Here is a 47,746-nt window from a genome sequence, read left to right on the forward strand (position 1 = left end):
CCAGACCGCCACCCCACCCGCATCCACACACTCTGCACCCAACACGCCATCACAGCAGCGGCCTGACCCAGATCAAATACTTCGCCAGCAGAGTCACCCCGCCGACTTCCTGCGCACCCCGGCCTTCACCGGAAAGCGGGAACGAGCCCGCCGGGTGCGCAGGCTCGTTCCCCGCGGGCGGGTTGCTTCTCCTACCGGCCGTAGACCTTCCACTGCTGGGCGACGTCGCCGTTCAGCGGCTCCAGGGTGACCTTCTCCCCGACGCCGTGCGGCTCGAGGACCTCACCCGGGTGGCCCGCGGCCTCGATGAGGACGGGCTCGGTCTGGCCCGGCTTCGCGGGCTGCAGCTTCCAGGTCTGGTTGCCGAACGGGAAACCGCACTCGGCCAGCTTCACGGCGTCCCCTTGGCCGAAGGACGTGATGCACGGGGCGCCCGGCCGGTTGGCTGCCCGGATCTCGTAGGTGCCGGGGGCCACCTCCTGGAAGGTCCACTCGCTGGAGTCGCCGAGGGTGACGTCGTCGCCGGGGCCCGGGTGCAGGAAGTTCCCGTACTTCTCCGACGACACCAACGTGGTGAACTCCGTGGGCTGGGCGGAGGCCGCGGGCGCGGTGGCGGTGAGGGCGCCGGTGAACAGGCCCGCCGCGGCGACGGCCAGTGCGATCTTTCCGGTCTTCGTCATGTCGTCTTCTCTTTCGCTCGATCGGTCGCAGGCGATTCCTGGGACGTCCACGAACATCCTGGACGCCGCCGGTGCCGCCGGACCGGGCGAGGCCGGGGCCCCTTGCCCTTCGCGGGTGAAAGACCGCATCGGGCGTATCACCCCGGGGTCAGCCGAACGGGCGCGGTCGCACGCGGCCCACCTGCGGCAACCGGCCGTCGGAGTGGGGGTGTTGACGCAGAGTGACCAGCCGGGTGGCGGCCACTCCCCCCGGTCGCCCGCATCGGCCCGGAGCCCGGGGCGGGCGTCTGCGGCGTCGTCACGTACCGCTCTCGGCGGCGACGAAGGTGTACGCGCCCATTTCGAGGAACAGGAAGTCCTGGAGCCCGGGCACGCCGGTGAGGGGGACGGCGAGTCGCCGTTCGAGCGCTCCGGCGGTGGTGTTCACCACCTTGTAGGCCCGCAGCACGATCCGGGCGTCACACGGGAGCGGCTGGTCGAACTGGATCACGACCGTGACCGTGCCGGAGTAGTTGGCGGGCAGGGTGACCGCACGCGAGTACCCCTCGTCGCTGCCGGGCGAGTAGACCGGCGCCGTCACGCTGAACGGGGCCTGCTGGTCGGTGTTGGAGAAGGTCGCGGTGCCGTCGGGCAGGTCGGTGCCGGAGATCCCGAAGACGATCCGCTCCGGGGTGTTGTCCAGGTTGCTGACGGCCAGGTCGGAGAGGACGTAGTTGGTCTGCCGGCACGGGATGACGTCGATGTTGCGCCAGCCGACGTTGGGGTTGTACCGGACCCAGTTCAGGTAGTCGACGAGCGAGCTGAAGGTGGGCAGCGTCGCGGACATGGGGTGGGCGGGGGTGTCCACGGTGGTGATCGTGCAGTAGTGGCCGGGCGGGTTCTGGCTCGGCCAGAGGAAGGCGGACCTGCTGACGCAGATCTGCCTGGGAGGGATCTCCCTGCTGCCGCCGCGGACGGTGAACGGCACGGTGGTGCCGCCGCCTTCGGCGTTGATCGGGGTCCACGCGCGCGGGTCCAGGAGCAGCCCGCCGGGCGCGTAGTAGAGCCTGACGTCGCCGGAGGTGGGGCACCCGGTCCTCAGGTTCTTTCCCCGGACGTAGATGCGGTTGAGCCGTCCCTGCACGATGGGGTGGCTGATGCCGAGGTCGGGGCCGCCGTAGCTGGACTCCAGCAGGCCGAAGTCGAGGATGTCGCTGCCGAACGGGATGATGTCCGGGGATTCCCAGACGGGGTCGGACGTGGGGGTCTGTCCCATGTCGCGGAAGTTGTCCCGGACCAGGATGTCGTTCCAGTTGGCGGCGGCGTTCATGGTTCCTCCCCGAGTGAAACGGTGGGTGCCGGACGGCGAAGGTGGGTGCCGGACGGCCGAACAGGCCCGGGTGCGGGTTCTTCGGCGGCGCTCCGCCGGACGCGGGTCTTTGGGCCGGGGCCGTACGTCGGCTCACGCGCCGTCGGATGGGCGGGCCGTGGTGTGGGGTTCGTGGGGAAACGTCCCGGTACAGGAAATGTATCGGGCTCGAACCACCTTGCCCTATAGGCCGGAAGAGTGAATGCGCGGCACGTACGGACGTCGGCCCCCACCGGGCGGCGGGGGCCGACTTCCCTGCCCTACAGGTCAGTTGTCGTTGTTGACCTTGGTGTACGCCGCGCTGTAGCCGGTCGGGCAGTACAGGGTGTCGCTGCCGTTGCCCATGCGCCAGGAGCCGATGACCGTCGTCTGGTTGCCCTTGACGTTGTCGTTGTTGCAGACCAGCACCAGCTGCCAGTGGTTCTTCGTGGCGGTGGTCTGGCAGCTCACCGATCCCCAGTTCGTGCCCTGGGTGGTGCTGCAGTACGAGGTCGCCGACGCCCCCGGCGCCGCCATCACCCCGGCCGCCACCAGCAGTGCCGCACCCGTACCCAGAGCCGCAATCCGTCGCATGGCCTTCTCCCTCGTCGCGTCTCGAACAACGTTGCGGTCAGCATGCCGAAGTCGTGATCGGTTGTATCCACCGGCGACACGAATGGCCGAGACGGGTCCATGCGGGCAGTGCGATGATCTTCACTGAGCACAGGTCAGAAAGTGAGCACACACATGCAACCGACGTTCGTACTGGTCCACGGAGCTTTCGCGAACTCCTTCTCCTTCGCGCCGCTCCAGGCCGAACTCGGCCTCCTGGGGCACCGTTCCGTCGCCGTCGACCTGCCCGGGCACGGGTTCGCCGCGACGTACCCGCGCGCCTACCAGGCGCCGCAGGACCTCGAGGGGCTCGCCGCCGCGCCCGGGGCCATCAAGGGCGTCACGCTCGCCGACAACGTCGCGCACCTCGTGGGGATACTCGAGCGGGCCAAGCGCAACGGGCCGGTCGTCCTGGTCTCCCACAGCCGCGGCGGTCTGACGGCGACCGTCGCGGCCAACCGGCGGCCCGACCTGATCGACCGCATCGTCTACGTCTCCTCCTGGTGCCCCGTCGACCTCGAGGTCGGCGCCTACTACGCCGAGCCCGAGATGGCCACGGTCGACGCCTCGGGAATGCTGTCGGCGATGGTCGGCAACCCGGCCGAACTGGGGCTGCTGCGCTCCAACTTCCGTACCGCCGACCCCTCCGTCCTCGCGGCGTTCAAGGCGGCCTTCCTCGCCGACGGGACGGACGACGAGTTCCTGGCCGTCCTCAACACCTTCCAGCCCGACGAGAACCTCGACACCGGCACGCCCGGGGACCGGGCGCAGGCCGACACCTGGGGGCGGATCCCCCGGACGTACGTGCGGCTGACCGAGGACGCCGGCATACCGCTCGCCATGCAGGACCGGATGATCCGCGAGGGCGACGAGCTGACGCCGGAGAACCCGTACGACGTCCGCACCCTCGCCGGCAGCCACCTGAAGTGGCTGGTGGACCCGGCGCCGGCGGCGCGCGTCCTGGCGGAGGTCGCCGCGCTGCTGCCTGCCGAGTGACCTGACGGCGTCGCCGAACGGGCGCGGGCGCCCGGCCGGGGGAGGAAGTCCCGGCCGGGCGCCCGGCGGTCAGGGGCCGCCGGTGAGGGGCCCAGCGCTCAGGGGCGCGGCGGTCACAGGCCCCTGATCGTCCAGTACACGGCGGCGTTGTTGCCGCTGCCGCCGCTCTGCGCGAACCCGAACTTCGGGTCGGAACCCGCGGTGTCGTAGCCGTTGCTGCCGACGTACGGGTTGTTCCAGTGGAGCTGGACGCGCTTGCCGTTGAGGTCGGGGTTGCCGCAGTTGGCCGCGTCGTAGATGACGTGGCCCTCGGTGCCGGTCATGAAGCCGTTGCTCTCGGACTGCCAGCGTGCGGTGCTCCCGTCGGTGATGATGGGGTCCGGGGCCTTCGTCCAGATGCCGTGGTCCAGCCAGTTGTTCTGCAGGCGCAGTTCGCAGCCGGTCCAGTTGACGACCAGGACCTCGGTGCTGCGCGCCGCGCTCAGCAGCTGCGTCTGCTCCTGGGTCTGCTCCTGCGTGGGCTGCTGCTGCGCGGTGGCCGCGCCGGCCGGGGCGGCGGCCGTGAACAGCGCGGCGGCGACGCCGGCCGCGGCCAGGGTCGCTCGGACCAGGGACTTCCGCTGTGCCATCGGGTGTTCCTCTCGCTCTGGGACCGCGTCGGTGCGGTCTCCTGCCGGAAGACTCGGCGGCGCCCGTCGACAGATGGTCGACGAACGGTCGACAGCTTGTTGACAGGTGATGGACAAGCCGCGGGTCCGACCCGGGTGCGCCGCCCTGACCAGGGGTGATGCGGCCGGTAAAATGCCCCGGGGGATTTTTGCGGGTGGAGGGGGACGGCCGGTGGGTGGTTTACGGTTCGCGGTGCTGGGGCCGCTGCGGGGGTGGCGGGACGGCGGTGAGCTGGCGCTGGGCTCGCCGCAGCAGCGGAGCCTGCTGCTCGCGCTGCTGCTGAGGGCCAACCACCCCGTGTCGACCGGTCAGCTCGTCGACGACCTGTGGGGCGAGGAGCCGCCCGCCAAGCCGTCCGCCGTGATCCGCACGTACGTCCACCGCCTGCGCCGCGTCCTGGGGCCGGAGGCGCCGAGCACGCTCAGCGGCGGCTACCTGCTCGCGGTGGACGCCGGGGCGCTGGACACCCACCGCTTCGAGGAGCTCGTCGGCGAGGCGAAGGCGCTGCGCGCCGCCGGGGAGCACGCCCGCGCCGCCGCCGTGCTCCGCTCGGTGCTGGCCCTGTGGCAGGGCGAGCCGATGGCCGCGCTGCCCGGCCCGTACGCGGAGCGGCAGCGCGGGGAGTGGGCCGAACGCCGGGTGACCGTCCTGGAGTCGTGCCTGGAGGCCGAGGTCGAGGCCGGGCCGTCCGGCGAGGTCGTCGCCGAACTGACCGCGGTCACGGCCGAACACCCGCTGCGGGAACGGTTCTGCGAACTGCTGATGCTCGCCCTCTACCGCACCGGCCGGCAGGCCGAGGCCCTGGGCGCGTACCGCGCGACGGACCGGCGGCTGCGCGAGCAGCTCGGCGTCAGCGCCGGGCCCGGTCTGCGCGAGCTGCAGCGCCGGATCCTGGCGGCCGACGCCGCCCTCCTGGCGCCCGCGCCGCCCCGGCCCGCCGCCACCACCGGCGCCACCGGCGCCACCGGCACCGGCACAGCCAGCGCGGCCGCGCCCCGCCCGCCGTACCGGGCGCCGGTGCGGCCGACCCAGGTCCCGGCCGACCTCGCCGACTTCACCGGCCGCGAGGCGCAGAGCGAGGCGCTGCGGGCCGTCCTGCTCGCCCCCCGCACCGTGCCCGTGGCGGTCGTGGCGGGTCTGGGCGGGGTGGGCAAGACGGCGCTGGCCGTGCACGTCGCGCACGGGCTGGCCGCCGACTTCCCCGACGGCCAGCTCTACCTCGACCTGCACGGGGCCGACGGCCGCCCGACCCGGCCCGAGGAGGTGCTGGGCGTCTTCCTGCGCTCCCTCGGCGTGCCGGCCGACGGGCTGGCCTCCGGGCTCGCCGAACGCTCCGCCCAGTTCCGCTCGCTGCTCTCCGAGCGGCGCGTGCTGGTCGTCCTCGACAACGCCCGGGACGCCGAGCAGATCAGGCCGCTGCTGCCCGGGCGGCCCGGCTGCGCCGTGCTCGTCACCAGCCGGGCCCGGCTCGGTTCGCTGCCCAACGCGCAGGTCGTCGAGCTGACCGCCTTCGCCCCGCGGGAGGCCCTCGGCCTGCTCGGCCAGGTGATCGGCGAGCAGCGGCTGCGGGCCGAGCAGGACACGGCGGCGGAACTCGTCCGGCTCTGCGGCCATCTCCCGCTGGCGGTGCGCATCCTCGCCGCGCGCCTGGCCTGCCGGCCGGGCTGGGCCATGGAGCGGCTGCTCGACAAGCTGTCCGGGAACCTCCGCCGGCTGGACGTGCTGCGCGCCGGGGACCTCGCCGTCGAGCCGGCGTTCCGCTTCGGCTACGACCAGCTGACGCCCGAACAGGCCCGCGCCTTCCGGCTGTTGGCGCTGCCGGAGGTGCCCGACCTGTCGCCGGGCGCGGTCGCGGCGGTGCTCGGCCTGCCCGAGCACGAGGCCGAGGAGCTGGCCGAGTCGCTGGTCGACTGCTCGATGCTGGAGACGGCGCCGCCGGACCGCTACCGGTACCACGACCTGCTGCGCTCCTTCGCCCAGCGGCTCGCCCCGGAGGCGGAGGCGAAGGCGGAGGCGGACGGGCAGGTGCGGGGCGAGGAGGACGGGCGGGCGGACGCGCGGGTGCGAGGCGAGGAGGACCGCCCGGCGGCCGTGCTCACCCGCCTGGTGGCCCGTCAGCACGCGGAGACCCTCGCGGCGCTCGGCCTGTCCGCGGCCCGCGCCGCCCTGCCCGAGGCGGGGGCCGGCGCCGGCCCCCGCGCGGTGGCCCCGCCCGGCGGCGTCGACTACCAGGGCGTCGGCGCGCTGGTCGGCCAGTACGCCGGGCTCGCGGAACCGCCCCGGCTCGACCTGGCGGCCGAACTGCTGCTCGGCTGCAGCCTGTTGTGCGAGACCGGGCAGGCCACCCGGCCGCTCGGGCACGCGGCCAAGGTCCTGCTCCAGGCCGCCGTCCGGGCGGGCGACCGGACGGCCGAGGTCAGGGCCCGGCTGGTGCTCGGACGGCTGCTGACCGAGGTCGGCTCCGAGCCCGCCGCCCTCGCCGAGCTGTTCAGGACCCGCGACCTGTGCACCGCCCACGGCCTGCCGGGGCCGCTGCTCGCCCTGGCCCACGCCGCGCTGGGCGCCCTGTTCGTCCAGGTCGGCCGGCCGGGCGACGCGCTCGGCGGCTTCACCGCGGCGATCTCGGTCTGGGAGCGGCTCGGCGACCAGCGCTCGGTGGCGGCCGAACTGCTCAACCTGGCGGGCGCGTTCACCGAACTCGGCCGGTACGACGCGGCGGTGCGCGTGGTCGACCAGTCCCTGCTGATCTGCCACCGGCTCGCCGACTACGAGCTGCAGGCGCTCGCCCTGGACTCGCTGGGGACGATCGCCCACGACCGCGGCGAGTTCGAGCAGGCCCTGCGCCACCACCGCAACGCCCTGTCCCTGCTGCGGCCGGACGACCGGCGCCGTACGGGCCGTACGTTGCTGCGGCTCACCGAGTCGCTGCGCGCCGTGGGCCGCGGCGAGGAGGCGGTGGCGGCGGCCGGGCGGGCGGTCGAGGTGCTGACCCTCGACGGCGACCGCCGGGGGCGGGGGCTGGCGCTGGCGGCGCTCGGCGACGCGCTCGCCGAGCGCGGCACCGCACCGGACGAGGCCCTGGCGCGCCGGTCGGAGGCCTACGACATCCTGGCCTCCATCGGCTCCCCCGAGGCCAACCGGCTGCGCGCCCTGATCGGCCCCGGCGGGCCCGTCGTGCGGCCGCGCCGGCAGTGGCCGTCCTGGCTTCCGGCGTGACCCGCCGCAGGCCCGGTCGGCGGCCGGGGGCTCAGCGGCGGCTCAGGTGACTCATCGGCGGCTCAGCTGATCGTCCACACCTGGCTCTGGCCGCCGGTGCAGTCCGCCCCGTGGGCCGCCACGCCGATTCCCACGGACGTCAGGCACAGCCGGGTGCCGACGTTGAAGATCCGGTAGCCGCCCTGGACCGGCTCGATGTCCCAGACCTGGTTCCAGCCGGCCGGCGGGCTCGACCAGATCTGCATCAGGTTGCTCGTGCGGTCCTGGTCCAGCACCTTGGTGAAGTTGCTGGAGGCGTTGCGCAGGTAGTACATCCCCTCGGCGACCTTGTCCAGTCGCCACTGCTGCGCCGCCGTGCCGTTGACGAAGTAGGTGCCGACCACGTTGCCGTCCTGGTCCGCGGAGTTGTAGTTGTCCAACGCGCCGTTGGCGCCGGCGATCAGCGCCACGGGGGGCAGCTGCGGCCTCGGCGGCGTCGTGGGCGGCGCGGACGGCAGCGGCGTCCCGGTTCCGGTCGCGGTGGGCGTGGCCGGTTCGCCGGTGGCGGGCCGGTCCGGGGCGGAGGGGCTCGGCGCGGGCGGAACGGGGTTCTGACCGGCGGCGGGTGCGGCCGGAGGCGGGGCGGGGCTCCAGCCGGGTACGGCGGGAGCCGGGGCGGCGGGCAGGGCGGCTGGCGGCGCGGCAAGCGGGGCAGGCAGGGCGGCAAGGGGCGACCCGGGGGGCGTTTCGGGCCCGGCGGCGGGTGCGGGGCTCTGGCCCTCTCCGGCCGACGGTACGGGGGCCGCCGCCTGCTGGGCGCTCGGGCGGGCCGCCTCCACCAGCGCGACCGGCTCCGGCACCGCCGGCTGGGCGACGGCGCCGTGCGGCGCCCGGCCGGGCCGCACCACCGTGGCCCCGGCGGCCCCGGCCACGCAGAGCAGCGTCAGCGCCGTCAGCCCGGCCAGCGTCCGCAGGCGGCGTCCGGCCCGTGGCGCGCGCGCCACGGCCGGCCGGGTCCGGGTCCGGGTGTGGGCGGAGGTCTGGGTCGGGGTCCGGTCCGGGACCGGCGCGGGCGCGGGCCTCCCCTCGACCGCCCCCTCGACCGCCCCCTCGACCGCCGCGAGGGCGCGCCGCACCGCCGTGGCCATCGTCGCCGCGTCCGGCCAGCGCTCGCCGGGCTCCTTGGCCATCGCCCGCTCGACCAGCGCCCACACCGGTGCGGGCACGTCCCCGGGCAGCGGCGGCACGGGCTCCGTCAGGTGCTTGAGGATCACTTCGAGGGCGGTCTCCCCCTCGTACGGGAGGTGGCCGGCCAGGCACTCGTAGAGGACCACGCCGAGCGCGTAGAGGTCGGCGGAGGCGGTGACCGTCCCGGTGGAGGCCTGTTCCGGTGCCTGGTAGGCGGCGGTGCCCAGCACCATCCCCGGGACGGTGAGCCGGGCGTCGCAGGCGGGCCGGGCGATGCCGAAGTCCGCGATCACCGTCCGGTCGCCGCGGACCATCAGGTTGGCCGGTTTGATGTCCCGGTGGACCACTCCGGACTCGTGCGCGGCCTCCAGCGCCTCCAGCACCTGCAGGGCCATCCGCAGGGCCTGCGCCGCCGGCAGGGCGCCGCGGTGTTCCAGGACGGCGCTCAGCGGCTGGCCGTCGATCAGTTCCATGACCAGGTAGCCGACCGGGCGCCGCCCGGCCGTGCCCGAGTACCCCTCGCCGTGCCCGCCGCCGCGCCCCTCGCCGAACCCGCCGTCGTGCCCGTAGTCGTACACGCCGACGATGCCCGGGTGCCGCAGCTGCGCCATGACGCGGGCCTCGGCGTGGAAGCGCTCGGCGAAGCCGGGTTCGTCCAGCAGCGCGGGCTTCACCACCTTGACCGCCACCCGGCGGCCGAGGACCTCGTCCTCGGCGAGCCACACGTCGCCCATCGACCCGCCGCCCAGCCAGTCCACCAGCCGGTAGCGGTCGGCGAGCACGGTGCCGCGCATGCTTCTCCCTGAATCGAGGAACCGAGGAATCGAGGAACCGATGCCGAGGACCGGAGCGGATCCGGGGGCGGGCCCGGTCCCCCGGGCGTGCCCTGGGCCCGTGGCACACTCCGAGGATCATGACACCGACATAACGACTTACTGACTGACCATCATAGGAATCACGCTCAACTCCGGCCATCAGCGGCCCGCAGGCCCGGACCGTGGACGGTCCGGGCCTGCGGTCATTGCCGATGGTTCGTCACAGTTTGGCGCACTGGCCGCCCTTCGGGCCGCCGACGGTGTTGGCGAGGCCGCCGTCGACCGGGGCCGGGGTGTTGCCGGAGCAGTCCAGCGGGCCGCGCACGGTGGTGCCGGCCAGCAGGGTGGCGCCCCGGTTGAGGGCGAGGTGCAGCGGGCCGGCGACCGTGGTGCGCAGGAGTGCCGTGCTGCCGGTGGTGCCACTGACGGCGACCGGGCCGCCCACGGTGGTGTCGCTCAGCAGCAGGGTGCCCGCGCCGCGGGCGGAGAGCGGGCCGGCCACGGTGGAGTCGACGGCCACCAGGGACGCGCCGGGCCGGACCAGGACCGGGCCGTCGATGCTCGCGCCCTGGAGGCAGGTGACGCCCGAGGTGACGGCGAGCGAGGAGTGCTTGCCGCGCACGGTGGTGGTGCAGACCGGCGCCGGGCCGACGGTGAGCGGCTGTTCGGCCGTCACCCCGCCGACGGTGACGCTCAGTGTCCCGGTGCCGGGGCGCAGCCCGGTCAGGGTGGCGGTGGCGGGGTCGTAGGCGGCGACGGCGGTGCGCGGGGCGCTCGCGGCGGTGCCGATGTGGACGCTGGTGCCGCCCCACTGGGCGGTGACGGGCCAGGCGACGGGTACGGTGCGTTCGCCGTCCTGGGTGAAGGTGGCGGTCACGGGGGCGGTTTCGAGCAGGCCGAGTGCGGTGGGGGCCTTGAGGTCGACGGTGTCGGCGCGGGCGTGGACTTCGGCGCGCAGCCAGGCGGTGGTGTCGTCGGCGACGGCGTAGGGGTCGGTGGCGCGGCCGGCGGCGGGGTCGATGCCGAGCATCGTCCAGCCGGTGAAGCCGCCGCGGTCGGGTTCGGCGGCGGGGCCCTTGCCGGAGTTGCCGTTGATCAGGTGCGGGACGCCGTCGATGCTCTGGGCGTGGAAGGCGCCGACGTGGCCGGTGACCATGGCGGCGGACTTGCCGCGGGTGCGGAGGTCGGCGAGCCACTGTTCGACGAGGGCGGCTTCCTTGCGGTCGCCGAGTTGGCTGCCCTGGTCGGGCAGGGGGTCGCGGGTGGGGTGGTGTTCGAAGAGCAGCAGGCCGGTGACGGACGGGTCCTGGGCGGCGCCGTCGAGGGCGGAGCGCAGGGTGGCGATCTGGTCGAAGCCGCCGGCGCGCAGGGTGCCGAGGGAGCTGTCGAGGGTGACGAAGCGGGTGCCCTTGACGTCGAAGACCTGGGTGGTGTCGCCGAAGGCGGCCTTGAAGTTGTCGATGGTGCCGGGGCCCATGACCTCGTGGTTGCCGGGCACGTAGTGCCAGGGGATGCTGTGGCCGGTGAGCTGGTCGAACTCGTCGAGGAGGGTGCGGGCGAGGGCGAAGTCGGCGGGGGCGGCCTCGTCGACGAAGTCGCCGTCGATGACGAGCAGTTCGGGTTTGGCGGCGGCGATGTCGCGCAGGGTGCGGCGGGCGGCCTGGACGATGTCGCTGTCGGGGTTGCGGGCGACGAACTGGGCGTCGGACATGACGGCGACGCGCAGCGGGCGGTGGTCGACGGTGCCGTGGGTGAGCACGACGGGGTCGGTGACGCGTGGCTGGGCGGGCAGTTCGACGTCGGGGGCGACCTTGGCGCGCAGGTCGGCGAGGGTGAGGGCGCCGGTGTAGGAGCGGGCGGCGCTGGTTTCCATCAGGCGGAAGCGCTGGACGGTGAGCGGGTACTGGACGCCCGCGGGGACGGGGAACTCGACCTTGCGCCAGCCGGTCCAGGTGACCGTCGGGGCGTCGAGGTTGGCGGTGACGCCGGCGGCGGTGCGGTACTGGATGCGCGGCCAGGCGCCGTTGCCGTCGCCCTCGATCCACAGGGTGAGGGCGCGGGGCTGGCCGGGGAGCACGATGCCCTCGGGGGCGATGGCGTACTGGCCGCGGGTGCCGGTGGAGTGGGTGAAGTCGTAGGCCAGGCGCAGGCCGTGGGTGCCGTCGGGGCCGGGGGCGGGGGCCACCGAGCCGCCGGGGGCGCGGTCGTTGCCGGATTTCCAGGCGGCGGCGTCGGAGAAGTCGGCGACGGGCTTCTCGGTCATGCCGACGGTGACGGCGACGGCGCTCTCGAGCGGGCCGACGGTGAGCTTGAGGGTGGCGGACTTGCCGTCGGCGAGGGCCTTGAGGGCGATGGTGCCGTCGGGGGCGGCGCTCGTCTCGACGACGCCGTCGCCGCCGGTGACCTTGATGTCGGCGGCCTCGACGGGTGCGGTGTGGCCGAGGGCGTCGTGGCCGGTGACGGTGAGGCGGGCGGTGGCGCCGGTGCTGTCGAGGGCGATCGGCTCGGCGCCGGCGGTGATGCGCACGGCGGGGCCGAGCACGGTCAGTGCCAGCGCGGACTTCTGGGCGCCCTGGGCGGTGACGGCGACCTCGGCGGGGCCGGAGGCGCGGCCGGTGACGACGGCGTCCAGGCCTCGGCCCTCGACGCCGACCTTGTCGCCGGTCGCGGTGGACCAGGTGGTGGCGGGCGCCGGGGCGGTGACGGCGCCGTAGGCCTCGTCGTGGGGCAGGGCGCGCACGGTGCGGCGCAGGCCGGGGAAGACGCGGGCGGCGGTGTCCACGGGTTCGGCCGGGCGCAGCCGGAAGCCCTTGGTGGTGCCGGTGCCGGGGGTGGAGAACAGGCCGAGGCCGTTGGCGACGGCGCGTTCCCCGCCGTTGTCGGAGGGGTGGCTGACGGTGCCGGCCTGCTGGGCGCCGGGCAGGCGGGCGGCCATGGCGGCGGAGCCGCCGCCGTCCATGTTGAGCGCGTTGTGGGCGCCCATGTCGCGCATCAGGACGGCGAGGTCGGGGAGGTTGATGCCGGGGCTGTCGGCCTGGCGGCCGTCGACGGTGACGAGGTACAGGCGCCGGTTGTCGGCGGAGAAGCCGACGGCGGTGCGGGCGTTGGGCTGGTTGGCGTCGTTCTCGCCGGAGCGCTGGGCGACGCCGTCGGCGACGAGGACCTGGTAGCCGCCGACGGCGACGGCGACCTCGCCGAAGGAGGCGCGGGGGCGGTAGCCGACGGTGACCTGGTCGCCGGGCCTGAGGTCGCGCAGGGCGCGGGCGCCGGCCTCGCGGCCGACCAGGACGGTGGCGCCCTCGGGGACGGCGGCGCCGAGTCGGTCCCGTACGGCGGTGACCTTGCCGTCGCGCAGTTCGACCTCGGCGACGTCGGCGGAGCCGTCGGCGACGTGGGTGCGGGTGGCGTCGCCCCAGGCGGGGGTGAAGACGCCGACGCCGTCGGCGGGCAGGCCGTAGGTGTTGACGCCGTCGAGGGTCAGCTCGCGGCCGGCGGGCAGGTTCGCGTGGCCCTCCAGGAAGACCTGGGCCATCCGGGCGAGGCCGTCGGTGCCGACGGTGACGGCCTGGTTCCAGCCCTCGACGGGGGCGTGGATGAGGCCGTCCTCGCGGGAGACGCCGACCCCGAGGGGGGCTTCGGAGGCGTTCATGTCGAAGTAGTCGCCGTTGATCGCGGCGACGGCTCCGGCGCCGCGGGCCATGTCGGTGACGGTCCGGCGGGTGGTCACCTTGCCGGAGGACAGGTAGTCGACGCTCAGGCCCTCGGTGTCCAGGTCGGCGACGAGGACCTTGCCGCGGATCCAGCCGGCGGCGGCGAGGCGGTCGAAGGCGGTCATGGTCAGGCCGGGGGCGATGGGGGTGACCTCGCGGCGGGTGACCACGGACTCGCCGGGGCGGTCCAGGGCCAGGGCGGGGTCGGTGGCGTGGGGCCGGGTGCCGGCCGCCGTGCCGGCCGTCGTTGGGGCCGGGGCGGGGGCGGCCCAGGCAGGGGCGGCCCAGGCAGGGGTGGCGAGGCCGGCCAGGGCGGCGGCCAGGGCGAGTGCGCCCAGGGCACGGCGGGTGCGGGTGCGGGCGTCGGTGCGGGCGGGTGCGGGTGGGGGTGGCATGCGGGGTTCTCCTCGTACGGCGGCGGGCGGGGCGCCGGGTGTGTCGTCGTTCGCCCGCGGACGGTGCGGCCCGGGGGCGGGTCCTCCCGGGCCGCGGGAAGTCAACCGTGCACGGACGACCTGCGGTCCACGGCCTGGTGAACCGTCCCGCTCGACGCCGCGAACAGGCTGCCGGATCCGGCGGGAAAGCTGACGTACCGCCACGAAGGGGGCGCGGGTTTGCCCCTGCCCCTGGGGCAGGGGGCACAGTGGCGGGCGTGCAGGAGGACATGATCACCATCGGTGAACTCGCCGCCAGGACCAGGCTCAGCCTCAAGGCCCTGCGGCTCTACGGCGCGCGGGGGCTGTTGCCGCCCGCCCTGGTCGACCCGCGCACCGGGGTGCGCCGCTACGGCCCGGCGCAGGTCGAGCGGGCCCGGCGCATCGCGCTGCTGCGCGCCGCCGGGCTGCCGCTGGCGCGGATCCCGTCGGTACTGGACGTCGACGGCGACGCCGCCGAGGGCCCAGGCGCGGGCGCGGGCGCGGCCGAGCGGGCGCTGCTGGCGTACTGGCGGGAGCGGGAGGCCGAGCACGCGGCCCGCCGGGAGGCGGTGGGCTACGCCCGAGAGGTTCTGACCGGAAGGAGCACCACCATGTTCGAGATCGCCGAGCGCGACGTGCCCGAGCAGCACGTCCTGTTCGTCCGGCGGCACGTGGACGCCGCCGCGCTGCCCGGCTTCCTCGCCGAGGCCGGCGAGTCGCTGCTCGGGCGGCTGCGGGAGGTCGACGCGTGCCTGTCCGGGCCGCTGTTCGCGGTGTTCCACGGCCTGGTGGGCGAGGACTGCGACGCCCTGGTCGAGGTCTGCGCCCCCACCCCGAACGCCGTCGGCCCGCACGGCCCGTTCGGGGTGCGCATCGAGGCCGCGCACCGCGAGGCGTACACCGCCCTGCCCCGGCGGGGCTTCGCCGCGATGGCCGCCGCCCACGACGCGGTGGGCGCCTGGGTCGCCGCCCGCGGGTACCGGCGGGGCGGGCCGAACCGGGAGGTGTACTACCCGAACTGGGCGACCGCCGGGCCGGAGGAGCACGTCGCGGACGTCGCCGTGCCGCTGGCGGCGGGGTGACGGGCAACTGCCCGACCGCCGTACGGCTTTCTGGACTTGTGGGTCCATTTTCGGCTGCCTACCGTGCTGTTCACCCTCCCCCGAACGAGCCCGTACAGAAAGGTGTCAGCCCATGCACGCGATCCGGATCGAGGAGCACGGCGGCCCCGAGGTCATGCGCTGGACCGAGCTGCCGGACCCGGTCCCCGGCCCCGGCGAGGCGCTGGTGCGCCTGGGCGCGGCCGGCGTCAACTTCATGGACGTCGGCGCCCGCGCCGAGGGCGGCCCGGGCTGGGCGGCGCCGGCGGTGCTCGGCGCCGAGGGCATGGGCTACGTCGCCGCCCTCGACGCGGGGGTGGACGGCCTGGCCGTCGGCGACCGGGTGGCCTGGTTCTACCACCCGGGCAGCTACGCCGAGTTGCTCGCGGTCCCGGCCGCCTCGCTGGTCAAGGTGCCCGACGGGGTGCCGGACGAGGTCGCGGGCGGCCTGCTGATGCAGGGCCTGACCGCGAGCCACCTGAGCACCGAGACCTACCCGATCGCCCCGGGCGACACCGCGGTGGTGCACGCGGCGGCGGGCGGCGTCGGCCGGCTGCTCACCCAGCTGGTCAAGGCGCGCGGCGGCGACGTCATCGGCCTGGTCTCCCGCGAGGAGAAGGCCGCCGTCGCGAAGGAGGCCGGCGCCGACCACGTGCTGGTCCACTCCGGCGGCGGCTTCGAGGACCGCATCAGGGAGCTGACCGGCGGGCGCGGGGCCGACGTCGTCTACGACGGCGGCGGCGCCGACACCTTCCACTCCTCCCAGCTGGCCCTGCGCCCGCACGGGGTGCACGCCTACTACGGCCCCTTCATGGGCGTGCCCGAGCTGCGGCCCACCGACCTGCCGAACAGCATCCTGCTGACGTACCCGGTGGTGCACCACCACGTCCCCACCCGCGAGGCGCTGGTACGGCGCGCCGGCGAGCTGTTCGACCTCGTCCTGGCGGGCGGGCTCACCCCGCGGGTCACCGGCCGCTACCCGCTGGCCGAGGCCGCCCGGGCGCACGCGGACCTGGAGTCCCGGCGCACCACCGGCAAGCTGGTCCTGCTGCCGTGAACGCGCTCGCGAACCCGCTCGTGAACGCCGTGACCGCCGTGGACGCCGTGAACACGCCGGAGGGGCACGTCCCGCCGACCCGCAAGGGCGCCGCGACCAGGCAGCGCATCATCGAGGGCGCCGCGCAGGAGATCCGCGCGGAGGGCGTGTTCGCGCTGCGTCTGGAGGACGTGATGGCCCGCACCGCCACCAGCAAGAGCCAGCTGTTCCACTACTTCCCCGGTGGGAAGGACGAGCTGCTGCTGGCCGTGGCCCGCTTCGAGGCGGCCCGGGTCCTCGACGACCAGCAGCCGGAACTGGGCTCCCTCACCTCCCGGGAGGCCTGGTGGCAGTGGCGCGAGAAGGTCCTCGCCCGCTACCGCGCCCAGGGCGTCAGCTGCCCGCTGCACGTGGCGCTGTCCCAGCTGGGCACCGCCACCGGCGCGGGCCGGACGGTGGCCGCCGAGCTGCTGGGGCAGTGGCAGCGCCAGCTCGCCGCGGGCGTGCGCCATCTCCAGGGCAGCAAAGTGGCCGCCGCCGGGCTGGACGCCGAGCGGGAGGCGGCGGCGCTGCTGGCCGGGATCCAGGGCGGGGTGCTGATTCTCATGACCACCGGCTCCACCGACCACCTGGAGGCGGCGCTGGACTCGGGCCTCGCCCGGCTCGGGCTGACCTCCTGACGACGGGCGGTGTCCTGACGGGGAGCTGACCTGGAGCCGACGGCGGGGCGCGCGTGAGCGCTCCCGGGGTGACGCAGCGGGGTCACACCCGTACGGACGGGAACCGCCCAGGTGTGCAATGGGCCACATTCCCAGGCCTGTTGGGGGCTTCGAGTGACGAGGGTCACGCCCGGTGCGCGTTCGGGGCGCGCGGCGGTGCCTCGTCCCGGCAGGACTGGGCGGGCGGCGATCCGGCACGGGCGAAGGGCCTGTCCGCTTCGGGACCTTGGTCGTGAATCCCCTCGACCTTCGGCCCGGTGGCGGGCCCGCGAGGGCCGGGCAACCGTGGACGGTCGCCCGTTGTGACCGGGCGATGGCGCCGTCCGACGTGGGCGGCGTCTTCCCCTGCCGTCTACCCGGCGCACGGTGCGCGGTCGCGTGCCGTACGCTCCGGAGGACCCCAAGCACATGTCCCAGACCATCGACAACGCCCCGTATACCGCGTTCCACCGCAGGCTGGCCCTCGCCTGCTCAGGCGGACCCCTGCTCGACGGCTACATCCTGAGCATCGTCGGCGTCGCCCTGATCGGGATGCGCCCGGACCTCGGGCTGTCCACCGCCGAGGTCAGCCTGATCGGCGCCGCCGCCCTGGTCGGAATGTTCGTCGGCGGCGCGCTCTTCGGCGTGCTGACCGACAAGATCGGCCGGGAGGTGATGTACACCGCCGACCTGCTCGTGATGGTCGTCTGCTCGGTGCTCTCCTTCTGGGTGGACGCGGTGTGGGCGATCACCGTGCTGCGCTTCGTGCTCGGCATGGCCGTGGCCGCCGACTACCCCATCGCCACCTCGCTGCTCGCCGAGTGGCTGCCCACCAAGCACCGCGGCCGGCTGCTCGGCAAGCAGATCATCGCCTGGTACGCCGGCTCCGTGCTCGCCTACGTGGTGGGCTACCTCTTCCTGGAGCTGGCCGGGCCGGGCAGCTGGCGGTGGATGCTGGCGAGCTCCACGGTGCTGTGCGTGGTGTTCCTGGTGATCCGGCGCGGCTCCCCGGAGTCGCCGCGCTGGCTGGCCGCCAACGGGCGGGTCGGTGACGCGGTGCGCGTGGTCGAGAAGCACCTGGGCGTGCGCGTGGACGGCCGGGAACTGATGCCCGACCCGGCCGAGCGCGGCCGCCCCGTCGGGCTGCGCCTGCTGATGACCCAGCCCTACCGGCGCCGCACCCTGTTCTGCGGCCTGTTCTTCCTGTGCCAGGTCGGCCCGCTGTTCGCGATGCTCACCTTCGGCCCGCAGATCCTCTCCTCCTTCGGCATGCCCGGCGGCACGGTGATGGAGACCCTCGGCACCGGCCTGATCAGCCTGGTCTTCCTGCTCGGCTGCTACCCGGCGCTGCGCCTGATCGACACCCGCGGGCGCCGGCCCGTCATCATCTGGTCCTTCGCGCTGATGGCCGTCCCGCTGGCGCTGCTGGGCGTGTGGCCCACCGCCCCGGCCGCCGTCGCGCTGCTGGCGCTGTGCGCGTACGCCTTCCTGTGCGGCGGGCCGAACGTGCTCGACTGGACGTACCCCAACGAGCTGTTCCCGACCGAGATCCGGGCCACCGCGGTGGGCGTCGCCACCTCGGTCAGCCGGATCGGCGCGGCCGTCGGCACCTACCTGCTGCCGCTGTCGCTGACCGGGCTGGGCACCGGCCCGACCATGCTGATCGCGGCCGGGACCACGGCCCTCGGGCTGCTGGTCTGCGTCATGTGGGCCGAGGAGACCCGGGGCACCGCCCTCGGCGCATCGCCCGCCGCTGCCGCCGGCGCGGCCGCGGGTGCCGCGGGTGCGCCGCGCGCCGCCCGGGGCGCCGTCCCGAGCCAGCGCGTCCCGCAGACGGCGCGCTGACGGCCGGCTGACTGCCCGCGCTGACGGCCTGCGCGCACGACACCGACGGCGCCGCCCGGTCCTCCCGGGCGGCGCCGTCCGGCGTCCCGGGGTGCCAACTCCCGTACCCGGCCGCCGAATCCACCACCCTCGGCCCGCCGCCCCACACACCTCGGGCAGCGGGCGCCCCGCGCCACCACCCGACCTCACCAGGGGCCAACCCCCGCTTCCCACAAACGTTCCAGGGTGGCGCGGTAAGCCCCCCACTCGATGCCCGAGCCGTAGGGATGGGGCGTGAGGGGGTCGTCGCGTTCGACGCCGGCGGGCAGTCGGCCGGTGACGGGGGTGACCAGGCGTCTGCCGTGATGGGCGAGGTGCGTCCAGAAACCGACGGCGAGCGGCGCGACGGCCACGCCCACGGGTGCGGGCCAGGGCTCGCCGGTCTGCGGGTGCCGCGGCACCACCGCGATGTCCGGGAGGGGGTCGGGCAGGAGCAGACCCGGTCCGGCCAGGGCCGCCCGCTTCACCGGCCGCTCGGCCGCGCGCCCGGCCGAGTGTCCCGGCGGGAGCAGCCGGCTGTACGGGGCGCGGAAGGCGGCGGCGAGGGGGCCGCGGAAGACGTCCGCGAGGGGGCCGTCGGGGAGGGTGACGGGCGAGCCGTCCGCGGCGGCGACCAGGTGGGCGAGCGTCACGGCCGACTCCATCTCCCAGCGCGGGTCCCAGCGCCCCGTTGGGTCCGACGGCTCGGTGGCGCACCACCACCGGGTGAGCGCCGCCCAGTCGGTGGCCGGACGGGCGGGGCCCGCGGGGACGGGGCGTACCGCGTCCGGCTCCAGCCAGGTGGCCTGCCACAGGGAGCAGGCGTCGAGCCGGGTCGCCACCTTTCCGCCGCAGCCGGCGCAGGTGACGTTCGGGCCGTTGCGGCCGTCGATGCCGCAGCAGGCGCCGGGTTCGCTCCGCTGGACGAGGACGGTGCCGTAGGCGTCCCCGGGGGCGATCACGATCGAGCGGGCCGGCCTGGCGGGGTGCTCGTCGACGGCGTAGGTGCCCGATTCCATCAGGACGGGCATGGGGTGGCCGTTGCCGTAGGAGAAGCCCGCGTAGACGGGGTACGGGACCCGCGACAGCGGCGCGGTCAGCGCGTGTCCGCACCGCCCGCACTCGAAGACCTCCATGCACTCCCCTGTCCCGGCGCCGGGGACGGTTGAGGCGGCGCCGGTGGGCGAGTATCGCGGGCCCGGCGGGCCGGGGCCAACGGGTTTTCCACCGGCCCCGGGCACCGCCACCTCGCCCTGTCAGGCCAGGTCGGCGCGTTCGGCGGCGGGGACGGGCTCGCGGTCCAGGGTGGCGGTGAAGACGGTCATCAGCTTGGGCTCTCGCAGGTGGGAGGGCGCGCTGACGGAGCACCCTTGCAGATATCTGCACACGCAATTATTGTTTGCGAATGTAAGTGCAGCTGCAAAAGTTGCATGCTCTCCTCTTCGCGCTGGCGCCGACCCCATCGGGAGTCCGACATGAGCACCTCCCTCTTCGACCCGTTCACCCTGCGGTCCCTGACCGTCCCCAACCGGATCTGGATGCCGGCGATGTGCCAGTACAGCGCCGTCCCGGACGGGGACGCGGCCGGCGTCCCGACCGACTGGCACTTCGCCCACCTCGCGGCCCGCGCCGCCGGCGGCACCGGGCTGATCATCACCGAGGCCACCGCGGTCAGCCCCGAGGGGCGCATCACCCCGTACGACCTCGGCATCTGGAACGACGAGCAGGTCGCGGCCTTCCGCCGGATCACCGACTTCCTGAAGAGCCAGGGCACCGTCCCGGCGATCCAGCTCGCCCACGCCGGCCGCAAGGGATCCACCGAGCGCACCTGGGTCGACCGCGGGCGGCCCGTCACCCCGGGCGAGGAGCACGGCTGGACCCCGGTCGGCCCCAGCGCCGAGGCCTTCTCCCCCGCCCACACCACGCCGGACGAGCTGACCGAGGAACAGATCGGCACGATCGTCCGGCAGTTCGCCGACGCCGCCCGGCGCGCGCTCGACGCCGGCTTCCAGGTCGCCGAGATCCACGGCGCCCACGGCTACCTGGTCCACGAGTTCCTCTCCCCGGCGGCCAACCACCGCACCGACGGCTACGGCGGCTCCTTCGAGGGGCGCGTCCGCTTCGCACTGGAGGTCGTCGACGCCGTCCGCTCGGTGTGGCCCGAGGACCTGCCGGTCTTCTTCCGTATCTCCGCGACCGACTGGATCACCGAGAACCCGCAGGACGGCCGGGAGGGGTGGACCTCGCAGGACACCGTCCGCCTCGCCAAGGAGCTCCAGGCCCACGGCGTCGACCTGCTCGACGTCTCCACCGGCGGCATCGTCCCCGACGCCCGCATCGAGGCCGGGCCCGGCTTCCAGGTGCCCTTCGCCGAGGCCGTGCGCCGCGGGACCGACCTGCCGGTCGCCGCCGTCGGCCTGATCACCGACCCCGCCCAGGCCCAGGCCATCCTCACCGAAGGCCGCGCCGACGCCGTCCTGATCGGCCGCGAACTGCTCCGCAACCCCTACTGGGCCCGCCACGCCGCCGCCACCCTCGACGCCAAGGTCCCCGCCCCCGCCCCGTACCACCTCGCCTGAACCCCGCAAGCCCCCGGAGCAGGAAGCCGACCACCTCGACTTCCTGCTCCCCGGGGCCACACCAACCGCCCCACCCCGCACAGGAAGTCGGGCCCGTCGACTTCCTCTCACCCACGCATGGGCACAGCCCGCACAGTGAAGGCTTCAGTGGCGCCCCCTCAGACTCCTTCGCCGTCACCCGAAAGGGCGCTGGAGCCGTACGAGTCGCCCTCGGTTCGGGCGACGGTTTCCCTGGCGGCACGGCCACTGAGCAAACCGGCACGGGCGGCGAACTCCGGCAAGAGCAGACGCAGTGCCCGGCGCCCGTGAAGCGCGGCGAGAACGCCGATCTCCTCCGGCCCGGCCGGGGTGGCACCGGGAAGGGGATGCAGGCGGCGCATCTCGCGCAACAGCTTGCCCCCGGCCAGTGTCCGCGCCGGGGCGCACAGGACAGTGAGCGAGAGTACGGCCAGGGGCACACCCGCCCAGAAGGCTTCCTGCGCCGCGATGGCCACGCCCGTACCGCCTGCTGCCAGGGCCAGCAGGCCCGCCACTGTCAGCCGGGCTTGTCCGCATCGCAGGCCACGCCCGGCCAGTTCGGCGCGCATCTCCTCCCGAGCCCGCCGTACCGCCGGAGCGGCGGCGGCATCGGCCAACGACAGCTCCCGGCCGAACGCCTTCCACACGGCCCGGTGCAGCGAAGTCACGTCACGTCCGGGGCCGGTGTGCACCACCCGCCGCAGCCGGCCAAGCCGGCCGACATCGATCGCCCCCGCAAGGTGGAGTTCTACGACGGCCACTTTCAGCGCGGCCTTCGAACCGCCCCGCACTCCCGCGACACCGGCCGCTGTCAGGCCGTCCGTCCGCCCTCTGACGGGCAGCCACCGCAACAGCCCCGCACCGACAAGCCCGGCCACCGCGCACACGACACCGATCGATCCCATCACGCCCCCCGTCAACGGACAGCAGACCCTCCCCGGCCCGCTTCCCCGAAGAATGACACGGCCGGGTGACCGTCGCTCAGTTTCAGGCCCCCCACCCTGCGCGGAAAACCAGGCCCGCCGACTTTCCGCGTTCCGCCTCCCACCGCGGCCACAACCTCGCCTGCCAAGCGCACAGGAAGTCGGGACCCGCCGACTTCCCACTCCACGCGGGGCGAAGCCGGCCGGCACAGCACGGCGCGGAAGATCAGGCTGCGGCCGGCCGTTCTTCCCCGGTGGGCCTCGGGCGCGGCGCTCGGGCGTGTTGGCGTCGCCCCCCTTCGGACGGGGGGTCACAGGAAATCTTTCGGCTCGGGTAGGGCGCAGTGATGCCATTTCAGGGGGGTCGGACCGCAAATTTTCCTGTGAAGGCGGGTCAGCGTGTCGGGTTTGAGTTGGAGTGTGCTCCAAGTTCTACGGTTCTGCCGTGGTCGCCGCCGCCCGGTGGTCGGCGGCCGGGACGACGGGAGAGGAGCAGCGCGGATGAGTGGGTCCGTGGAGGAGGCCGAGGTTCGGCGGGAGCGTTTCGCACACGGGTTGGAGGTGCTCGACCGGGTCGACGGGGAGGCTGGTCGGCGGGTGGTGGAGGCCCTGGGTGACGTCAGCCCCGAGCTCGGACACCAGGTGGTCGCGTGGGGGTTCGGGGAGATCTACAGCCGTCCGGGACTGGCGCCGCGTGAGCGGCAGTTGGTCACCCTGGGCATGTTGACCGCGCTGGGCGGGTGCGAGCCGCAGTTGGAGGTCCACGTCAGCGCCTCGCTGAACGTCGGGCTGACGCCGCAGGAGATCGTCGAGGCGCTGCTGCACTCCGCCGCCTACTGCGGCTTCCCGAAAGCCCTGAACGCCACCTTCGTCGCCAAGAAGGTGTTCGGCGAGCGCGGCCTCCTGCCGGTCGCGGAGGACCGGTAGTCCCGATACCGCAGGCGCCGACCCCTCTCCGTTCCGGTGCCGGGGCCGGTCGCACGGGCTGTCAGGTCCTTGTGCTGTACTACCTGCTCTTCCGTGTCCGTCCCGCATCGCCTCCGGAGGCACCCCCGATGAGCACCACCTGTCCGACGTGCGCGGCGGCGGACGAGACCGTCGCCGTGCGAGAGGCCCTGCTGGACACCGACCGGCCCCTCGACCCGCCGATGCGGGAGCTGCTGTCGATGCCGTCCGAGCCCGGGGGCGCGAGCGTGGCCGCGATCACCCTCTTCGTCCTGGCCGGTCTCTTCGGCCTGCTGGGACTGCGCGCGCTCCTCTCCGGCGACGGCGGCGGCAACGGCGACAACTCCGACACCGCGTACCAGGCCGGTTACCACTACGGTGCGCTCCTCGTCGCCGCGATCCTGCTGGGCATCGGACTCGCCGTCCACGCCCCGCCATCGGAAGCGTCGGAGTGGAACCGCCGACCAGTGGCCGCGGACCTACGACCAGTGGCAGCAGGTCCACCGGGTGTGGCGGGCGACCTGGCTGTGCCGGCGCTGCTGCGCCGTGTTCCTGCCTGCGGCGTCGCTGCGCCCTGGCTCCGCCGCCTCGCCGTCGGCCGCCTCGCCCGCGGTGCCCGTGGCGCAGTTCCGGCAGTGGGCGGCGACCGTGGCGCGACAGGACGACCATTCCGGCGCCCCGACCACGTCGGCCTGACCGTCGCCGTCACGCCCGCGGGCGCCTCGCTGCCCGGTGCGTGACGGGCCGGCCCGATTCCGGCCCTGGTCGGCATCCGGCCGATGAAGCGGAGGTTCCGTGACCTCGTCGGCACTGCGCGCGCCGTTCTCCTCCGGTGAGCATCGGTGGCCTCCTCGGTCGCCGTGGGGAGCCAGGTTCTCGTCCCGGGAGGCCGGCACGAGGACGAGCCGCGCCAGGTCCACCGATGTCGGCGCCCTGGGGTACCGGCTCGTGAAGCCCGCCGGACGCGGTGTCAGCGCAGGGCGGGATGCGGTCCGCTGGGAGGAGGCCGGCGAGCGCGAGCCGGAGCGCGGGGTGTTCGGGCAGCCGATGGACGGGCAGGGCTGGGCGCCCGGACCGGACCGCGCTACGGGCCCCGGGCCTCGCTGTCGGGATCCGCGGAGTACGGGCCGGCCGGCCGGCTCTCGGCGAGGTGGCGCCGCCGGGCCAGGCGGAGGACCGGCCCGACCGGCCGCCCGGTGGTGCATGTGCTCCGGTGCGGCGGCGGTGCCGCACCTGGCCCGCCCTGCTGGAACAGGGCACGCCGAATCCCCTGGTGGTGTCGAGTGGCAACGGCCGGGGAGACCGCATGGGTGAGGCATCGGGCCCGTGACAGTACCGGGCCCGGGCGCCCCCGGCCCTTGGCCCTGGGCGGGGCCTGTGCGGGGCGCTCACCCCGCCGATATCCACAGAGGATGGCGTTTCGCATTCCTCGTGGCAAGCCCGAAAGGGCCCGGAGGGTCGGACATGGCAGGTGCCCGGGCCCCGGGTGGGGACGGGCCGACGGCCGTGAACTGCGGATTCCTCCTGACGTCGTTTCACCTTCGAGTGGGACAAAGCGAGAAACGGGGGCGTAAAGCGTTGGACCGCCCCCGCAGGCCACGGCGACCCTGTGCGTGGGCGTCCAGCCCGCCCGGCTCTGGAAGGCCGTGCGGGCGCGCGAGGACCCCGGTCGAGTGGCAACAACCGCAACCCAGCGAAGCGGAGACCGCATGGAACAGCAGTACACCCCGGCCGCGCACGCGGCGTGCGTCGAGGTCCGGACGGCGCCCGGGGCCCCGGTGCCCGTCCCGGCCACCGTGCTCGTGGTCGTCGTCCTCCTCCTCACCACCGCCCTGACCGCCTTCGGCACCCCCGCCCGCACCGCCGTCGCCACCCTGGCCGGCGCCGGGCTGCTCGGCACAGAGCTGGTGCGCCGCCTGGCCGAGGCGCTCACCGCCCGCCGGGCCCGCTAGGAGGCGGCCGGTGGGGCGCCTGAACAGCGCCCTGGCTGAAGGGGACAAGGACGTCCGGACGCTCGCGCAGTGGCTGCGTGCCCTGCGCGAACGCTCCGGCCTCACCTACAGCCAGATGGCGCGCAAGACCGCCGGATTCGCCCGGCCCGTCTCCCTCGCCACCCTCTCCCGCGCGGACGAGGGCCGTACGGTGCCGACCTGGCCGGTCACCGAGGCCTACGTCCGGGCCTGCGGCGGCTCGCTGCGCACCGCCGAGCGGCTGTGGCTGCGCGCCGACGCCGACCGGCCCGGGCGGCGTGGGAGCGGGGCCAAGGCCGTGCCGGTCGCACCCGCCGCGGCCGGCGCGGATCGGGCCCTGCCGTACGTCACGCAGCGCTGCGAACTGCTCGTCGCCATGCGGCGGTTGCGGCTGCGCGCCGGGAGCCCGTCCCTGCGCGAGCTGGAGACGCGCGCGGCGCGGGGAGCGGTGAGCCACCTGCCGCGCAGCACCCTGCACGGGGTGCTGGCGGGTGAGCGGGACTGCACCGAACGGGTCCTCGTCGAGTTCGTCCGGGCCTGCGGGGTGGGCCCGGTGGAGGAGGCCGAGTGGGTCGCGGCCCTGCGCCGCACCGCCGGCGTTCCTCCCCCGCTACCCGACGTCCACCGCCGACTCGCCGAGGCCCGCGCCGAGATCCGGCGCCTGCGCCGCGCCCTCGAGGACCGCCCGGCGCGGGAAATCGGCCCGCCCGACTTCCCGCGCCCCGTCGGCCGGCTGACGGGACGGCCCGCCCCCGGCCCAGGGCCCCGCGCACGAGTGCGGGAGGCCGACGGCCCCGGCCTCCCGGGGAGCGGACCCTCGACGCCCCCACCGAGCCGCAGCGAGGAGTCGGTCCAGCCGACTTCTCGTGCCGAGGCGGGCGGTGCGGTGGTCACCGGATCCGCCGGGGCGACCGGGGCGACCGGGGCGTCAGTCCCGCCGCAGCAACCAGCGGTAGATCAGGACTGCCGTGACGGCGCCGACGGCCAGGACCGCGGCGTCGACCCCTTCGAGTACGGCCGGGTCCTGCCCGTGGTGCTGGTACACCCCGGACAGCAGGGCCCTGGCGGCCAGGGCCGCCACCGCCCCGCCGCCGGTGGCGAGCAGGGCCTCGACCTGGCCGGTGCGCCGGGGCATCGGCTCAGAACCCGGTCAGGGTCGTCTTGCCGATCGCCGTACCGGACTCCTGGAGGCGGTGGGCGGCCCGGAGATTGGCGGCGGTGACGGGGCCGAGGTCGCGGGTGGCGGTGGTGGTCAGGACGCCCGCGTCCACCAGGCGCGCGACCCGGTCGAGGATCCGGTGCTGCACGGCCTGGTCGGCGGTGGCGTGCAGGGAGCGGGTGAACATGAACTCCCAGTGGAAGGAGATGCTCTTGCTCTTGAGGACGCCGATGTCCAGGGAATCGAAGTCGTCGATGGCGACGATGCCGCCGAAGGGGTTCAGTGCCTCGGCGTAGGCGGTGAGGTTGCGGTCGGTGGCGACGGTGCCGAAGACGTGGTCGAGGCCGCCGGGGGCGGCCTTCGCCAGTTGCGGGCCGAGCGGGAGCGTGTGGTCGATCACGTGGTCGGCGCCCATGCGGCGGGCGAAGTCGGCCGACTCCGGGCGGGACGCGGTGCCGATCACGGTCAGGCCGGTGAGGGTGCGGGCGAGCTGGGTGACGAGCGAGCCGACGCCGCCCGCGGCGGCGGTCACCAGCAGGGTGCCGCCCTGTTCCGGGCCGCCGGCGCCCAGGCCGAGGCGCTCGAAGAGGCCTTCCCAGGCGGTCAGCGCGGTCAGCGGCAGCGCGGCGGCACCGGCGAAGGAGAGGGTGGCCGGCTTGTGGCCGACCAGGCGCTCGTCCACCGCGTGGTAGCGGGAGTTGGCGCCGGGCCGGTCCAGGGCGCCGGCGTAGTACACCTCGTCGCCGACCTCGAACAGCTCCACCTGCGCGCCGACCGCGACCACGGTGCCGGCCGCGTCCCAGCCCAGCACCCGCGGCTCTCCGCCCGGGTCGGCGTTCTGCCGGACCTTGTGGTCCACCGGGTTGACGGCCACCGCCTCCACCCGCACCAGCAGGTCGCGCGGGCCCGGCCGGGGTACGGGCAGCTCGACGTCGAGCAGGCTCTGCGGGTCGTCGACCGGCAGGCTCCGGCGGTAGGCGACGGCGGGCATCGTCGCGGGGATCGTGGTCGTCGCGGGCATCGGGGGTCTCCTCGTCGTCAGGGCGGCGCACCGCCGTCCGGGCACGTCGGCGACGGTATGCGAGGGGTAGTGGTTACCCGCAAGGACCATTGGTACCCATCGGGTACCGAAGCAGTACCCGATGGGTACCATCGGTGGGTGACGACGACCCGCACAACGCCGACCCACACGCCGACCCACACGCCGACGCCCCGCCCGACGACGGCCCACGCCCCCGACTGCACCGACCCCAAGTCCGTCTACGCCGCGGCCTGCCCCTGCCGCGACATGCTCGACCTGCTCGCCAACAAGTGGAGCGCCCTCGCGCTGGGAGCCCTGGAGGACGGCCCGCAGCGCTTCGGCGCGCTGCGCACCCGCCTGCAGGGCGTCAGCCCCAAGGTCCTCACCCAGACCCTGCGCCGGCTGGAGGAACACGGCCTGGTCCACCGCGAGATCCACGCCGAGGTCCCCCCGCGGGTCGAGTACAGCCTCACCGCGCTGGGCGTGGACGCCTGCGTCCCGCTGGCGCACCTGCGTACCTGGGTGGAGCGCAACATCGACCGCTTCCCCGGCCCCGCCTGAGCCCGGCGGGCCCGAAGTGCCCTGGGGCGGCGGTGACTTGCCGACCCGGAGCTCTTCGGGCGTCGGCGGTTCGGCGGGAGCGGGGAGTTCACGAGGGTCTCCTGCCGAGGAGCGAGGAGGCGGGGTCGGCCGGGCGCGGCACCCGCTGGGTGCGCGGCGGGTGCCGTGCGGGTGCCGACCGGACTGGTGGAGATCCTGCTGCGGCCCGTCACGAATTCATCATGACCGGATCACGACGCATGCACGGGCGACCCGACGACATGCCATGGACAGGACACGACTCCCGGGTGAAGATGACCTTACCCCGCCACCGTCCGTATCCGTACGGCCGTTCGGGCGGCGGAGCCGAGCACGCCCAGGGGCACGGGCGGGCGTGACGAAGTACGGAAGCACAGAAGAGCGGAAGCACGGAAGCGCGGCAGTGCCGGTGCGCCACCGCGGCGGCCGGTCCACCGGAGGGGCGGGGCGTGGAGTTCAGGATCCTGGGGACGTTGGAGGTGCGGGCCCCGGACTCCACGGTGCTCGCCGTCGGCGGGCGGCGCCAACAGGCTCTGCTGGCCGCACTGGTGGCCCATGCCGGCCGGACGGTGTCGGTGTCCCGGCTGGTCGACGCGGTCTGGGACGAGGCGCCGCCGGCCACGGCCGACCGCCAGGTCAGGAACATGGTCGGCCTGTTGCGCCGGGCGCTCGCCCCCGGCCCGGGGCAGGCCCCGCCGATCCGCACCGACGGCCCCGGCTACCTCCTCGACGGGCCCGAAGTACGGGTGGACGCCCTGGAGTTCGTCGCCCTGGTGGAGTCGGCCGCCACCGCGGGCGCCGAGCAGGCCGCCCGGTTGCGCGGCGCGCTGGCGCTGTGGCGCGGCCCGGCGCTGGACGGGCTGCCGGGCCGGGCGCTGGCGGCGGTCGCGGCCGGCCTGGAGGAGCGGCGGATGTCCGCCCTGGAGTTGCTCTACGAGCTGGAGCTGACGGCCGGGCGGCCCGACCGGATCGTCTCCGAACTCACCGCTCTTGTCGCCGAGTTCCCGATCCGCGACGGCCTGGTGCGGCACCTGATGACGGCCCTGGCCCGCTCCGGCCGGCATGCCGAGGGCCTGGCGGTCTACCGCCGTCACGCCGGGCACCTCGCGCAGGAGCTGGGCCTGGACCCCTCCCCCGAACTGCGCTCGCTCCAGCGCGAGTTACTGGGAGCGGCGGGTCCGCCCGCGCCCCACCGGTCCGAGCCGGCGGCCCCGCCCGCGCAGCCACCCCGCCCGAGCCCCGCTCAACTCCCCTGGGAGCTGCCGTCCTTCGTCGGCCGCGACGACCACCTGCGCACCATGGACCGCCACCTGACCGGCCCCGGCGGCAACCCCGCCACCGACTCCACCGACGAACCCGCCGACGACCCCACCGGCTCATCCCCACCCCCGACGGCCGTCACCGTGATCACCGGCATCGCCGGCGGCGGCAAGTCGGCCCTGGCCGTGCGCTGGTCCCAGCGCGCCCGCGACCGGTTCCCCGACGGCCAGCTCTTCGCCGACCTGCACGGCTGGTCGCCGGCCGGCCCGCAGGAGCCGCACGCCGTCCTCGCCGCCTTCCTGCGGGCCCTCGGCGTGCCGGCCGGGGAGGTCCCGGGCCGGCTCGACGAGGCGGCCTCGCTCTACCGCTCCGTCCTGGCCGGCCGCCGGGTCCTGATCGTCCTGGACAACGCGCTCGACGCCGAGCAGGTCCGCCCGCTGCTGCCCGGCAGCGGCGGCTGCGCGGTCGTCGTGACCAGCCGCGACCGGCTCACCGGGCTCGTCGTGCGCGAGGGCGCCCACCGGATCGAGCTGGCGGACTTCAGCCCGGCCGAGGGGCGGGCGCTGGTGCGCCGGGTGCTCGGGGCCGAACGCGTCGAGGGCCGGGAGCGCGCCGTCACCCGGCTGCTCGATGCCTGCGGCCACCTCCCGCTGGCCGTCGGCCTCGCCGTCGCCCGGCTGCGCGACCGCCCGCACCACGACCTCGCCGACTTCGCCGCCGAACTCGCCGCCGCGGGCACCCGCCTGGACGTCCTCGAAGCGGACGGCGACGACCCGTCCACCCGGCTGCGCACGGTGTTCGCGCTGTCCTACCGCGCCCTCGACGCGCCCGCCGGACGCCTGCTGCGGCTGCTCGCGACCAGCCCCGCCGTCGACCTGTCGGAACCGGTCGCCCAGGCGGTCGGCGGACTGGACGGCGCGCAGAGCGCACGGCTCCTGCGCCGGCTGGCCAACGTCCACCTCCTCGCCGAGCACTCCGCCGGCCGCTACCGCTTCCACGACCTGGTCCGGCTGTTCGCCGCCGAGCGGGCCGCGCAGCAGGAGAGCGAGCACTCCCGCGGCCTCGCCCGGCGCCGCTGGTACGCCTGGTGCCTGCACCAGGCCTCGGCCGCCGCCCGGATGCTGATACCCGGACGGCCCCGGGTGCCGCTGCCGCCCCCGCCCGAGGGCCTGCCCACCACGGCCTTCGCCGGACCGGACGAGGCCATGCGGTGGTGCGACGGGCAGCGCGACAACCTGCTCGCCACCCCCGGCCACGCCTACGAGCACCAGGACGACGAGACCGCCTGGAAACTCCCCGCACTACTGTGGATCCACCTCCACCGCAGCGGCCTGCACGCCGAACGGCTGGCCCTGGGCCGCACCGCGGTGGCCGCGGCCAGGCGCCTCGCGGACCCGCTCGCCGAGGGCCGCGCCCTCAACGACCAGGGCCACGCCTGGAGCACCGTGGGCGACCTGGTCCGGGCCCGCCGGCACTACGAACAGGCCCTCGCCCTGGTGCGCACGGCCGCCGACCCGGCGGCCGAGGGCCAGGTACTGGCCAACCTCGGCGCGCTCCACTTCTTCTCCCGCGACTACGCCGAAGCGGCCCGCCACTACGAGGGCGCCCTGTGGCTGCTGCCCGCCGACGGGCCGGACGCCGACCACTGGACGATCCGCCTGTGCGAGACCAGCCTGGCCTCGGTGCACCTCTTCCTCGGCCGGTACGAGGACGCGCGGGCCCTGGCCGAACGGCTGCTCGCGCCCGGACTGGGCCTCCACGACACCGTCCTGGGCTGCTCACTGCGCAACGTCCTCGGCCTCGCCCGCTACGCCGCCGGACGGCCCGACGAGGCGCTGCGCCACTTCGCGCGGTCCCTGTCCGTCGGCCGGCACGTCACCGGGTTCACCGACCAGCGGGCCAACTCCCTGGCCGGACTGGCCGCCGCGCAGCAGGCCCTGGGCCGCCCGGCCGCCGCCCGCCGCTCCTGGGCCGCCGCCCTCGACCTGTACCAGGACCTCCCCGCCCACTACCGCAGCCCGGTCGCCCTCCTGACCACCCTCGGCTTCACCCCACCCGACCTCCCCTGACCCGCCCCCGGCCGGCTACGACCACGAGGGCCGCCGGGGGCAGGCGGGCGGGAGGACCGCCGGAGGCAGGCGGACGGGACAGCCGCCGGGGGCACGAGGGGTACACGGGCGGGAGGGCCGCCAGGGGCAGGCGGGCGGACCGGCCGGGCAGGCCCAGGCGGCGGCGGTCCGTCGGGAGAGAGCCCCTACTCCTCGACTACTCCTCGACCGGGCCGGGCAGGCTGAGCGTCACCCGCAGGCCACCGGACGGTTCGGGGGTCAGGTGGAGTTCCCCGTGGTGGGCCTCCGCGACGGCGGCGACGATGGCCAGGCCCAGGCCGTGGCCGCGGCGGGACGGGTCGGTCTCGGCGGTGCGGCCGCGCCCGCGCAGGAACGGTTCGGTGAAGGTGGCCACGGCGTCCGCCGTCAGCTGCGGGCCGGTGTTGGCGACGGTGAGGTGCACCCGCCCGGGCCGCTCGGGGTCGGCCCCGGTGGCGACGGTGACCCGCCCGCCGGCGCCGGCCGGCAGGTTGTGCCGCAGCGCGTTGTGCAGCAGGTTGACGGCCGCCTGGCGCAGCAGCACCGCGTTGCCGGTGGTCGGGGCGGGGCGCAGGTCGGCGGTGAGGGTGATGCCGACGGCCTCGGCCTCGTCGCGGACGGCGGCGAGCGCCTCGCCCGTGGCGGTGGCGAGGTCGGTGGGGGCGAGGTCGGGCGGGGCGTTGCCGAGGTCGGCGAGCTGGAGCAGGGCCTCGCTGATCTCGATGGCGCGCCGGTTGGTGTCCTGGAGGCGGGTGACGAGCAGGCGCCAGTCCTGGCCGGCCGGGTCGGCGGCGGCGACCTGGAGCAGGGTGTGGGTGATCGCCAGCGGGGTGCGCAGTTCGTGGGAGGCGTTGGCGGCGAAGCGCTGCTGGGCCTCGAAGGAGCGCTGGAGGCGCGCCAGCATCTCGTCGAAGGCGTCGGAGAGGTCGGTGAACTCGTCGCGCGGCCCGGCGAGGGCGATGCGGTGTTCCAGCGCCCCGCTCGCGGCGCGGTGGGCGGCGCGGGTGATGTCCTGCAGCGGGCGCAGCACCCGGCCGGCGATCAGCCAGCCGCCGACCAGGCCGACGGCGGTCAGCAGGGCCAGGGCGTAGCCGCTGGCGGTGAGCAGGGAGTGCAGGATCTCCTGGCGGGAGGGGGCGTCGGAGCGGTAGCGGGGGTTGGAGGAGGTGAGGGGGTAGTTGGGGACGTAGCGCATGCCGACGTAGACGACGGCGAGGGAGAGGAGCCCGGCGGTGACGGCGAAGAGGGTGTAGCTGAGGGTCAGCCGCATCCGGGCGGTGAGGCGGTGGGGCCGTTTGCGCGCGGTCACCGGGCGCCCTCATCAGAGGCAGTAGCGGGGTCGGCGAGGCGGTAGCCGACCCCCGGCACGGTGTGGATCACCCATGGGTCGCCGAGGCGTTTGCGCAGGCCGGAGATGGTGATGCGGACGGCGTTGGTGAAGGGGTCGGCGTTCTCGTCCCAGGCGCGTTCCAGCAGGTCCTCGGCGCTGATGACGCCGCCGCGCGCCGTCATCAGGACCTCCAGGACGGCGAACTGCTTGCGGGACAGGCCCACGTAGCGGCCGTCCCGGTAGACCTCGCGGCGGAAGGTGTCCAGGCGCAGCCCGGCGTACTCCAGGACGGGCGGGGCGGCCTGGGCGGGGCGGCGGGCCAGCGAGCGCAGCCGTACGACGAGTTCGGCGAGGTCGAAGGGCTTGGTGAGGTAGTCGTCGGCGCCGAGTTCGAAGCCGGCGACCTTCTCGTTCAGCCGGGCGGCGGCGGTGAGCATCAGCACCCGGCAGCCCAGGGCGCGCTCGACGATGCTGCGGCAGACGTCGTCGCCGTGGGTGCCGGGGATGTCGCGGTCGAGGACGACGACGTCGTAGCTGTGGACGGCCAGGCGCTCCAGTGCCGCGTCGCCGTCGGTGACGATGTCGCAGGCGATCGCCTCCAGCCGCAGGCCGGCCTGGACCGCCTCCGCGAGGTAGATCTCGTCCTCCACCACCAGGACCCGCACGTGCCGTTCTCCCGTCGTCGCCGTTCGCACCTTATTGGACCCCATGGGGTGTATCGAAAACGTATCGACCTGCGCAAACGTCCTCGCAACACCGCGCCTCCTCCAATGGTCCGGCAACGGACGAACACACCGGGAGGCGGGAATGAACCCGACACGGACGACTCAGACGACTCAGCCGACGAACCAGGCGAACCAGGCGGACCAGGCGGACCAGGCGGCGGCCCAGGGCAGACGACGGCGGCTGGCCGCGGGCGCCTCCGCGGCGGCGGTGCTGGCCCTGGCCGGGGCGTGCGCCGCCGACCCGCCCCGCACCGAGGCCGTCCTGCGCTCCCTGGCGGCCACCGTCACCGCCCAGCCCACCGCGGCCGGGGCCGAGGCGGACGGGGAGATACCCGACGGCCGGACGCTGAGCCCCTTCGACACCGAGGCCCCGGCCGTGCGCAACCTGGACGGGCCGCTGCTGGAGGCCCTGCGGCGGGCGGCCGGCGACGCCCGGGCCGAGGGCATCGAGATGACCGTCACCTCCGGCTGGCGCAACAAGGCCTACCAGCAGCGGCTGCTGGACAAGGCGGTGATCAAGTACGGGAGCGTGGAGCAGGCCCGCAAGTTCGTCAACACGCCGGAGAAGTCCGCGCACGTCTCCGGCAAGGCGGTGGACGTCGGGCCGACCAACGCGGACTACTGGCTGATCCAGCACGGCGCCCGGTACGGGCTGTGCCAGGTGTACAACAACGAGATCTGGCACTTCGAGCTGCTCACCCGGCCGGGCGGAACCTGCCCGGCTCCGCTGCCGGACGCCGCAGGGTGAGGGGGCGCACCGTGACCGCTCCCGTCCAGGCCGACCCGCCGGGCCGACCGCGCCGGCCCGCACCCGCCCGGCGTACCGCACCCCCGCGTACCGCGCCCCGGTGGCGGGCCGTACCGATGTGGCGGCGCGGGCGCGTGCCCGCCGCACTCGGGCTGCTGACCGCCCTCGCCCTCGGCGGCCACCGCCTGGTGCCGGGCCTCGGCCTGGGCCTGGGCAGCCTGTGGGAGAGCGCCCTGCCGTGGAGCGGCCTGGTGGCGGTGGCGGCGCTGCTGTGCGCGGCGCTGCGCCGGGCGCCGGTGGCGGCCTGCGCGGGCGGGGTGCTGGCCGTAGTGTGGGCGGTGGTGTTCGGGCCGGTGCTGCTGTCCGGCGGTCCGGCGCCGACGGGCGGCGGGGCCGGCGGGCCGGGGCTGACGGTGGTCACCCACAACGTGAACGCCGCCAACCCGGACCCGGCCGGCACCGCCCGCGCCCTGCTCGCCGCAGGGCCGGACCTGGTCGCGCTGGAGGAGGTCACGGACGCGGCCCTGCCCGCCTACCGGGACGTACTGGAGCGGGCGCTGCCCCACCACGCCCGCACCGGCACCGTCGCGCTGTGGAGCCGCTACCCGGTGACGGAGTCCCGGCGGCTGGTCATCGACCCGGGCTGGAACCGTTCCCTGCGGGCCGAAGTCAGCGCCCCGGGCGGGCCGTTGGCCGTGTACGTCGCCCACCTCGCCTCGGTGCGGGCGGGTGTCACCGGCTTCGCCACCGCCCACCGCGACCGTGACATCGCCGCCCTCGCCCGGGCACTGGACGCCGAACCGCTGCGCCGGGTCCTGCTGTTGGGCGACCTCAACACCGCCGCGGACGACCGGGCGCTCGCCCCGCTCACCAGCCGCCTCACCGTGGCCCGTGGCGAGTCCGGGTCCGGTTCGGGCTTCGGGTTCGGCTTCAGCTGGCCGGCCGCCCTCCCTCTGGTCCGCATCGACCACGTGCTCACCCGGGGCCTGGCCGCCACCGCCACCTGGACGCTCCCCGCCACGCCCAGCGACCACCGCCCGGTGGCGGCACGGCTGTCGGCGTAGCGGTGGCGGCACGGCTGCCGGCGTAGCGGTGGACCTCGGCAGCCGGCCCCGGTCAGGCGACCAGCCGCAGCCAGGCCGCCGCGAGCGCGGCGTGACCGGCCGGCGTCGGGTGCACGCCGTCGGCGGACCAGTGCTCCGGAGCGCTCGACGCGGCGAGTTCGGCGAACCTGCCGTCGGCGGCGAGCAGTCGGGCGCCGTACCGGCGGGCGAGCCTGCGCACGGCCTGGATCTTCGGGTCCAGGTCGGCGCGCCACTGCTCGCGTTCCTTCTCGCCGATGAGTACGGCTGCGCCGGCCTCGACGACGCCGTGGATCGGCAGGAGGAACGGCTCGATGAGGATCAGCTCGGTGCCCGCCTCGGCGAGGGGCGCGAGGAGGCGGTCGTAGTCGGCCTCGAACCGCTCCGCGGGGATCACGTGGCCCTTCGGGTCGAGGGTGTGCCGGCCCATGTCGTTGGCCCCGACGAGGACCGACAGCACGTCCGGGCGCGCGTCGAGCACGTCCGTCCGCCAACGGGCTTGCAGGTCCGTCACCTTGTCGCCCGCGTTCGCGGTGTTCAGCCAGGTCACCGGCCGGTCCGGGTGCCGGTGGGCCCACTCGCCCGCGATGCGCAGCGGGTAGCCGGAGCCGAGGCCGTCCTCGCTCTCGCGCCGCCGGCAGTCGGTGATCGAGTCGCCCGTGAACATTACGGTGCTTCCCGGACGGAGGGTGATCGTCATGAGCGCTCCTCGGAGGAGGTGGGGCGGGACCTCCCGAGGGTGCCGCGCCGCGTCGTCACCGTGTCGTCAGCCCGCTGACGTCCGTCGGCAGATCGCTGCCATCTTCCCGGCCGAGATCATGACATGACGCAGCGTCAGCTCACCGGCACGGCGTCCTTCGGCGCGGTGTGCCAGTTGGTGACGACCGGCTTGTCGACCGGGGTGGTGCCGACGGGGACGCTCGCCGGGTTCGGGTCGGGGTTGCCGATGCCGATGATGACGTCGGTGAACTCGACCGCCTGGTTGCCCTTGGTGGTCTTGGCCATGACGCCCGCGTACGCGGTCTTGGCGCCGCTGAGGGTGATCTGCTCCCCGGTGCCGTGCTCGACGGGCGAGGCCTCGATGCCGCGCGAGCCGAACGCGATGACGGGGTGGCTCGTGGGCAGCGTGCAGGTGATGCCCGGCTTGGCCTTGGCGCTGATCAGGATGTAGCCGCCGGCCTGGGTCTCGCTCTTCGCGCCGAAGTCCAGGTCGTTGGCGCCGCAGACCTGGCCGTACCCGCTCTTGTCGGCGGCGGGCGCGGAGGGGGCGCCGGGGGTGGCGGAGGACTTGGGCGCGGCGGTCTTCGTCGGTGCGGCCTGGCCCGGGGCGGGCGTGGCGGGCGCCGTGGCGGCGGGTGCCGCGGCGGTGGCCGCGGGGCCGGTGGCGGCGGGGGCGGCCGCGTCGCTGTTGTCCGGTCCGCAGGCCGTGGCGGTGGCGGCGATCGCCGCGACGGCGGCGGCGGTGAGGACGAGGCGGCGCGTGCGCATGGGGCTCTCCTGTGGTCGTTCGGGTGTGCGGTTCTCCGGTGTGTGACCACCGTAAGTGGGGGTCGTTCACGGGCTGGTGCGGGAAATATCCCGATCTTGTTCCAGAAGGCGGGGACGAACAGCCCGGGGAAACACGGCGGGGAACGCGGCAGGGCCGGCCCCCCGAGGGGGAACCGGCCCTGCAGCTAAAAGGGGATCAGGCCAGAAGGTCCGACTGGAGAGTGACGACCTGTCGGAACGGCGCGATCGGGACGCCGGCGGGGTTGGTCATGGTGATGACGGCGAGGAGGTCGGAGGCGGAGAGGTAGGCGACCCGGGCGGTCGGGGTGCCCTTGGTGCCGGCCGCGGTGGACTCCACGGTGGTGAGGCTGACGCCGTCGAGGGTGTCCCAGTCGTCGTGGGGGGTGCTCTTGGTGTCGGCGGCGGCCTTGGGACGGCCCTTGCCTCGCAGGTCGGCGAAGGCGTCCCAGGACTCCTTGGAGGAGCCGAAGCGCAGCAGCCGGATCTGGGTGCGGGTGCCGTCGGAGGCGGTCCACTCCCGGACGGTGGCCGCGCGGCAGGCGTCCTCCAGCAGCAGGACCCGGGCCTTGACCGCGTCCTGCTGCTCGTCGGCGAGCGCGTCGCAGGGCACCCACGGGGCGACCTCGGAGCCGGGAGCGGGCGTGGCGGAGGGCGCGGCGGCGGAGGCCGAGGGGGTCGGCGCCGGGGAGGCGGTGGGCGAACCCGAGGCGGTGGGCGCCGGGGTGGGGGCCGGGAAGACGGGCGGGGTCAGGGAGCCGCCGGCCTCCTTGGGGGCCGGCAGCAGCAGGTGGCGCAGGTCCGCGTGGTGCAGGGACGTGCCCCGGCCGTCCGGGGCGTTCTTCCCGGCGGGCAGGGGCGGCAGGGTCAGCGGCGCGAAGGTGTAGCGGCCGTCGCTCGCGGTGGCCAGGCCCGGCAGGTCGGTGCGGTCGGGCGCGGTGACGGCCAGGGCGGTGCCGGTGCCGGCGAGGGCGAACACCAGGGCGGCGCAGCTCAAGCGCACCGCGGCCTTGCGGCGGCGGGTGCGGCGGGCCGCCTGCTCCGCGAGAACGGCGGGGTCCACGGGGGCTTCGGGGGCTTCGGGGGCGGCGACGGGCTCGGCGAGCGCCGCCAGGACCGGATCCGCCTCGGGAGCGCTCCCGGGCGCGGGCGGCGGCGGGGTGGCGTGGTCGGTCATACGGACGCTCCCGGGCGGGCGAGGCGGTCGAGCTGGAGGGTGAAGAGGGCGACGATCTTGTCCTTGGGCAGCGGCGCCACGCCCTCGGCGCTCATGATCACCAGGAGGTCGCCCTCGGCGGCCGAGCACTCCAGGTAGTCGATCGGCGCGGACGGCGGCGCGGGCATCAGGTAGCAGTGCGCCTCGGGGTGGCCGGGGATGGCCGGGCCGATCCGGAACAGGCCGGTGTCGCCGGTGAAGACCGCGGTGTACTCGTTGATCCGCTGCACTTCCTGCTGGTTGAACTGGCGCAGCCTCAGGCCGACCACCAGGTCGTCCCCGGCGGCCCGGTAGGTGCGCACACCGGTGGCCTTGACGTGCATGCTCTCCCAGTAGGAGCGCATCTTGTCGCGCTTCTCCTTGGGGAGTTGCTGGAGATCGGACTCCAGCTCGGCGGACAGCTGCTCGCCGTTCAGCTCGGTGTCGTTGCCGTAGCCGCCGTCGTCCGGGCCGAGTTCGTAACCGGCCGGGACGGGCAGCAGCAGGTCCCGCAGCGAGCCGAAGTGGCTGCCGTTGGACTTGGCGCCGTACGGCGTGGCGGTCGCGGTGGGGGTGGGAGCGGTGGACGGGGCGGCGGCGGTGGCCTGCGCGGGGTCGTCGTACTGGGTCTTGATGATGCCGATGCCGATGGCCACGCCGACCAGCGCGGCCGCGGCGGTCGCGGCACCCGCGCGCAGCAGCCGGCGGGACGCGGGGCTCGGCCCGGCGGGCCCGGCGGGGTCAGCGGGCGCGGCGGGGTCGACCGGCATCGCGGGTTCGGCGGTCACAGCGCCGGGCGCCGGCTCGGACGCGCCCGGGGCGGGTGCGGCGGTCACGGTGTCGTCGTTCATACCAGCCGCTCCCACTGCCGCTTGGCGATGTCCTTGAGGATGTCGGGGTTCACCGGCTGGGCGGCGAAGACCTCGACCTTCATCTGCAGCGGGCCGCGCTTGGCGTAGGCCTCGCCGAGGTAGTACGAGTCGTTGCTGTCGGCCCACTGGCGGGGCGTGGCGTCCACCTTGTAGCCGCCGCTGGCGCCGTCCGCGAAGGCCGGCCAGCTGGGGGACTTGGCCATGTCGGCGTGGTCGGCGGTGTACTGGATCAGCGTGACGCGGTAGCGGACGTCGTCCTTCTTCCAGGCGACCTCGGCCGCGCGCCGGAAACCGCTGGAGATGAGCTCCTTGAACTTCTTCGCCTCGTTGCCGCTCTCCTCGGCGAGTTCGCCGATCGAGATCCAGGCCGGCTTGTCCGGGAAGTCGGCCCAGGCGGTGCTGCCCTCGGGGGCGCTGATCAGCAGCTTGGTCAGGTCGCCGTCGATGGCGAGCGGCTTGGGCTGCTCGGCGGCGAGGGCGGCCGGGTCGACGGTGTCGGCCGGGTAGGACGGGTGGGCGACCTGGAGCGGCGGCAGCGGCGTGGGCGGGCGCTGGGCCTGCACGGCGTAGCCGATGCCGCCGCCGACCAGGGTGCCCAGCACCAGGGCGCAGGCGCTCAGCAGCACAGGGCGGGGGCGGCGCGGGGCGCGCGGGGCGGGGGCGGCCTCGGCCGTCAACTGCTCGTCGGGGAGGGCGGGTTCACTGCTGTCAACAGCGATGGGCGGGGCCGCGGGCGGCGCGACGGGCGGGGCCGCGGGCGGCGGCGGAACGGCGGGCGACGGCTCCGCGGGTTCGGTGGTCATGGAAGTGGCTCCAGAGGAGGAAGAAGAGGAAGGGGCGGACGGGAGCCGGGCTCAGCCGCCGGTGGTGAGCCACTCGCGCTGGCGCTTCATCAGCTCGTTCAGCAGCGCCTTGTCGGGTGTCCCCTTCACGTCGACGTCGATCGTGTACTGGACGTCGCCCTGGCTGGAGATGCCGCTCATCGAGCCGGTGTACGACTCGTGCTTGGGGGTCTGCAGGTAGCCGTGGCCGCCCGGGTCGCCGTCGATGTCGAACGGCTCCAGCGACTTGATCTTGTAGCCCTTGACGAAGTCGCGCGCCATCGCGGTGGAGCCGAACTGCAGGATGGTGACGGTGACTTCGGCCTTGCCGTCGGCGGTCCGGTACATCCGGGTCGCGCCGCCCTTGTAGCCGTACGAGCCGAGGATGTCCATGATGCCGTCCTGCTTGCCGAAGAGCGCGGAGACGTCGTCGTTGGTCAGGGTCATCCCGTCCGCGGGGCCGTAGGACTCGCCGCCGGCCGGGATGGGGAGCAGGAAGTAGCGCAGGTCGCCCTCGTGCTGGCCGTTCTTGACCGTGCCCTTGACGGTGCTGGCCGGGGCGGGCTCGGCCGGGACGGCGGTGGGCACCGGGACGGGTGCGGCCGAGGGCGTCGCACTCGCGCCGGCGCTCGCACTCGCGCTCGCACTCGCACTCGCCGCCTTCGGCGGGGCGGAGGCGGCCACGGCCGGGCGGGCGTCGGGCTTGCCGACGGCGACCGTCACGGCGGCGCTGGCCGCGGTGACGGCGAGCAGGCCGGCGGTGGCCAGCGCGACGCCCACAGCGCGCGGCAGCCGGCGCGGGGCGGGCTGCGGTGCGGGCGCCTGCTCCGGCGCGGGCGCGGCGGCGGCCTCGGCGTCGGCGGCGTCGGCGGCCTCGACGTCGGCAACAGCGGCGTCAGCAGCGGCGACGCCGACAACAGCAGCGTCGGCAGCGGTGTCGGCGACAGCCGGTTCGGCCGGTGCCGGTGGCCCGGCGGCGGCGCCCTCGTTCTCGGGCTCGGGCAAAGGGATCCCCCCAGGAAGAATGCGGAATCTCACGCGCGGGCCCCACTCCCCCATCGGGGTTCTCCGGGGCTTCCGTCACGCGTGTCGGCAGGAATTATGAGAGCCCGCCGACACCACTGCCAACAAAATCAACCACCACACTTTCCCCCAATGTTCGACGAATCGGACACACCGTGATCGAACCGCAATGGGCCGCTGTCCTGCGGTGATGACACAGAGTCGACACATCGATTCGAACACCGGCCCCCGGCCCCCGGCCCGTGACGATGTCGCGGTCCCGTCACCGCTCGGCACGAAGGCCCGCCCGCGGGGCCGCCACGGCGTCGGAAACGGGCAGGGGAACCGGGGGAAGGGGGACGAGCCGTGGCGAGCAGCAAGGAACGCGACCGCCGGTGGGCGCGGACGGCCGCGGCGGCGGCGCTCACGGTGCCGGCCGCCGCCGGGGTGCCGGCGGTGTGGGCGTGGTCGCAGGACGAGCCGGTGGACGGGCGGCTGGCGTGGCTGTGCGCCGCCGCACTGGCGGTGGGCGTGGCCGCCTGGGTCCCGCTGCGCCGCAGGGCCGGCCGCGGCGCGCACACGGCGATCTGCCTGTGGGCGGTGCTGCTGCTGACCGCCGTCTGGGGCACGGCGTTCGCGGCGGCCCAGGCCGTCCACACCGTCCGGGTGCGGGCGCACGAGCCGCGCAGCGTGCCGGCGGTGGTGACGCACTGCCGGGTGACGGGCCAACTGCCGGTGGAGGGCGGCGGCCTGGGCGCCAGGACGTACGGCTGCACCTACCGTTGGAGCGTGGACGGACAGCAGTTCGACGAGGAGCGCCCGGTCGACGGGCCGTACCCGGACGGCCACGAGACCCGGGTCTGGCTGGAGGACGGCGGGCGGATGGTCACCGGCCGGCCGAGCCCGCTGGGGGTCCCGTTCTGGAGCGTGCTGGCCCTGCTCGGGCTGGCCGCCGCGCCGTACTTCGCCGTCCGCCTGGCCGGGCGGGCCCGGGAGGCGGGCCTGTGAGGGCGGCGGCCCCCGCACGGTTCGCCGTCGGGCCCGGGTACGCGCTGTACCGGGGGCCGCTGGCGGACAGCGCCTTCCACCGGCACGCCACCTTCCAGGTCGCCGTCGCGGGCGGGGGTGCGGGGCGGCCGGCGATCGACGACGCGGCCGGGCAGCGCCACCGCGGCCCCGCGATCGTGGTGCCGCCGATGGTGCGCCACCGGATGCGCCCGGTCCGGGAGGTGCTGGTCTTCTTCGTCGACCCGCACTGCGCCTTCGCCGACCGGCTGCGCCAGGACTGCGGCGAGGGCGTCACCGTGGCCCCGCAGTGGCGCGGCCTGACCGAGCGGGAGGTCCGGCCCGGTGGCGGGCGGCCCGCCACCGGCCTGGACCCGAGGCTGCGGACGGCGATGGCGGCACTGGCCGACGACCAGGTGCCGCTGGAGGGTCTCGCCGCGCGGGTCGGGCTGTCCCCGCAGCGCCTGCGGGCCCTGGCGCAGCGGCAGTTGGGGGTGCCGCTGGCACGCTGGCGCAGCTGGCAGCGGCTGTCCCGGGCGGCGCTGGCCCTCGGCGACGGGTGCTCGCCGGCGCAGGCGGCGGCCGCGGGCGGGTTCGCCGACCAGGCCCATTTCACCCGCTGGATGCGGGAGTTGACGGGGTTGACACCCACGCAGGTGCTGCCCGCCCTGCGCGGGACGGAACTTGGCCGGGCGGGCGCTCAGCCGCCGGCCCGCCGCGCGGTGTAGAAGGACATCGACCCGGTCACCGTCGCGACGGTCTCCACCTCGCGCACGTTCTCGAAGCCCGCCTCGGCGATCAGCCGGGGCAGGATGCCGTCGGCGTTGGGCTGGGTGTCCTGCTTCCCGTCGACGAGTTGGACGATCCGGAAGGCCAGACGCATCGCCGGCGTGCGCTGCTTGCCGTAGTCGGCGATCACCAACTTGCCGCCGGGGCGCAGGGTGCGGTGCATGGCGGTGAGGATCGCCCGCTTCATGGGGAGCGGGCACTGGTGCAGGACGAGGCTGGAGACGACGGTGTCGGCCCTCCCGGGGCCGACCAGGCCGTCCACCGCGTCGCCCATGCCGTTACGGAAGTCGGCGGTGCCGCCCGCCGCGGCGGCCTTGCGGCGGGCGAGGCGCAGCACGGCGGGGTCGGGGTCGACGCCGATGACGGTGGCCTGGGGTTCGGCCCGGCCCAGCAGGAGCGCGAGGGAGCCGGTGCCGCAGCCGACGTCGACGATCAGATCGCCGGGCCGGGGGGCGGCGTGCATGGCGAGCAGGCTGCGCCAGAGGCGTTCGCGGGTGAGCGAGACGATCGGGTCGTACAGCCCGAGGGCGAGGCGCCCGGCGGCGGGGGTGAAGGTGTCGGTCGTGGTCATCCACCCAGTGTGGGCGGCCGGTTGGGGCGGAGTCTTGAACGATTCGCTCGCGACTCGCTCGCGATTCGCGGGCGGCCCCGCGTGCTCCGCCGGGCCGCCCGGCAGGAAGCGCTTCAGGATGGGGCCGGGGGGCGCACCGCTCCCGGAGGGCCAGGAACCGGAACCGTCGGAGCTCGGAGCAGCAGTACCAGTCCCAGTGCCAGGTCGACGACGACGCCCAGTGCCTGCAGCCAGTCGGGCGTCTTCCCGGGCGAGTAGATCTCCAGGTAGTCGGACAGCCCGTGCACCAGGACCAGCGGCCAGATGCTCCCGATGTACAGGCGCGCGCCGCACAGGCAGAAGCCGAACGCACCGGCCTCCAGCACCTGCCACAGCGTGTTGCCCAGGGGGGCGTCGAAGAACAGCCAGTTGTCGAGGTGCCCGACCCCGAACAGCACCGCCGTCAGCCCCGCCGCACGCACCGGGCCGAGTGGCCGCGCGACCTCCAGCACCAGTGCCCGGCTGCCCAGTTCCTCGCTGACCCCGATACTGAGCATCAGCACCACCCCGCCCACCAGGGTCGCCGTACTGCCCTCGATCCCGGGCAGCGCCGCCAGCCCGGCCAGCGCCGCTACCGGCAGCAGAGCCGGCCAACGCGCCGTGACGCCGAGGCTCGTCACCCCACCGGCCGCCAGCAGCCCCCAGGCCCGGAGCAGCACCAGCACCACCACCACACCCGCCAGGTTGACCACGGTCGGCCCCAACTGCGGGAACCATCCGGGCTCCATCGGCGGCAGCGACTTCGCCACCACCACGATCGTCGCCTGCCAGAGGACCGCAACCCCGACCGCCCCCAGCACCGGGTTCCGGCGCACCCGACTCCCCCATCGCGTCAGCACGCCTCGATGGTAGGCGGGAAGAGGTCAAGTCAGCGTCAGTTCAGCCGAGTTGGGCCAATCCGCGAAGCGAGCAGTGCAGGGCCCGGCGCACCGGCCAGGCGGGCGGCCCCGCATGCTCCGCGGGGCCGCCCGGCAGGAAGTACGTGTTGTGCCGGTCAGGCGGTGTGGAACAGCCGGGCCGCGTCCTGGATCTCCGCGACGGCCCGGGCGAAGTCCTCCAGTTCGCCGCCCCACGGGTCGGTGATGCCGGTGCCGAGGACGTGCACCGGGCGGTTGGGTCCGGCGAGGGCCTGGACGGTGTCGGCGGTCTCGTCGTCCACGGCGAGCAGGTCGTCCGCCCAGTCGATCTGCTGCCGGTCGAGGAGGACGCCGCGGTGCGCGGTCAGGTCGTAGCCGAACCCGGCGGCGGCCTGGATCATGAGCGGGTGGGCGGGCCTGCCGAGGTGCCAGTCCCTGGTGCCGGCCGAGCGCACGTCGAGGGTGCGCCCGGCGCGTTCGGCGAGGATCAGCGCGGCGATCGGGGACCGGCAGTGGTTGCCCTTGCAGATCACCAGGACGTTGCGGCGGCGCGGGGAACTCACCGGGGGTCCACCCGCTCGATCTCGAAGGTGAGCACGCCCAGCGCCTCCTTGTGGGGCGGGAAGATGGCGTGGATCGCTTCGAGCTGTTCGGCCTCGGTGGCGTGGGGGTTGACGGCTTCCACCCGCTCGGTGCCGAACATCTCCCCGAAGGTGCGGTACTTGCCGATCCGCGTGACCTTGGTCAGGCAACTCGACTCGCGGCAGGTGAAGTTGATCAGGTCTCCGACCCTGATCCGCTTCATCGACTCGTAGGCGACGCGGACTTCGACGGTCTTCTCGCCCTTGGCGATCAGGTCGAAGTACTGCCGGTAGATCGGCATGGTGCGGGGGCGCTTGGCCTGGGAGTCGTGCGTGGCGGGCCGGCGGGTGCTCATCAGGTGTTCCAATGCGGTTGTGGTGTAGGACCGGAAGAAGTGCCTGGGGTCGCTCAGCACGAGTTCGCCGAGACCCGTCAGCGCTTCGAGGTAGTCCTCCTGGGTGCCGGGCCAGGCCGAGGGGTCGAGCAGCCACGCGGGGGTGGTGTCGTCCGGGGCGGGTCCGGTGTCGGCGGCTTCGCGCAGCAGGCTCTTCGAGAGCTTGCCGCCGTCGCTGCCGAGGATCTGGGGAGTGAAGATCCGGACGGGCAGGGGTCCGGCGGGCAGGCCGAGGACGGCGTGCGCGCCGTCGACGAGCTGGCAGCCGAAGGCCCAGTCGCCGCCCTTGACCATGACGTGCAGGGTGCGGTCACCGGGCCGGTAGGAGCGTTCCTTGACGACGTTGCGGTAGAGCGTGGCGAGGTCTACGTAGCCGCCGCCCAGCGGGGTGATGTCGGCTTCGTGGCGGCCGTGTTCGAAGCAGTGCGCCTCGAACAGGCCGCCGGCGTCGTCCAGTTCCAGCAGCCGCGTCCGGTCCGCGTACTTCTCCGCCCACCCGCACTCGGGGCAGGGCAGCCGGATGTGCGCGGTGCCGCTGTTCGGCGACAGCCAGGTGCCGATCTCGTCGAGGAGTTCCAGCGTCCGCAGGAACTCGGCCCGGAAGGCCGGGGTCGCCTGCTGGCGGGTGTAGGTCGTGACCGTGTACGGCACGTTCGTCCGGGCGCGGCAGGCGTCGAACAGCGGCAGGTAGTGCCGGGCGACGAGCGAAGAGATCGCGTCGGCGCCCAGGTGGTGGGCGTAGGCCCGCTGGTAGCGCCGCCCGTCGAAATTGGTTGTCTCCGCCGGGGAGTTGTCGAGCGCGCAGAACTCCACGCCGGTGTCGAGGCCGAACTCGTCGCGGGCGCGCTCCGCAAGGAGGAAGGCGAGGCTCTGGACGAGGTGGGTTCCGAGGTGCGGGTGCCCGTTGATCTGGGTGCCCACGGAGAAGCTGACGTTCTCGATGTCGGAGTCAGAGATGCGCGGCCGCAGGACGTCCACGGCGTCCTCGACGGCGTTGGCGAGCACCGTGTTCGGGGACCGGAACGTGGAGATGGCCATCATGCGCCTCCCTCGGGTCGGGATGATGCGGCAGGTGAGGTGGTGCGAGAGCGCCGGTCGACGGCGGGGTGCGTGACAGACCGTAGGGGCCCCGGCGTGGCACTCTCAACGAACTTGCGCCTTCTTGCGGTTCATCACTCCATAGAGGCAACGGCGGCGGTGATCAGCGCCCTGGCCTGCACCCCGTACACGGCCATGCCGGACAGGCCCATGAAGGCCCGGACGTAGTCCGTGACCTCTCTGGGCTGAAGCACGTTGACCTTCGCCGTCAGGGTCTCCACCGCCACCCGCTGATCGTCGAAGAGGTAGAAGGCTTCAAGGGGCCAGATGGCTCGCGGGCCGCAGGCCGGGATGATCCCGATGGAGACGGAGGGCAGCGACATCAAGGTGAGCAGGTGGCGGAGCTGAGCGGCCATGTCCTCCGCGCTGCCGATCCTGGTTCGCAACACCCACTCTTCGATCAGGACCGCGAACCGGCGTGTCCCCGTGTACATGAGCCGTGCCCGCGCCAGACGCGCCGGCACGGCCGCCGCGACGTCGTTCGGGGTGCCCTGGAAGTCCGTGATGGACTGCATGAGCGCCGTGGCGTACTCGGCGGTCTGGAAGAAGCCGGGGAGCACGTTGGAGACGTAGATCCGGAAGAGCCTCGTACGCTCGTAGTCGCTGATGACCTTCTCTTGCGCGAGCCTCATGCCGGAGCTGTTCCGGCGCCTCCACTCCTGGTACATCGAGTCAGCGGCACGGGATGCCGCGATCAGGTCCGGGATCCGGTCTCCGGCGTCGCAGGCCGTGCACCAGGCCCTTATGTCGTCTTCCGACGGGGCGGCCTTGCCGGACTGGATGCGAGAGGTCTTGGCCGGATGCCAACCGCACAGGGCGGACAGCTCACCTCCGTTGAGGCCGGCGTCCTTGCGGATCTCGACCAGTTGGTCGGCGATGGCCTTCCGTGCGGCGACGACGCTGGACGAAGACGACGATGGCATGTGCTGTCCACCCGGGCGGTTCAGAGCTGACTCAGACCTCGAAGTCCTCGTGGGGTACCGCTCGTTCCCACACGGCCTCGAAAGCCCTCGCGCACAGATCCACGGTGGCCGGTTCCTCGGTCATCACGTTCCGGGGAGCAGCCCACTCACCGTCGCCGGTGAACAGGTTGAACCGCACGACCCGGCTGTCGAACAACCAGAAGTCGGCTCCCGGCAACGCCAGGTCCAGCGCCCGGCTCCGGGGCAGCCATCGGATCTGCTCACCGGCCGTGATGTTGGTGAACGTGTGGGAGTGCTCGTAGCGGATGTACTCGGTGACAGGCTCCGACACGATCCGGGCACGCCGAATCGTCACCCCACGGGCGATGGTCTCCACCACGAAGTCATGGAACGGATGCCACCACTCGGCCCGGTTCTCCAGGGAGTACCGGTGTCCGGCCTTCCACGCGGCGAACTGGTCGGCCTCGTCGCCGACGCTGTACTGATCACGCATCTCCAGATGCACGGCCGACTTCTTCGTCTTCCGGAGCAGGGTCCTGAAGTCCGGCACGTTCGATGGCATCGCAAGCCTTCCTGATGAAGGGGATCATTCGCTCGGGAATACTGATCACGGACTCGTGGTCAGGTACGCCGACCTTGTGCCCTGCAACCCACTCGGTCTCGTTGACTTCTGCGAACTCGGCCCCTGTGACGGTGTCGCTCTGGATCACGAGCCGACGCCGAGCCACGTCCGCCCAGACGGTGGGCGAGCCTTCCTCGTTGGTCTCAGGGTCGATTCCGAAGAACTCTAGGCCCATGGCTACCTCTCCTGTCGCATAGCTTGCGCATCCTTGCGCCCGGAGTTGACGTTCCTGTCAGCATCCCGCGCCCGAGGCCGCCTTGTCAGGCGTTTCATCTCCCGATGAAATGCCTGCTCAGCAGACCGGCCGGACTCACTCCTCATGGTGATCGAGCAAGGTAGAGACCCAGCACGCCGCCGGTAAGAGGTACTTCAGGAGCTGGCCGGGAAATCGCCCGCCTGGACGCCGGCAACGAAGGACCGCCACGCCTCAGGGGCGAAACGGAGGACCGGGCCATGGGGATCCTTGCTGTCCCGAACCGGAACGACGCCGGCGACACCCTCGGCGACTTCGCCGCAGTCGCCGTCGCCGTTGCCGGCGCTCGACTTGCGCCAGGTGCCGTGGAGTTCCGGGGCAACCTCGATGCAATCGCCTTGACCGTTGCTGTAGGTGCTCTTGCGCCAGACGGTCTCGTGGCATCGATCTCTCAGAAGGCATCCGCAATCCGCTTGCGGCGTATGACTTTTCGCTGTTCAGGCATGGTGTGTGGGGTTGGGCGGCAGGGTTTCGGCGTCGGGTTGT

General features: G+C 74.3%; 43 protein-coding genes. 17 read left to right on the top strand and 26 right to left on the bottom strand.

Translation table 11 applies throughout. The features are described 5' to 3' along the window. Positions 1–191 precede the first annotated feature (191 nt). From ACGF0D_RS37000 to ACGF0D_RS37010, 3 genes are all read right to left on the bottom strand, one after another. Positions 192–680, bottom strand: coding sequence for an RICIN domain-containing protein (locus ACGF0D_RS37000; RefSeq protein WP_392879638.1), 489 nt, complete (start codon positions 678–680; stop codon positions 192–194). A gap of 298 nt (positions 681–978) precedes the next feature. Continuing rightward, positions 979–1,989: a hypothetical protein gene (locus tag ACGF0D_RS37005; protein WP_392923953.1), complete on the bottom strand. Its 1,011-nt coding sequence runs from the start codon at positions 1,987–1,989 to the stop codon at positions 979–981. A gap of 306 nt (positions 1,990–2,295) precedes the next feature. Continuing rightward, complete coding sequence (locus ACGF0D_RS37010) at positions 2,296–2,601, bottom strand: hypothetical protein (RefSeq protein WP_392923956.1); 306 nt, start codon at positions 2,599–2,601, stop codon at positions 2,296–2,298. Between the two features lie 153 nt (positions 2,602–2,754). On the opposite strand from ACGF0D_RS37010, the gene ACGF0D_RS37015 reads away from it, so the two are divergent. Beyond that, the gene (locus ACGF0D_RS37015; protein WP_392923959.1) at positions 2,755–3,615 is read left to right on the top strand and encodes an alpha/beta fold hydrolase; all 861 of its coding nucleotides are present in this window, start codon (positions 2,755–2,757) and stop codon (positions 3,613–3,615) included. 113 nt (positions 3,616–3,728) lie between these two features. On the opposite strand, the gene ACGF0D_RS37020 is transcribed toward ACGF0D_RS37015, so the two are convergent. Then, positions 3,729–4,244, bottom strand: a complete 516-nt coding sequence (locus ACGF0D_RS37020) for an aegerolysin family protein (protein ID WP_392879627.1) — start codon at positions 4,242–4,244, stop codon at positions 3,729–3,731. 211 nt (positions 4,245–4,455) lie between these two features. Between ACGF0D_RS37020 and ACGF0D_RS37025 the strand changes: the two genes are divergently transcribed. Continuing rightward, positions 4,456–7,500 carry a BTAD domain-containing putative transcriptional regulator gene (locus tag ACGF0D_RS37025; RefSeq protein WP_392923962.1) on the top strand — a complete coding sequence of 1,015 codons (3,045 nt, stop codon included), beginning with the start codon at positions 4,456–4,458 and terminating at the stop codon, positions 7,498–7,500. 62 nt (positions 7,501–7,562) lie between these two features. Here the strand turns inward: ACGF0D_RS37025 and ACGF0D_RS37030 are convergent, their stop codons facing one another. Next, the gene (locus ACGF0D_RS37030) at positions 7,563–9,461 is read right to left on the bottom strand and encodes a protein kinase (protein WP_392923965.1); all 1,899 of its coding nucleotides are present in this window, start codon (positions 9,459–9,461) and stop codon (positions 7,563–7,565) included. Positions 9,462–9,702: 241 nt separating this feature from the next. Continuing rightward, complete coding sequence (locus ACGF0D_RS37035) at positions 9,703–13,587, bottom strand: phosphodiester glycosidase family protein (protein WP_392923968.1); 3,885 nt, start codon at positions 13,585–13,587, stop codon at positions 9,703–9,705. Positions 13,588–13,844: 257 nt separating this feature from the next. Here ACGF0D_RS37035 and ACGF0D_RS37040 point away from each other — a divergent pair, with 257 nt between their 5' ends. The 4 genes from ACGF0D_RS37040 (at position 13,845) to ACGF0D_RS37055 (ending at position 18,287) form a co-directional block, all read left to right on the top strand. Beyond that, positions 13,845–14,690 carry a MerR family transcriptional regulator gene (locus ACGF0D_RS37040; protein ID WP_392923971.1) on the top strand — a complete coding sequence of 282 codons (846 nt, stop codon included), beginning with the start codon at positions 13,845–13,847 and terminating at the stop codon, positions 14,688–14,690. Positions 14,691–14,802: 112 nt separating this feature from the next. Then, a complete protein-coding gene (locus tag ACGF0D_RS37045) occupies positions 14,803–15,765 on the top strand; it encodes a quinone oxidoreductase family protein (RefSeq protein WP_392923974.1) in 963 nt (320 codons plus the stop codon). A 47-nt stretch (positions 15,766–15,812) separates the two neighbouring features. After that, a complete protein-coding gene (locus ACGF0D_RS37050) occupies positions 15,813–16,424 on the top strand; it encodes a TetR/AcrR family transcriptional regulator (RefSeq protein ID WP_392924055.1) in 612 nt (203 codons plus the stop codon). Positions 16,425–16,871: 447 nt separating this feature from the next. Next, on the top strand, positions 16,872–18,287 hold the full coding sequence (locus ACGF0D_RS37055) for an MFS transporter (RefSeq protein ID WP_392923976.1): 1,416 nt from the start codon (positions 16,872–16,874) through the stop codon (positions 18,285–18,287). Between the two features lie 185 nt (positions 18,288–18,472). Here the strand turns inward: ACGF0D_RS37055 and ACGF0D_RS37060 are convergent, their stop codons facing one another. Both ACGF0D_RS37060 and ACGF0D_RS37065 read right to left on the bottom strand, forming a co-directional pair. Continuing rightward, positions 18,473–19,441: a hypothetical protein gene (locus ACGF0D_RS37060; protein WP_392923979.1), complete on the bottom strand. Its 969-nt coding sequence runs from the start codon at positions 19,439–19,441 to the stop codon at positions 18,473–18,475. Positions 19,442–19,561: 120 nt separating this feature from the next. After that, entirely contained in the window at positions 19,562–19,693 is a 132-nt protein-coding gene (locus tag ACGF0D_RS37065) for a hypothetical protein (RefSeq protein WP_392923982.1), read from the bottom strand. A gap of 87 nt (positions 19,694–19,780) precedes the next feature. Between ACGF0D_RS37065 and ACGF0D_RS37070 the strand changes: the two genes are divergently transcribed. Further along, complete coding sequence (locus ACGF0D_RS37070; RefSeq protein ID WP_392923985.1) at positions 19,781–20,884, top strand: NADH:flavin oxidoreductase/NADH oxidase; 1,104 nt, start codon at positions 19,781–19,783, stop codon at positions 20,882–20,884. A 158-nt stretch (positions 20,885–21,042) separates the two neighbouring features. On the opposite strand, the gene ACGF0D_RS37075 is transcribed toward ACGF0D_RS37070, so the two are convergent. Further along, positions 21,043–21,807 (bottom strand): TIGR04222 domain-containing membrane protein, encoded by a 765-nt coding sequence (locus tag ACGF0D_RS37075; protein WP_392923988.1) that lies wholly within the window; start codon positions 21,805–21,807, stop codon positions 21,043–21,045. 519 nt (positions 21,808–22,326) lie between these two features. Between ACGF0D_RS37075 and ACGF0D_RS37080 the strand changes: the two genes are divergently transcribed. The 4 genes from ACGF0D_RS37080 (at position 22,327) to ACGF0D_RS37095 (ending at position 25,962) form a co-directional block, all read left to right on the top strand. After that, the gene (locus ACGF0D_RS37080; RefSeq protein ID WP_392923991.1) at positions 22,327–22,752 is read left to right on the top strand and encodes a carboxymuconolactone decarboxylase family protein; all 426 of its coding nucleotides are present in this window, start codon (positions 22,327–22,329) and stop codon (positions 22,750–22,752) included. Between the two features lie 128 nt (positions 22,753–22,880). Next, positions 22,881–23,510: a hypothetical protein gene (locus tag ACGF0D_RS37085; RefSeq protein ID WP_392923994.1), complete on the top strand. Its 630-nt coding sequence runs from the start codon at positions 22,881–22,883 to the stop codon at positions 23,508–23,510. 969 nt (positions 23,511–24,479) lie between these two features. Next, the gene (locus tag ACGF0D_RS37090; protein WP_392923997.1) at positions 24,480–24,722 is read left to right on the top strand and encodes a hypothetical protein; all 243 of its coding nucleotides are present in this window, start codon (positions 24,480–24,482) and stop codon (positions 24,720–24,722) included. 10 nt (positions 24,723–24,732) lie between these two features. Further along, positions 24,733–25,962, top strand: coding sequence for a helix-turn-helix domain-containing protein (locus ACGF0D_RS37095; RefSeq protein ID WP_392924000.1), 1,230 nt, complete (start codon positions 24,733–24,735; stop codon positions 25,960–25,962). Here ACGF0D_RS37095 and ACGF0D_RS37100 read toward each other — a convergent pair. Beyond that, a complete protein-coding gene (locus ACGF0D_RS37100) occupies positions 25,880–26,920 on the bottom strand; it encodes a zinc-binding alcohol dehydrogenase family protein (protein ID WP_392924003.1) in 1,041 nt (346 codons plus the stop codon). The genes ACGF0D_RS37095 and ACGF0D_RS37100 overlap by 83 nt on opposite strands. Before the next feature lie 138 nt (positions 26,921–27,058). Here ACGF0D_RS37100 and ACGF0D_RS37105 point away from each other — a divergent pair, with 138 nt between their 5' ends. Next, a complete protein-coding gene (locus ACGF0D_RS37105) occupies positions 27,059–27,481 on the top strand; it encodes a winged helix-turn-helix transcriptional regulator (protein ID WP_392924006.1) in 423 nt (140 codons plus the stop codon). 467 nt (positions 27,482–27,948) lie between these two features. Further along, positions 27,949–30,828 (top strand): BTAD domain-containing putative transcriptional regulator, encoded by a 2,880-nt coding sequence (locus ACGF0D_RS37110; protein ID WP_392924009.1) that lies wholly within the window; start codon positions 27,949–27,951, stop codon positions 30,826–30,828. Positions 30,829–31,024: 196 nt separating this feature from the next. Here the strand turns inward: ACGF0D_RS37110 and ACGF0D_RS37115 are convergent, their stop codons facing one another. Both ACGF0D_RS37115 and ACGF0D_RS37120 read right to left on the bottom strand, forming a co-directional pair. Beyond that, positions 31,025–32,155: a sensor histidine kinase gene (locus ACGF0D_RS37115; protein WP_392924012.1), complete on the bottom strand. Its 1,131-nt coding sequence runs from the start codon at positions 32,153–32,155 to the stop codon at positions 31,025–31,027. Continuing rightward, the gene (locus ACGF0D_RS37120) at positions 32,152–32,841 is read right to left on the bottom strand and encodes a response regulator transcription factor (RefSeq protein ID WP_392924058.1); all 690 of its coding nucleotides are present in this window, start codon (positions 32,839–32,841) and stop codon (positions 32,152–32,154) included. Before ACGF0D_RS37120 ends, ACGF0D_RS37115 begins: the two co-directional genes overlap by 4 nt. Positions 32,842–32,983: 142 nt before the next feature. Between ACGF0D_RS37120 and ACGF0D_RS37125 the strand changes: the two genes are divergently transcribed. After that, positions 32,984–33,649, top strand: coding sequence for a M15 family metallopeptidase (locus ACGF0D_RS37125; RefSeq protein WP_392924015.1), 666 nt, complete (start codon positions 32,984–32,986; stop codon positions 33,647–33,649). An 11-nt stretch (positions 33,650–33,660) separates the two neighbouring features. Further along, the gene (locus tag ACGF0D_RS37130) at positions 33,661–34,713 is read left to right on the top strand and encodes an endonuclease/exonuclease/phosphatase family protein (protein ID WP_392924018.1); all 1,053 of its coding nucleotides are present in this window, start codon (positions 33,661–33,663) and stop codon (positions 34,711–34,713) included. Positions 34,714–34,765: 52 nt separating this feature from the next. Here ACGF0D_RS37130 and ACGF0D_RS37135 read toward each other — a convergent pair whose 3' ends face one another. The 6 genes from ACGF0D_RS37135 to ACGF0D_RS37160 form a co-directional block, all read right to left on the bottom strand. Next, positions 34,766–35,398 carry a GDSL-type esterase/lipase family protein gene (locus tag ACGF0D_RS37135; RefSeq protein ID WP_392924021.1) on the bottom strand — a complete coding sequence of 211 codons (633 nt, stop codon included), beginning with the start codon at positions 35,396–35,398 and terminating at the stop codon, positions 34,766–34,768. A gap of 167 nt (positions 35,399–35,565) precedes the next feature. Next, a complete protein-coding gene (locus tag ACGF0D_RS37140) occupies positions 35,566–36,219 on the bottom strand; it encodes a hypothetical protein (RefSeq protein ID WP_392879575.1) in 654 nt (217 codons plus the stop codon). A 196-nt stretch (positions 36,220–36,415) separates the two neighbouring features. After that, entirely contained in the window at positions 36,416–37,414 is a 999-nt protein-coding gene (locus ACGF0D_RS37145) for a hypothetical protein (RefSeq protein WP_392924024.1), read from the bottom strand. Further along, positions 37,411–38,283 carry a hypothetical protein gene (locus ACGF0D_RS37150; RefSeq protein ID WP_392924027.1) on the bottom strand — a complete coding sequence of 291 codons (873 nt, stop codon included), beginning with the start codon at positions 38,281–38,283 and terminating at the stop codon, positions 37,411–37,413. Before ACGF0D_RS37150 ends, ACGF0D_RS37145 begins: the two co-directional genes overlap by 4 nt. Then, positions 38,280–39,107 (bottom strand): hypothetical protein, encoded by an 828-nt coding sequence (locus ACGF0D_RS37155; protein ID WP_392924030.1) that lies wholly within the window; start codon positions 39,105–39,107, stop codon positions 38,280–38,282. Before ACGF0D_RS37155 ends, ACGF0D_RS37150 begins: the two co-directional genes overlap by 4 nt. A gap of 51 nt (positions 39,108–39,158) precedes the next feature. Then, positions 39,159–40,130: a hypothetical protein gene (locus ACGF0D_RS37160; protein WP_392924033.1), complete on the bottom strand. Its 972-nt coding sequence runs from the start codon at positions 40,128–40,130 to the stop codon at positions 39,159–39,161. A 363-nt stretch (positions 40,131–40,493) separates the two neighbouring features. Between ACGF0D_RS37160 and ACGF0D_RS37165 the strand changes: the two genes are divergently transcribed. Together ACGF0D_RS37165 and ACGF0D_RS37170 are read left to right on the top strand one after the other, a co-directional pair. Beyond that, a complete protein-coding gene (locus ACGF0D_RS37165) occupies positions 40,494–41,135 on the top strand; it encodes a hypothetical protein (protein ID WP_392924036.1) in 642 nt (213 codons plus the stop codon). Then, the gene (locus ACGF0D_RS37170) at positions 41,132–41,860 is read left to right on the top strand and encodes a helix-turn-helix domain-containing protein (protein ID WP_392924039.1); all 729 of its coding nucleotides are present in this window, start codon (positions 41,132–41,134) and stop codon (positions 41,858–41,860) included. The genes ACGF0D_RS37165 and ACGF0D_RS37170 overlap by 4 nt, the downstream gene beginning before the upstream one ends. On the opposite strand, the gene ACGF0D_RS37175 is transcribed toward ACGF0D_RS37170, so the two are convergent. The 8 genes from ACGF0D_RS37175 to ACGF0D_RS37210 form a co-directional block, all read right to left on the bottom strand. After that, positions 41,833–42,492 (bottom strand): class I SAM-dependent methyltransferase, encoded by a 660-nt coding sequence (locus ACGF0D_RS37175; protein WP_392924042.1) that lies wholly within the window; start codon positions 42,490–42,492, stop codon positions 41,833–41,835. The two genes, ACGF0D_RS37170 and ACGF0D_RS37175, sit on opposite strands and share 28 nt — an antisense overlap. A 113-nt stretch (positions 42,493–42,605) precedes the next feature. After that, positions 42,606–43,370, bottom strand: coding sequence for a CPBP family intramembrane glutamic endopeptidase (locus ACGF0D_RS37180; RefSeq protein WP_392924045.1), 765 nt, complete (start codon positions 43,368–43,370; stop codon positions 42,606–42,608). Positions 43,371–43,525: 155 nt separating this feature from the next. Beyond that, positions 43,526–43,951 (bottom strand): low molecular weight phosphatase family protein, encoded by a 426-nt coding sequence (locus tag ACGF0D_RS37185; protein WP_392879552.1) that lies wholly within the window; start codon positions 43,949–43,951, stop codon positions 43,526–43,528. Further along, complete coding sequence (locus tag ACGF0D_RS37190) at positions 43,948–45,405, bottom strand: ASCH domain-containing protein (RefSeq protein WP_392924048.1); 1,458 nt, start codon at positions 45,403–45,405, stop codon at positions 43,948–43,950. Before ACGF0D_RS37190 ends, ACGF0D_RS37185 begins: the two co-directional genes overlap by 4 nt. A 131-nt stretch (positions 45,406–45,536) precedes the next feature. Further along, the gene (locus tag ACGF0D_RS37195) at positions 45,537–46,385 is read right to left on the bottom strand and encodes a helix-turn-helix domain-containing protein (RefSeq protein ID WP_392924051.1); all 849 of its coding nucleotides are present in this window, start codon (positions 46,383–46,385) and stop codon (positions 45,537–45,539) included. Between the two features lie 31 nt (positions 46,386–46,416). Next, complete coding sequence (locus ACGF0D_RS37200; protein WP_392924053.1) at positions 46,417–46,947, bottom strand: DUF6879 family protein; 531 nt, start codon at positions 46,945–46,947, stop codon at positions 46,417–46,419. Then, positions 46,871–47,182, bottom strand: coding sequence for a hypothetical protein (locus ACGF0D_RS37205; protein WP_392879542.1), 312 nt, complete (start codon positions 47,180–47,182; stop codon positions 46,871–46,873). Before ACGF0D_RS37205 ends, ACGF0D_RS37200 begins: the two co-directional genes overlap by 77 nt. Positions 47,183–47,376: 194 nt before the next feature. After that, positions 47,377–47,655 carry a DUF397 domain-containing protein gene (locus ACGF0D_RS37210; RefSeq protein WP_392879540.1) on the bottom strand — a complete coding sequence of 93 codons (279 nt, stop codon included), beginning with the start codon at positions 47,653–47,655 and terminating at the stop codon, positions 47,377–47,379. Positions 47,656–47,746: the final 91 nt, after the last annotated feature.

The organism is Kitasatospora sp. NPDC048298 (genome assembly GCF_043201465.1).
Lineage (GTDB): Bacteria > Actinomycetota > Actinomycetes > Streptomycetales > Streptomycetaceae > Kitasatospora.

Coding starts and splice junctions, on each gene's coding strand:
- ACGF0D_RS37060 (WP_392923979.1), bottom strand. CDS start 19,441: ATGGAGGTCTTCGAGTGCGGGCGGTGCGGACACGCGCTGACCGCGCCG.
- ACGF0D_RS37045 (WP_392923974.1), top strand. CDS start 14,803: ATGCACGCGATCCGGATCGAGGAGCACGGCGGCCCCGAGGTCATGCGC.
- ACGF0D_RS37080 (WP_392923991.1), top strand. CDS start 22,327: ATGAGTGGGTCCGTGGAGGAGGCCGAGGTTCGGCGGGAGCGTTTCGCA.
- ACGF0D_RS37145 (WP_392924024.1), bottom strand. CDS start 37,414: ATGACCGACCACGCCACCCCGCCGCCGCCCGCGCCCGGGAGCGCTCCC.
- ACGF0D_RS37085 (WP_392923994.1), top strand. CDS start 22,881: ATGAGCACCACCTGTCCGACGTGCGCGGCGGCGGACGAGACCGTCGCC.
- ACGF0D_RS37175 (WP_392924042.1), bottom strand. CDS start 42,492: ATGACCACGACCGACACCTTCACCCCCGCCGCCGGGCGCCTCGCCCTC.
- ACGF0D_RS37200 (WP_392924053.1), bottom strand. CDS start 46,947: ATGCCATCGAACGTGCCGGACTTCAGGACCCTGCTCCGGAAGACGAAG.
- ACGF0D_RS37010 (WP_392923956.1), bottom strand. CDS start 2,601: ATGCGACGGATTGCGGCTCTGGGTACGGGTGCGGCACTGCTGGTGGCG.
- ACGF0D_RS37055 (WP_392923976.1), top strand. CDS start 16,872: ATGTCCCAGACCATCGACAACGCCCCGTATACCGCGTTCCACCGCAGG.
- ACGF0D_RS37150 (WP_392924027.1), bottom strand. CDS start 38,283: ATGAACGACGACACCGTGACCGCCGCACCCGCCCCGGGCGCGTCCGAG.
- ACGF0D_RS37205 (WP_392879542.1), bottom strand. CDS start 47,182: ATGGGCCTAGAGTTCTTCGGAATCGACCCTGAGACCAACGAGGAAGGC.
- ACGF0D_RS37075 (WP_392923988.1), bottom strand. CDS start 21,807: ATGGGATCGATCGGTGTCGTGTGCGCGGTGGCCGGGCTTGTCGGTGCG.
- ACGF0D_RS37100 (WP_392924003.1), bottom strand. CDS start 26,920: ATGCCCGCGACGACCACGATCCCCGCGACGATGCCCGCCGTCGCCTAC.
- ACGF0D_RS37155 (WP_392924030.1), bottom strand. CDS start 39,107: ATGACCACCGAACCCGCGGAGCCGTCGCCCGCCGTTCCGCCGCCGCCC.
- ACGF0D_RS37090 (WP_392923997.1), top strand. CDS start 24,480: ATGGAACAGCAGTACACCCCGGCCGCGCACGCGGCGTGCGTCGAGGTC.
- ACGF0D_RS37035 (WP_392923968.1), bottom strand. CDS start 13,587: ATGCCACCCCCACCCGCACCCGCCCGCACCGACGCCCGCACCCGCACC.
- ACGF0D_RS37140 (WP_392879575.1), bottom strand. CDS start 36,219: ATGCGCACGCGCCGCCTCGTCCTCACCGCCGCCGCCGTCGCGGCGATC.
- ACGF0D_RS37020 (WP_392879627.1), bottom strand. CDS start 4,244: ATGGCACAGCGGAAGTCCCTGGTCCGAGCGACCCTGGCCGCGGCCGGC.
- ACGF0D_RS37005 (WP_392923953.1), bottom strand. CDS start 1,989: ATGAACGCCGCCGCCAACTGGAACGACATCCTGGTCCGGGACAACTTC.
- ACGF0D_RS37030 (WP_392923965.1), bottom strand. CDS start 9,461: ATGCGCGGCACCGTGCTCGCCGACCGCTACCGGCTGGTGGACTGGCTG.
- ACGF0D_RS37015 (WP_392923959.1), top strand. CDS start 2,755: ATGCAACCGACGTTCGTACTGGTCCACGGAGCTTTCGCGAACTCCTTC.
- ACGF0D_RS37000 (WP_392879638.1), bottom strand. CDS start 680: ATGACGAAGACCGGAAAGATCGCACTGGCCGTCGCCGCGGCGGGCCTG.
- ACGF0D_RS37190 (WP_392924048.1), bottom strand. CDS start 45,405: ATGATGGCCATCTCCACGTTCCGGTCCCCGAACACGGTGCTCGCCAAC.
- ACGF0D_RS37070 (WP_392923985.1), top strand. CDS start 19,781: ATGAGCACCTCCCTCTTCGACCCGTTCACCCTGCGGTCCCTGACCGTC.
- ACGF0D_RS37195 (WP_392924051.1), bottom strand. CDS start 46,385: ATGCCATCGTCGTCTTCGTCCAGCGTCGTCGCCGCACGGAAGGCCATC.
- ACGF0D_RS37125 (WP_392924015.1), top strand. CDS start 32,984: ATGAACCCGACACGGACGACTCAGACGACTCAGCCGACGAACCAGGCG.
- ACGF0D_RS37135 (WP_392924021.1), bottom strand. CDS start 35,398: ATGTTCACGGGCGACTCGATCACCGACTGCCGGCGGCGCGAGAGCGAG.